Here is a 57,430-nt window from a genome sequence, read left to right as displayed (position 1 = left end):
AGCATGTGCATTTCAACTGCACACAGTGTTTTAAAATCTATTGCCTGGAAATACAGGTACCAAGAATAAAAATGCCCAAAGGCTTTACCGCAAAAACCGTAAGCTCTACAGCTTACGGCATTTGCGAAAAGTGTAATGCAAATTAGTGACCTGAGTGGCCATCTGCACCATGCGCATGGCCATGGCTCAACTCTTCCTGGGTAGCTTCACGCACCATCAGGATCTCACCGGCAAAAATCAGGTTTTTACCAGCCATAGGATGGTTTAAATCTACAGATACCACATCCTCATGGATAGCGGTAACACCAGCCCTGAAATGGTTACCCTGGTTATCCTGTAAAGGAATTACATCGCCAACAGCTGGCAAGTCAACATCCTTAAACATTTCTTTTGGCAAATCAGCGTATGCACCTGGATCGATCTCCCCATAGCCATCAGCCGCCGAAAGCTCAAAACTATAGTTATCGCCAACATTTAATCCAGCCAGATGCTCTTCAAATTTTGGCAACATCATTCCTGTACCATATAAAAAAACGAGTGCATTGTCTTTCTCTGCTTTTTCTACAAAAACTTGTTGTCCTTCTTCATTAGTCGTATGCAATTCGTACGTTAATGATACCACTGTATTGGGTTTAATACTCATTAGAATGTTATTTAATTATCAATTTTAATGCTTCCTCAGCGGTAGACACCGGCAACTGGCACACTTTATTTCGGCAAATATAGATTTTTGTTTCAATGCTTTGCTTATCTTTTAACAAAGGCAGTCCCGAATTTGTTCCTCCCAATGTAATTTTATTGGGAATGTAGTGTTTATCGATTTCAGTCTTAACTGTTTTAAAACCTTCACCAGTTATCGCAATCTCATTTATACCAAACACTTCATTCAGCAATTGTATAGCCCAGTTGGAATAGGCAGAGCCATAGGTTTTGATTCGTGGCAAAACAGCGGCCAGCATTGCTTCTGCCTTCAATAGGCACCTGTCATCGTCAAACACCACACCCAGCTTCTGCAGGTTTTGTGCCATGACCGAATTTGAGGCAGGGATCACATTGTCCATAATCTCATGCTTGCGGGCAATCAGCACCTCCCCGTTTCCGGGTGTGTAAAACAACATTGACCCGTCCGTATCTTCAAAATTAAGCAATACATAATCGCTTAAGCGCCTGGCCTCCTGCAGCCATTGTTCATCCAGATCGTAAGCGTACAAGGCCATCAATGCCTCTATAAAAAAAGCATAATCATCTAAAAAACCGGCAATACTGGCTTTTCCGTTCTTATAATTCCGGTACAGCCCCCCATCTGTTGTCCTTAGATTTTCCAGTATAAATACAGCGGCCTTTTTAGCCGTGGCGTAATAATGTGGATTGGCAAATACAATGGCACAATCGGCCAGACCTCTAATGGCCATCGCATTCCATGCCGTAAGGCATTTGTCGTCCAGCCCGGGTCGTACCCTTTTGCTCCGCGCTTCCAACAGCCTGGCTTTCGCATTTTTTATCTTTTGCAGCAGGTCAATGATGCTAAGGCCTTTTACTTCAGCACATTCCTCTTCTGTAAATTTCCTTAACAAGATATTGGTCTGCTCCTCTTCCCAGTTTCCCTCTTCCGTTAGCCCAAAATAATCGGCCAGTAAATCAGCATCTTCCAGGCCAAGTACTGCCTCAAACTCTGTTTTGTCCCACACATAAAATTTTCCTTCTACGCCCTCACTGTCCGCATCCAGTGCCGAAAAGAATAAGCCTTCGGCGGAGGTCATTTCCCTTTCCAGCCAGGCAATCGTCTCTTCTGCAATTTCTTTAAAGAGTGCGGATTTTGAATACTGAAAAGCTTCTGCATACAAACTGATCAGCTGTCCGTTGTCGTACAGCATCTTTTCAAAATGCGGTACATGCCAGTTACCATCTACCGAATAACGGGCAAAACCACCACCTACATGATCGTAAATACCGCCCATGGCCATCTTTTCCAGGGTCAGCAAAGCCGATACATGGGTAGCATCATCTGCCATCAGGTGACTGTAGCGCAGCATAAACTGCCAGTTATTGGGTAAAGGAAACTTGGGCGCACGGTTATAACCACCTTCACTCATGTCAAAATAGCGTTTCCAGGGCTCAATGATATCCGTCAGATGCTGTCGGGTATAGGCTTCAACTTTAATATCAGGGATAATCTTTTCTGCATTCTTTATCCCATCTGTAAGCCTGTCGGCATAAGCCCTGGCCTTATCCGGTTCGTTTGCCCAAAGTCCGGCAACACTCTGCAGCACATTAATCCAGTCGTCTTTCCTGAAATAAGTTCCTCCATAAATAGGGCGCTGATCGGGCAAACAAATGCAGTTCAAAGGCCAGCCCCCACTTCCGGTCATCAGTTGAATGGCCAGCATATAGATCTGATCGATATCTGGTCTTTCCTCTCTATCCACCTTTATACAAACAAAATGCCTGTTCATTACCTCGGCCACCTCATGGTTTTCAAAACTTTCACGTTCCATCACATGACACCAGTGACAGGCCGAGTAGCCTATGCTAACCAGGACCAGCTTGTTTTCCTTACGTGCTTTTTGCAGGGCCTCTTCCCCCCACTCGTACCAGTTCACCGGATTATAGGCATGCTGTAGCAGGTAGGGCGACGAGGCTTTGATTAAGCTGTTAGGTTCTGAATTCATACAATAAAGGTAAAATTTATATTGTATTTTTACGGTAAAGCTATTGTGCCATGAAAATTACCCATACCGAGATTTACCGTTTTAGCATACCTATGGAGCCTTTTGTAATTGCTACAGGAACCATGCATTTTGCACAGAATGTACTGATCAGGATATACACTGATGCTGGCATTTACGGCGTAGGCGAATGCTCTGCTTTTCCGATGATTGTTGGCGAAACCCAGGAAACCTGTCTGGCCATGGCAAAGGATTTTGCAAAGATCCTGATTGGTAAAGACCCTCTGGATATTCCCGAAAGGATGAAAGACCTGCTGGGCTATGCAGCGCACAACGGTACCATAAAAAGTGCATTTGATATGGCTTTGTTTGATATTGCTGCAAAAAAGGCCCATTTACCGCTGTACCGGTTTTTAGGTGGAAAAAAACGGGTAATCGAAACCGACATGACCATCGGTATCGATACCCCTGAAAACATGGCAACTTCGGCGGTTAAATACCAGCAGCAGGGTTGCAGGATCATTAAAATTAAACTGGGAAAAAAAATAAATGATGATATTGAGAGGGTAAAACAGATCAGGAAAGCAGTTGGCGAGGATATGGTTCTCAGACTGGATGCCAACCAGGGATGGAGTTTCGACGATGCCCTGTTTGCATTAGGCGAGCTTGCCGTTTTAAACATCGAATTTTGCGAACAGCCCATGCGCACCTGGTTTGACGATCAACTGCCAGAACTGCACCTCAACTCGCCCATAAAAATCATGGCAGATGAAAGCTGTTACAACCATCATGATGCCCGTAAGCTCATCAACAGCCAGTCATGCGAATACCTGAACATCAAATTCGCGAAATCCGGCGGTATTCTGGAAGCACAGAAAATTCATGAGGTTGCCATACAAGCCGGGGTCAAATGTATGATAGGCAGTATGCTCGAAAGCCGTATCGCCTTGAGTGCCAATCTACATTTTGCGCTGGCAAGTCCCAATGTCGTCTTCTTCGATCTGGACACCTGCCTGCTCGGCCATCTGGTTGACCCTGTTATAGGTGGCCTGAGCTATGATGGCTATCTGCTTGATGTTCCGGACACTCCCGGCATAGGTGCCGATGCAGATCCGCATTTCTTACTCAACTGCGATAAATGGATAGTATGATGAACTGGTGGCTGATTGCTGAAGTCACCTATGTACTGGTTTTAATCCTGGTTTGTCTGCGCATCGTTTACGATACCCGCAGCACCACTAAAACCCTTGCCTATCTTTTGTTTGCTATTTTTGTGCCTATTCTGGGAATGATCTTTTATTTTTCTTTCGGTATCAATTACCGGCATAGAAAAATGTACAGTAAAAAGCTTTATGAAAACGACGACCTTGCCACAAAATTTCAACAAAACATACAGAATTACTCTGAGCAAACCTTTAAAGACAACCACGCCGCTGTAATCGGTAATAAAGAACTGGCCTTTATGGTACTAAAGGATTCTATGAGTCCATTAACCGCAAATAATGCCGTCAAGCTACTGGTGAACGGCGAAAATAAATTCCCGGAAGTACTGGAAGCCATTAAAAATGCAAAACACCACATTCATATTGAGTATTATATATATGAGGATGATCGGATAGGTGCAGCCATCGAAAATGCACTCATCAAAAAAGCAAAAGAAGGTGTTACCGTACGTTTCATTTATGATGACTTCGGCAGCCGTGATATCCGCAAAAAACTTGTACCGCGACTCAAAGGCGGAGGTGTTTTGGCTTTTCCATTTCTAAAAGTACATTTCATGCTCCTGGCCAACAGGCTGAATTACCGAAACCATAGGAAAATTATTGTGATAGATGGCAATACTGCTTTTGTAGGCGGTATCAATGTAAGCGACAGATACATCAATAACAACGGAAATACCCTATACTGGCGCGATACCCATTTACGGATAGACGGGCCGGGAACCCAATACCTGCAATACCTTTTCCTGTGCGACTGGAATTTCTGCGCCGGCGAAGAACTGCAGCCCGACCGCTGCTTTTTTCCAACCCTGCTATCTGAGCAGCAGGAAAAAGAAAATAAGATTGTACAGATTGCCGCCAGCGGGCCCGATTCTGAATCGCCAACCATTTTATTTTCCATCCTTCAGGCCATAAACCTGGCAACAGAAGAAATCCTGATCACCAGTCCGTACTTTATTCCGGGCGAAAGCCTGCTCGATGCGCTCACCATCGCTTCGTTAAGTGGAATTAAAGTAAAACTACTGGTTCCAGGCAAGTCGGATTCCCTACTGGTAAACGCCGCCGCCAGGTCTTACTATAACGACCTGCTCCGTTCCGGAGTAGAAATTTACCAGTACCAGCGGGGCTTTGTCCATGCAAAAACCATGGTAACCGACAGTAAGGTCGCTATTGTTGGTACCGCAAACATGGATTTCAGGAGCTTCGACCTCAATTTTGAAGTAAATGCCATTGTATACGATAACGAAATTGCCACTGAGCTGCGCACGGTATTTTACGAGGACCTGAAAGATGCCAGGCCAATTAACCCTGGGCAATGGGCTGATCGCCCGTTATATAAGCACCTGCTGGAAAAGGCAGCACGGCTTTTATCCCCTTTATTATAAACCAAAGGTATTTTATCTTTTAATGGTAATGGTTCGGCCCGTAACCAGATGAAAAGTATAGATCTTATAAAGTCCATCATCCGTTATTTCCACGCTTTCTACCAGTCCGGTTTTACTAAAAGTATCTGTAACCAGATCACCTTTTTTCACGTCTTGTAGCACTTCTGATGGTGTTTCACTATTCAGTCTGATCATTTTGTATTCTTTAAGACTACTTATAATAACAAAAGCCTGCAAAACAATGTTTTGCAGGCTTTTAAAAGTTTCGATGTGCCCGAAGAGAGACTCGAACTCTCAAGGATTGTGCTCCAACGGCTTCTGAGACCGCAACGTTTACCAATTTCGCCATCCGGGCATTGATGTACTAAAGAAAAATCCTTACTTGGTGCAAATATAGCACTATTGCTGATTTTTACGAACATCTATGGAGATTTTTTTCTTTTTATTTGATCAGCAAACGATCAAATGCAAGGCTATCTCCGTTAAATGCATTAAAATCAACCACATGGTTAATTCCCGAAATTTTAGCTTTATCAGAATGTTGCCAGAAATGCCATTTTGTATCTGCACCGACCTTCAGTTTCGGCTGGTGATAATGGGCTATCCACAAAGGGTATTCCTCAAAATTCCCTTTCAGGTAGTCTTTATAAAAGGAAAGTCCGGTGTAAATAATGGGCTTTACTTTGGTCTTACGCTCTATGTGCTTCACAAAATCATTCAGCTGTTTGCGCATTTCTGATGCAGAGACACCATTCAGTTCTTCAACATCTACGACTGGTGGCAAATCTCCTGCCTCAAAATTTACAGTCTGCAGAAAAAACTTGGCCTGCCATAAACCCGGCTTATGTGCCCTGAAGAAATGATAGGCTCCACAAATTACCCCTGCCTTGGGCGCCTCCCGCCAGTTGCGCTGAAAATAAGGATCTACCATAAACAAGCCCTCAGTAGCCTTAATGAAGGCAAAATCTACCTTTACGTCGTCCTCTTTCATGTCTTTTACTTTTTTCCAGTCAATTTTACCCTGGTAGTAAGAAACATCAATGCCATGAATATTATAGCCCTTCGGGATGCGGATATCAAAACTGCTGTAGGTACGGTAATTGGGATCCTCACCAATATCGCGGATCCATCGCCAGGTTGAACTGAAGCCCTTAATGACATAAGCATAATAAAACGGCGAAAACAAAACCAGAAGCAGTATAACAATCATAAACTTCCATTCTGTAGATAAGCCTTTCTTTTTCTTGCGGACAGGCTTTCTGGCAATAGTTTTTTTTTGCGGCCGGCCGCTTTCATCCATCACGTAAGTCTGACGGGTGCTGGGTGATTTTCGGGAAACAGGTGTTTTTCTAGGTGCTGGAGGCATGATGCTGCAAAAATACAATAAACTCTCAATGCTCCATACAGGTATGCGCCCAAAATAAAAACACCAATGTTCCTGATCAACATCCGGATTCTTCTTCAGAATCCGCGGAGAGCAGGAATATTGATGTTTTTATAAATCAGGCACCATGCAAATAAGCACTCTGCCAATATACTATTTGCTTAGCTCAGCAAAATACTTATGGAACAAAGGCAAAGTCTCTATTCCTTTATAATAGTTATAGATATCGTATTTTTCATTTGGTGAATGTAAAGCATCGCTATCCAAACCAAAGCCAAAAAGTACAGATTTAATACCCAAAGCACTTTCAAACAACGCTACAATAGGAATACTGCCGCCACCACGTGTAGGGATCGGCTCCTTACCAAATGAGTCTACAATGGCTTTTTCAGCAGCACGGTAAGCCACACTGTCTGTAGGGGTAACTACCGGCTCACCACCATGATGCGCAGTTACTTTAACCTTTACATAATCAGGCGCAATGCTCTCAAAGTGTTTGGTAAACAACGCAGAAATCTCATCAGAGCTTTGGTTAGGTACCAAACGCATAGAAATTTTGGCATTGGCTTTAGATGGAAGTACCGTTTTGGCGCCTTCACCAATATAACCGCTCCAGATTCCGTTAACCTCTAATGTAGGCCTTGTTCCGGTACGCTCTAAGGTCGAGTAACCTTTCTCTCCCCACTCCGCTTTGATATGCAGGTCTTCTTTATATTCATTCAGGTCAAATGGTGCCGAATTTAAAGCCTTTTTCTCTGCCGCTGTCAATTCCACAACTTTGTCGTAAAAACCAGGCACAGTAATGTGATTGTTCTCATCATGCAATGAAGCAATCATTTTACACAGAATGGTTGCAGGATTGGCTACAGCACCACCGTACACACCAGAATGGAGGTCGCGGTTAGGCCCCACCACTTCCACTTCCATATAGGCCAGGCCACGCAGGCCAGTCTCAATAGAAGGGTTTTCCATACTGATCATCGAGGTATCAGAGATCAGCACCACGTCTGCTTTCAGTCGTTCTACATTTGCATGTACAAAAGTACCCAGGTTTGCAGAACCTACCTCCTCCTCGCCCTCAATCATGAACTTCACATTACAGGCCAGCGTACCAGTCTGCATCATCAGCTCAAAAGCTTTTACGTGCATATAAAACTGTCCTTTATCGTCGCAGGCGCCACGTGCATAGATCTTGCCATCACGCACGGTTGGTTCAAAGGGAGGTGTCTCCCAGAGTTCCAGAGGATCTGCAGGCTGTACATCATAATGTCCGTATATCAAAACAGTAGGCAGCTTCTCATCGATAAGCTTCTCGCCATAAACAATCGGATATCCGGCAGTCTCACAAATTTCAACTTTGTCAGCACCGGCATCTTTCAGTTTCTGCGCTACAAAATCAGCAGTTTTAAGTACATCGCCTTTATATTTCGGATCGGCACTTACAGATGGGAAACGTAACAATTCAAACAGCTCATCTAAAAAGCGCTGCCTGTTGTCTTCAACATATTTTTTGATCTCTTGCATAACAAATTAGTTTGTACAAAGATACAAGGTAAAAGATAAACCAAGGTAACTATGGCTGCTTAAAATATTTTGTAACTTGGACCATGTTATGACGTCAAACCTATTAAATGCTGGATTTTACAAACGATACCCTGGACATTGGCGATTTGCCAAAATACGAAGAAACACCCTTAAATGCGGTCAGTAAAAAATACTGGAAAGTAGTGATTTTAAACCTGATGTTTTTCCTGCTGCTCCTGGCAACCGGCCTGCTCGCAGTCCTGTATTTTTCTGCAGCATTCAGACCTTATATATATGTAATGGCTTTCGGGTACATTGCTTTGGCAATTGTTTTGTACCTGCTTTATAAAACAGATATCGGCAGACGGGGCTATGCCATCAGGGAAAAAGACATGCTGTACAGAAGTGGTATCATTGCCATTTCTACCACTATCATTCCCTTTTCAAGGATCCAGCATATTGCGCTGGATGAGGGCATGTTTTCCAGGATGTATGGTTTGGGCCAGTTGAGGATTTTTACCGCCGGTGGCAGTTCCGGAAGCCTGCATATTCCCGGAATTGAAATTGAACAGGCGCGGCAGATCAGGGAAATCCTGATGAAACAGATCAATACGGCCGACAATGGATAACCAAACAGTAGTGCAGCAGGACTTTTCTATTCCGCGCAAACAGTCTGCTGCAGGTATTGTGGTCATGTTTGTGAATACTCTGCAAAAAGTAGTAAGGGCCATAGCGCTACCTATCTTATTCGTTGCCATCAAAGGCAGGGATTCAAGTCACATGCCTGTCTTTATGACCGCAGTTATTGCCGGATCGGTATTGCTGATCGCGCTCCTGGCCGTCTTTGCCTATATCAGATACCAGAAGTTCAGTTTTTTTCTGGACGAAGAAAAACAGGAGTTTGTAATCAATGAAGGTGTCTTCAACAAAAGCACACTCAGCATACAACTCAGTAAAATTCAGCAGGTCAACATCAATCAATCGCTCCTCCAGCAAATGATAGGTGTTTACAGCCTAGAAATAGATACTGCAGGTAGCGAAAAAAAGGAAGCCAGCATTAAAGCGATAGACCACCTTACAGCAGTAGAACTAAAGCAAAGATTGCTAAGCAAAACCTCGGTTCATGAAACCCCGGTCACAGGTAACGAAGCAGAGGAACAGCATATTATGCCCTTTTTAAACCTGAGTATCCCGACACTATTAAAAGTTGGCATCACGACCAACTACGGCGCAAGTTTTTTATTGCTGGGTGGTTTTATTATAGGTTTAATTCAGTTCTTCAAAGATTACAACTCGGCCTTTGAAATTGAAAGCAACCAGGTAGAGCAGCTGCTTCACCGTGGGGTTACGTTTTTTTCTGTATGTATTTTAATCTTGTCCGGACTGGCACTCGTGCTGGTTACCAATATCGTCAGGACTATGCTCAGGTATTTCAATTTTCAAATCATCAGACAAAACAATGCATTGGCCATCAGTTCAGGCCTGTTTACCAGGAAAAACGTCTTGCTTAAGCCAAATAAAGTCCAGCTGAGTGCCTGGAGCCAGAATTATTTTCAGCAGAAGTTTGACCTGATAAACATAAAGATCAAACAGGCCAGCTATAATACCACAGATAAAGAAGAATATAAAAAAACAGATATAGAAATTCCAGGCTGCGATGTTACCGAACTTAACGAGATCATGAAAATGATCTATCAACAGGTTCCGTCGACCGGAATAGCATTAATCCCCAATTACAGGTTTATATTTCTGCAGGTGATGCTCAAGATCGTTCTCCCTGTAGTCATCTTTGCGGGCATTGGTTTGAGCTTACATCCGCCAGTCCGACAATACCTTATACTTGCCCTGCCTTATGCTATAATTGTGGGAATCATGCTTTATTTTGAGTTCAAACGACATCGCCTGTACGTAAACAACGATTTCATTATCAAAAGAAGCGGAATATGGGATGTGGAACATGAAATTATTGAACCCCACAAAATTCAGGCAATCACAGCAAAACAATATTTCTGGCACAAAAAGGCTGATGCTGGTCACCTTATGCTGCATACAGCTGCCGGTGTAATTCATTTTAAATATGGCAATTACACTAAAATTAACCGCATGATAAATTATTGGACCTACAAAATAGAAAGCAGCAAAAAAAGCTGGAGCTAGATCTGCTCCTGCTTTCTGTATTTTACCAACATATGTGGTTAAGCAAGCAGAATTTCTTAAATTTGTACCTAAAATAAGAGTATACCTTTTCAATAGCATCATTTAACAGCAGGAACGGATTTTGGATTATTTAGCAGGTTTAAACCCCCAACAACGCGCAGCAGTAGAAAACACACAAGGCCCGGCAATGATTGTCGCCGGTGCAGGCTCTGGAAAAACAAGGGTGATCACTTACCGGGTGGCACACCTGATTGAAAAAGGGGTAGATGCGTTTAACATACTGGTACTTACCTTTACCAATAAGGCCTCCAAAGATATGCGCGAGCGGATCATGAAAGTGGTGGGCAGCGAGGCTAAAAACATATGGATGGGCACCTTCCACTCTGTATTTGCCAAAATACTACGTGTAGAAGCAGAAAAAATTGGTTACCCTTCCAATTTCACCATTTATGATACGGACGACAGCAAAAGCCTGATCCGCACCATACTTCGAGAAATGCAGCTGGATGACAAACTGTACAATGCAAATTTTGTGTACAACAGGATCTCATCAGCCAAAAACAACCTGGTTTCCCATACAGAATACATGCAAAACCCGGAAATACAGGCAGAGGATGTGAGCAATAAACGTCCTTTAATAGGAGTAATTTATGAAACCTATACCAAGCGCTGTTTTAAGGCCGGGGCAATGGATTTTGATGATTTACTCTTCAAAACCAACGTTTTGCTCAAAACACACCCCGACGTACTGAACAAATACCAGCAGAAATTCAAATACCTGATGGTAGACGAGTACCAGGATACCAACTTTTCGCAATATACCATCGTTAAAAAACTGGCTGCAGCCTACCAGAACATCTGTGTGGTGGGCGATGATGCCCAGAGTATCTATGCTTTCAGGGGTGCAAACATCCAGAACATTCTGAACTTTGAACGCGATTACCCCGACCTGCAGGTTTATAAACTGGAACAGAACTACCGGTCTACCCAGAATATTGTTGAAGTCGCCAACAGCATCATTGCCAACAATAAAAACCAGCTTGAAAAAAACGTGTTCTCTGACAACGAAGCGGGCGACAGGATTAAGGTACAGCGTGCATTTACCGACAACGAGGAAGGAAAAATGGTGGCTGAAGCTATTGTACAGGAACGCAGCACGAAAGGTTATACATACCATGATTTTGCCATACTGTACCGTACCAACGCCCAGTCGAGGGCCATGGAGGAAGCCTTAAGAAAATTAAACATACCTTATAAGATATACGGCGGACTTTCCTTCTACCAGCGTAAAGAGGTAAAAGACCTGATCGCTTATTTCAGGCTAACCTTTAATCCGGCTGATGAAGAAGCGATCAAAAGGGTAATCAACTACCCACGCAGGGGCCTTGGTGATACCACCGTAGAAAAAATTATGGTTGCAGCCGATCAGCACAACATCACCATGTGGCAGGTCATCTGTAACGCACAACAATATATACCGGGCAGAACTGCTAATCAGTTGAATGATTTTGCCGTTATGATTCAGAGCTTCGCAGTAGAAGCAAAGAAACTGGATGCCTACGAAACCGCTTTATACATTGCCCAACACTCAGGAATACTAAAGGAACTGCATGCCGATCAGTCGGAAGAAGGCCGCGGACGCCATGAAAATATACAGGAATTGTTAAACGGTATTAAGGAGTTTGGTGAACGCGAGGACATCGAAGACCGGAGCCTGGCTGTTTTTATGCAAGACATTGCCTTGCTGACCAATGATGATAAGGCGGACGATAAAAATGCAGATACTGTTTCATTAATGACCATCCACTCTTCCAAGGGGCTGGAGTTTAAGAACGTCTTTGTAGTCGGACTGGAAGAAAACCTCTTTCCTTCACAAATGTCGCTCAACTCGCGCTCAGACCTGGAAGAAGAACGCAGGTTGTTCTATGTCGCCGTAACCCGAGCCGAGAAAAAACTGACTCTTACCTATTCCACTTCGCGTTATCGCTGGGGAACACTGACCAATTGCGAACCCAGCCGCTTTATCGACGAGATCAATGCCCGTTTCCTGGAAATTGAGGTTGTAAAACCTTCCAAAAGCAGCCTGGGCGATAACAGTTTTGATAACGAAAGACGCAGCTGGACGCAGCAACGAGATAGCTTTAGCAAACCAAAACCAGCTTCGGGAGGTACAGGAACAGTAAGTGCGCCTGCACAGCGACCTAAAACTACCGCCATGCTGCCTAAGGCACACGTACCCACACCAGGCTTCACCCCCGATGCGGCCAATGCCTTTCAGAATGGTATGGATGTAGAGCATGAAAAATTCGGTTTCGGAAAAATAATCAGCCTGGAAGGTACTTTACCGGATGTAAAAGCTACCGTTTTTTTTCAGGGCCTGGGCAATAAGCAGTTGCTCTTGAAATTTGCAAAGTTGCGAATTGTGAAATAACCCTTATATTTACAGAACTTACACAGACCGCTAGTGGTCTGAAAACAAATAAAAAACTGATTACATATATTAAAACCGGCTTTTTACTGTTATTCCTTTAATGACTGTGCCGGCGTGAATGTGTCTGATAGGATAGACAGGCATATATTAATCTTAAAAACGAAAAAATATAAATGAATTTCGAATACAATACCACAAGAAGCGAGTTGATATTAGCCGAATATGGCCGCAATGTACAAAATATGGTGAAGTACATTATCGAGCTCCCGGATCTTGAAGAGCGTAATAAATACGCCCAGGCGGTAATCGACCTGATGGGCTTTTTAAATCCACATTTACGTGATGTGGCAGATTTTAAGCATAAACTGTGGGACCATTTACACATCATTTCAGGTTATAAAATAGATGTAGACAGCCCCTATCCAAAGCCTACCCCCGAAGCTGCACTGGTTAAACCACAGCATATTGGTTACCCCCAGCAAAAAATCACCTATAAACATTATGGTAAAACCGTTGAAATGATGATTGAACGGGCTAAGGAAGTAGAAGAACCTGAACGCAGGGCCGCCCTGGTACAAGGCATAGCCAATTTCATGAAAATGGCCTATGTTACCTGGAATAAAGACAGTGTTGCCGATGAAACCATATTAAAGAATCTTCGCGAATTATCAGGCGGACAACTGCAACTGGATGAAAACATCAACTTAAATAAGGTTGAATTTAAGCCTGCGACCCCGGCAAGACCATCCAACAACAATAACCGCAATAGGAACAACGGCAAAAACAGACAAAATAACAATCGTCAGCAGCGCAACAACAACACCAAACAACGGCACTAATTTTACCTTTTACCATACATCTTACGAATAAACATGAACGCATTTGAAATAATTGGCGGAAAGAAATTAAAAGGTGAAATTCAGCCTCAGGGAGCAAAGAATGAAGCTTTACAGATTATTTCTGCCGTTTTATTGACTGACCAGAAGATTACCATCAGCAATATCCCGGATATAAAAGATGTAAACAAACTGATTGAATTGCTTGGAGATATGGGCGTAACCATTGAACGCCTGAATAAAGACACCTACACTTTCGAAGCCAAAGACATTAACCTTGATTTCTTTCAGTCGGATGTTTTTAAAACCAAAGGCGGTGGCTTAAGAGGTTCCATCATGATCGTAGGGCCGCTATTGGGCCGCTTCGGAAAAGCCGCAATCCCTAAACCAGGAGGCGATAAAATTGGTCGTAGAAGGCTCGACACACACTTCATAGGCTTTGAAAAACTGGGTGCAAAATTTGTTTATGATACTAAAAAGGAGTTCTTTAACGTAGATGCAACCAATTTAAAAGGAGCTTATATCCTGCTGGATGAAGCCTCTGTTACCGGAACTGCCAATATTGTGATGGCAGCTGTACTGGCTAAAGGTACCACCACCATTTATAATGCCGCCTGCGAGCCTTACCTGCAGCAGCTTTGTAAAATGCTGAACCGCATGGGTGCAAAAATCTCGGGTGTAGGTTCCAACCTGCTAACCATTGAAGGCGTTAAAAAATTAGGTGGCACAGAACACAGGATGCTCCCTGATATGATAGAAATTGGTTCTTTCATTGGCCTTGCTGCTATGACCGAATCTGAAATCACCATCAAAAACGTATGTTATTCAGAGCTGGGTGTAATACCTGATGTATTTAAAAAACTGGGTATCAAATTTGAATTAAAAGGGGACGATATTTATATCCCTTCTCAAAAACACTATGTAATTGAGTCATTTATCGACGGTTCTATGCTAACCATCGCCGACTCTCCATGGCCTGGCTTTACCCCGGACTTGCTGAGTATCGTATTGGTAGTAGCTACACAGGCCCGCGGAAATGTGCTGATCCACCAGAAAATGTTCGAAAGCAGGTTATTCTTTGTGGATAAACTGATCGATATGGGCGCGCAGATCATCCTTTGCGATCCGCACAGGGCCTCAGTAAATGGTATTGACAAAAAGTACAAGCTAAGAGGCATCAGTATGACCTCTCCTGACATCCGTGCCGGGGTTTCCCTGCTGATTGCAGCCTTGTCTGCAGAGGGTAAATCAACCATTTTCAATATCGAGCAGATTGAGCGCGGCTACCAGGACATCGACACACGACTGCGCGCACTAGGTGCCCAGATCAAACGTGTAGAAGCATCAGCGCCAACGCATTAAGCATAAAAAAGCCCCTTAAGGGGCTTTTTTATGCAATTCCATTTCCTTAACCTGAAATAGCATTAATGATATCATACTGGGTAATGATCTCAATTTTCCCTTCCTCATCCTCCACCAATACCGCACTGTTTTCTTTATTGATCAACGAAGAAATCCGGTCTATGGAAGTATTCATGTCCACAAAAGGAAAACCAGCCGTCATGATCTGTTCTACCGGGGCCGATTTCAGCGACGGGTTTTCCAGTAATGCCTTCAGGATATCGCCCTCTGCCAGTTTACCCACAACCATACCTTTCTGGGTAACAGGGATCTGAGAAATATTGAGTGTATTCATATTATTGATGGCTTCAATAATGGTCTTTTCACAATCTATAGTAATGATCTCTGTATTTTCTTTTTTCTGCAGGATAGAACGGGCGGTAAGCTTTTCATCCTTAAGGAATCCACGTTCGCGCAACCAGTCTTCATTGTACATTTTTCCCATATACCGACTGCCGTGGTCATGAAAAATCACCACTACAACATCTTCAGGTTTCAGTTTATCCTTCAGCTGCAGCAAGCCTGCGATAGCAGATCCTGCAGAATTTCCTACAAATATCCCCTCTTTACGGGCAATATCCCTGGTCATCAGGGCCGCATCCTTATCCGTTACCTTTTCAAACAGGTCTATAATATCAAAATCAACATTCTTTGGCAAAAAGTCTTCACCTATCCCTTCAGTGATGTAAGGATAGATCTCATTTTTATCCAGTATCCCTGTTTCTTTATATTTTTTAAACACTGAGCCATAGGTATCTATCCCCCAGACCTTTATATCCGGATTTTTCTCTTTCAGGTATTTCCCCGTACCGGAAATAGTCCCCCCCGTACCCACACCTACTACCAAATGGGTTATTTTACCTTCTGTCTGTTCCCAGATCTCCGGACCGGTCTGCTCGTAATGGGCCTGACTGTTAGATAAATTATCGTATTGGTTAGGTTTCCATGAGTTCGGCACCTCTCGTTCCAGGCGTGATGACACCGAGTAATAAGAACGCGGATCTTCCGGCTCCACATTGGTTGGGCACACAATCACCTCGGCCCCGAAAGCACGCAGCGCATCTACCTTTTCTTTGGATTGTTTGTCCGTAGTAGTAAAAATACACTTATAACCTTTTATAATGGCGGCCATAGCCAGGCCCATACCGGTATTACCAGAGGTACCTTCAATAATGGTCCCCCCGGGTTTCAGCTTTCCACTCCGCTCCGCATCTTCAATCATCTTCACCGCCATGCGGTCTTTAATTGAATTTCCCGGATTGGTTGTTTCAATCTTGGCCAGCACAATAGCCGGGATATCCTTTGTAATGTTATTCAATTTTACCAGCGGCGTATTGCCGATCGTTTCCAAAATGTTGTTGTACCACATGCTACAAAAATACGGATTGAAGATTGGAATTTTATTTACAAAGTAAAATTCAGACTATAATATCAAAATATTTAAAAATACAAAATAATATTTTAATCTAGTATTCTAATAGACTTAATAACAAATGAAAATAAGGCCTGACGGAAAATATGCTAATTCAGTTTATACATTTTACCTGGTAAAGCAATTACAATCCCTTTCATTTCCAGGCTCAGCAATTGCATGGCCAGCCTGCTTTGACTGAGGCCAGACCTGGCGCTGATCTCATCTACCGCCAGGGTTGTATCTTTTAAAAGTCCTACAATTTTGTGTTCTTCTGTAGAAAGGTCAATAGCCATTTGTAGTTGCGAATCAGCCTTTTCGGGGAGTGTCTCTTCCCATCCCAGGTAATAGATCAAATCCCTGGCATGCGCAATCAAAGCCGCCCTATTGGTCTTGATCAGGAAATTACAACCCTCGGAGTACTGGTCGCTTGTCCGGCCCGGATAAGCATATACATCTCTGTTATATGAATTTGCAATATCAGCAGTAATCAGCGCCCCGCCTCTGGCTGTGGCTTCCACCACAATGGTAGCATCCGCTATACCCGCAATAATGCGGTTCCGTTTCGGAAAATTCTCTTTATCGGGAACAGTACCCGGCAAAAATTCGGTCAGAAGTCCCCCGTTTAATACCATTTTCTGGGCAATAGGCTGATGTAAAGGCGGATAAATCCGGTCTAAACCATGCGCCATAACCCCAATCGTAGGGATATTTAGTGCCAGGCTTTCTTTGTGCGAAGCCACATCTATACCATAAGCCATTCCGCTTACTATAATTACGTCATAAGGGACCAGGGTTTCCACCAGCTCCCTGCACAGTTTCCTGCCGTATTCTGTTGCCCTCCTGGTGCCAACAATACTGATGATCCGGGGATGGTTTAAATCTGCAGTTCCCCTGTAATACAATATAACCGGCGCATCGTTACAGTTTTTTAATCGCCTGGGGTAATTTTCATCCGTATAAAAAAACACCTGTATCTTGTGTTTTTTTATAAAGGCAAGCTGCTTTTCTGCTGCCTCCAGTGCAGCTTTATGATTTAAAATCTCAGAAGCAATGGCTTCTCCTATTCCCTGGATTTCCATCAGTTCCCGCTTCCTCGCCTTAAAAACGGCTTCTGAAGTACTGAAATGATCCAGTAATTTCTTTGCGGTGACGTCTCCTACACTCCTGACAAGCGTAAGCGCTATGTTATAAATTAAACTCATAGGCTAAGTTATAGGGTTTACCTACTTACAACCACACAAACAAAATTAATTAGCTAATTATCAGCTAATTAAAATTAAACTATAAAAATAGTTTGTAAACTATAAAAATAGTAGTAGCTTTATACTAACCTTAAAAAGAATACAACAATGAGAGAACTTACAAAAGCAGAGGAGCAGGTAATGCTGATTTTATGGGAGATAAAAGAAGGTTTGGTAAAAGATGTGATTGATAAAATGTCGCCGCCAAAACCAGCTTATAATACCGTATCTACCGTAATCCGGGTATTGGAAGGTAAGGGTTTTATAGACCACAAAGCCATCGGGAATACACATATCTACTTCCCTTTGATCAGTGAGGACCAGTATAAGCATTTTGCATTCGACAAAGTAATGAACAATTATTTCGAAAACTCCTATCAAAGCCTGGTATCCTTCCTGGTAAAAGAAAAAAATATGGACATGAATGAGCTGGATGAGTTGATCCAGCTGGCAGAAAAACTTAAAAACAAAAAATGATGAACGCCTTATATTATTTACTGGAAGCCAATATATATTTAGCGGTATTCTACGGTTTTTACCGGCTGTTTTTATACAGAGAAACCTTTTATACGCTAAACAGATATTACCTGATTGCCGCAACAACCCTTGCTTTTGCCCTTCCCCTGCTCCAGCTCGGTTATCTGTACAATTTAATTGGCCGAAATGCTGCAGAACAAGCCAGTACTGAAATTACAAAAATAGCTATACAACCCTACCCCGAACTTAATTTAATGGTGTACAGCTATATAGCCATCGCTGCTGCATTTCTATTCAGGTTCCTGATCAACCTCAGCCACATCATTCTGCGGGCATTTCAGAATCCAAGAATCAGGAAAGACAATGTGGTTTACATAGAGTTGCCCGGTTCAGAAACCGCATTTTCATTTTTTAAATTTTTGTTTATTAACCCTCAGGCAGCAGATAAAAGCACCATTATCAGGCATGAACTGGTACACATTCATCAGAAGCACAGTGCCGATATCGTATTCTTTGAAATCATCCGGATCCTGGGCTGGTTTAATCCTGTTACCTATTTCTTAAAGAAAGACATCAAACTTTTACATGAATACATTGCCGATGAAGTCACAACCGGTACCGTTCAGAAGCATGAATACGCGATGTTCCTGATCCAGAATTCATTTGGTGTTGTGCCAAACCAGCTCACTAATCAAATATTCAATCAATCTATATTAAAAATGAGAATCGACATGTTAAACAAAAAAAGATCAGCAGGATGGGCAAGGCTCAGACTCCTGCTGGCACTGCCTCTTGCAGGTGGAATGCTCTGCGCATCTACCATGGCCTTTACCAAAGATTACGCTACGGTAGACCTGTACCCCGAAAAGTACAAATCAGTAAGCGCAGCCAATCAGGACACCTTAAAAAAGGTCAAAGTATCTGCTAAAAAGCCTATGAAAGTAAACATAGCACCCCCACCTCCCCCTGCGCCAGCTGCACCTGCACCACCTAAACCTAAAAAAGGGAAATCCGAAAAAGTAGAAGTGAAAACGCTCAAATTCGCCCCTCCAATAATTAAAGCAGATAAAAGGAATGAAAATGAACCTCCTCCACCTCCACCTGTTGAGGTAATAAAAATTCAGGAAATAAAGAAAAATTAAATCAGATTTAACTTACTGCGGAATGTAAACCACGTATTTGGTTTCAAAAAACTCTTCTTTAAAGTAAGCTGAAAGCGGATATAGTTCCGCTTTTAGGCGTGATTCAGCAATCTCTTCGGCCAGGTCTCCACCCTTCAGATAAAGAATCCCATTGGGAACTGCATTTTTAGATTCCTTATTGAACTTTCCTTTTATCCAGGGATAAAAATCAATCAACCGTGTAACTGCCCTGGAAACCACAAAGTCATATTTATCTGTAACCTGCTCTGCTCTCAAATGGCTGGCTTTAACATTTTCCAAACCTAAAGCAGCAGCCACTTCTGTAACGACTTTAATCTTTTTCCCTATAGAATCGACCAGGTGAAACTGCGTCTCCGGAAACAAAATAGCCAGCGGAATTCCAGGAAAACCACCCCCTGTACCTACATCCAATACCTTTTCGCCCGGTTTAAACGTGCAGAATTTAGCAATTCCCAGTGAATGCAAAATATGGCGTTCATAAAGTTCATCAATATCTTTCCTGGAAATCACATTGATCTGCGCATTCCAAAAACTGTATAAACTATACAGCTGGTCAAACCGGGCAATCTGCTGCTCCGTAAGCTCCCTGAAGTATTTCTGTATTAACGTTGATTTTATTTCCACTGTACTTTTTTAACAAATATAGACAGAATGCTATTAAAGACTAAAAAAATGAACAATAGCAAGTCCAAAATTGGGAACCACCAGCTCAAATCACCGTAATTGAGCCGTTTCAGTAACCTTGGGTAAACAAAACATCTGATTAAAATGCTCAATATAAGGATCGCCAAAGCTGGATACAAAGTGGTTTTAAAACACATTCCCGCAATCAGCAGCACGTAAAAAAGGAATTGTACCGCAATCTGCAGCGATAAAATAAACTTATGCTTAGGTTTATACAATTTCCCGGCACCGAAATGACGTTTTTTTTGCCGCAAATAAGCTTTCAAGCTACTATTCGGCTCACTCCACACATAGGTATCTTTATGGATCATTATGGATGTATTGCCATTATGGGCATGTGCATTTACAAAAAGATCATCATCGCCAGAAGGGATATGCATGTGCGCGGCAAAGCCTTTATTGTTGAAGAAAAGCGTTTTTTTATAGGCCATATTCCTGCCCACCCCCATATAAGGCATACCCTTTAAAGCAAAAGACAGGTAATTCACGGCTGTAAAAAAAGTCTCAAAACGGATCAAAGCATTCAGCAAACCTCTTTTTTTCAGGTAAGGCGAATAGCCCAGCACAATCTCGGCTTGCTGTTCATCAGGCTGCTGCATACCCAGTAACCAGTTCGGCGAAGCCGGTACACAGTCTGCATCCGTAAATACCAGCCAGTCGTACGAAGCCGCTTTTATCCCCATGGTTACCGCAAATTTTTTACCCGCAATAAACTTGGTACCCTCCGTTACGGTAACCACCTTAAGCCTTTTATATTGCTTTGCCATAGTTTCCAGCAATTCATGCGTTCCGTCCCAGGAGCGGTCGTTCACCACTACAACTTCGTAATCAGGATAGTTCTGTTCCAGCACAACAGACAGGTATTGTTTAAGATTTTCCACTTCATTGCGTGCACAGATGATCACGCTCAGGGGCTTTCTGGCCAATTGCGGGAGCTCGTCTACCTTTGTAACTGCCAGCTTAAGGTGTACAAACAAGCTAAAATATAGCTGTACCAGGAAACAAAAAAGTAAAATACTGAGCAGGACAATCTCAAAGTTTCCAATATGTGTTGCGCGCGCTAAACGCTCTAAAAAGGTTAATTCCACGATGTATTTTTGAAGGGGTCAAATTTCTGGTTTTTAATCTGTAATGTTCCTTTATGTTGATAAAAAATTTAACCCTTTAATCCTCCGATTTTTGCTATTTTTGCCGGGATTTTAAAGAAACGGATTAAAACTTGATCCGCTAAACACACATAGATGAAATTTAATTTAGAGGCGGCCGATCAGCATTCAAAAGCAAGAGCAGGTACAATCACTACAGACCACGGCGAAATACAAACACCTATTTTCATGCCTGTCGGCACTGCAGGAACGGTTAAATCCATTAATCAGCAGCAGCTCAAAAATGATGTCGATGCCAAAATCATCTTAGGGAACACCTATCATTTATACTTAAGACCAGGTCTGGATATTCTGGAACGTGCAGGTGGCTTACATCAGTTTATTGGCTGGGACAGGCCTATTCTTACCGACAGTGGTGGTTATCAGGTATATTCATTAAGTAAAGTAAGAAAGATCAAAGAAGAAGGCGTAACCTTTCGTTCGCACATAGACGGTTCTAAACACCTTTTTACGCCGGAATACGCCATGGATATCCAGCGCACTATCGGGGCCGACATCATTATGGCCTTTGATGAATGTACACCTTATCCATGCGACTACAAATACGCAGCAAATTCCATCAACATGACGCACAGATGGTTAAAACGTTGCTGCACCCGGTTCGACACCACCGAACCTAAGTACGGCTTTAGCCAAACCTTGTTCCCTATCGTACAAGGGTCTGTGTATAAAGACCTGAGGATCAAATCGGCTGAATTTATTGCAGCTATGGACCGCGAAGGCAATGCCATCGGAGGATTATCTGTAGGCGAACCTGCGGAGGAGATGTATGCCATGACAGAAGTGGTCTGTGACATCCTTCCCTACGAAAAGCCACGATATTTAATGGGAGTAGGCACACCGATCAATATCCTGGAGAACATTGCATTGGGTGTCGATATGTTCGACTGTGTAATGCCTACCCGGAATGCCAGGAACGGCATGCTTTTCACCAAAAATGGCATCATCAACATCAGCAATAAAAAATGGGCCGATGATTTCTCGCCTATAGAGGCAGATAGCGATTTGCTGGCCGACAAGGTGTACACCAAGGCCTACCTGAGGCACCTTATGCATTCAAAAGAGATGCTCGGCGCCCAGATTGCCACACTTCATAACCTGCATTTTTACCTTTGGCTGGTTAAAACCGCACGAGAGAAAATCATAAACGGCGAGTTTTACGCCTGGAAAAACAAAATGGTTACTATCTTAGGTAATAAATTATAGATGCGCATTATCAAAGACAGGATTAAAATTTTAGATTGGTACATCATCAGCAAGTACCTGGGTACGTTTTTATATACCCTTACGCTATTTGTGGTGATCATCATTATTTTCGACCTATCCGAAAAGCTAGACGACTTTCTAAGCGCAAATCTTAGCTTCTGGCAGGTTGTTTCCCTGTATTATGCAGGTTCTATACCTTATTATGTAAACATGCTTTCGCCGCTGATCAACTTTATTGCGGTTATATTTTTTACCGCTAAAATGGCCGATCAGACCGAGATTGTACCCATTTTAAGTGGCGGAGTAAGCTTCAACCGCTTCCTGATGCCTTATTTTGTATCCGCATCCATCATTTTTGCGGTTAACCTGGTCTCCAATTTATACATCCTGCCCTATACCAATCAGCTCAAAAACAGCTTCGAGAACACCTATGTAAAGAAGAATGACCCCTCCAGTAAAAGTAACATCCACATGAAACTGGACAACAACACCTATATTTACATGGACAATTTCGACAACAAAACCAAGGTAGGCACCAGGTTCTCGCTCGACAAGTTTAAAGGGGATGAACTGACCAAAAAGCTGGTTGCAGATGAGATCAGATGGGATTCCTTAAAACGCTCATGGAAGCTCAGCAATTACTCTGTAAGAGATATAAACGGCCTTAAAGAGACTTTTACAAGCGGCTCGGCACAGGTTAAAGACACGGTGCTCGACATGCGTCCTGATGATTTTTCGGCCTACGACAACATCTTCGAGAACCTGAGCAACAAAGAACTCTCTGAGAAAATCAGGAAGGAAAAGATACGGGGCTCAGGTATCTGGAACGACCTTTTGTTTGAGAAATACAAGCGCTATTTACATCCTTTATCGGCCTTTGTGCTTACCCTTATCGGCGTAGCTTTATCCTCCAGAAAGGTCCGTGGCGGGGTCGGACTCCCATTGGGAATCGGCATTTTATTAAGTTTTGCTTACATTGTATTTAACCAATTCGCAAAAATGTTTTCGCTTAAAGGCGGCATGCCGCCCCTTTTTGCGGCCATTGCACCCACCCTTTTCTTCGGTTTACTAGGCCTGTACCTGCTCAAAAAAGCACCAAAATAGTATGTCCCAAGATCCGGACAACCCCATAAAAAACCTTATAATTTTACACCTCACCGTGTTCATCTGGGGCTTTACAGGGATACTTGGCGCCTTAATATCCGTAAATGCGGTACAAATGGTATGGTATAGAGTGCTGATTGCTGCCATTACCCTTTTCATCTACTTTAAACTCAGTAAAACCAGCCTCAGGGTAACAAAAAGGCAATTTTTACAATTCTTTTTTATAGGCAGCATCGTTGCTGCACACTGGATCCTGTTCTTCCATTCCATCAAGGTTTCTACCGTCTCTGTTACCCTGGTATGCCTGTCATCCATCACGCTTTTTACAGCAATATTGGAACCACTGATCAGAAAACAAAGAATCAGAACAACCGATATTGTGGTCGGATTGATCATCATTTCGGGCATTTACCTCATCTTCAAATTCGAATCGCAGTATACAAAAGGTATTATTTTCGGGCTTCTGGCAGCCCTTACAGCCAGCCTTTTCAGCTCAATAAATGCTACGCTGGTGCAAAAAAGCAACCCCATAATCATTGGTTTTTATGAGATTTCAGGAGCCTTTTTCTGGATCACTTTATACCGTTTGACTGATGGAACACTGGCCACAGAGCGCTTCAATTTGAGTGTCAGCGACTGGCTTTACCTGACTTTCCTGGGCACCGTCTGTACCGCCCTTGCCTACGTTGCAGCGGTCTCTGTAATGCGTACTTTGTCCGCCTTCAGGGTAGCGCTCATCACCAACCTTGAGCCGGTATACGGCATCCTGCTTGCCTTCATTTTCTTTGGAAAAAGAGAGGCCATGTCGACCGGATTTTACCTCGGCGCCATACTGATCCTGGCCACGGTATTCCTTTATCCGATCTACAAAAAATACAAAAAACACGATCAGTAAACTGGAAAATACCAGGCTATAAAACCCGGCTGTTTTCTGACCTTACCGGTTCCCTTTTCCAGCAGGGAAGGGGAGGCCGCAAGAGACAAAAAATACGCAAAATCAAGTGGCATCCAGGGCTAAAAAAGATCATATTTTTTATCAGAAAAACCACACATAAATCCCAGGATCCATATACAAAATCAAAAAATGCTTTGTAAAATTTGTTTTATTTCTCGGGTAAATAGTGTACCTTAATTGTATAATTTAATGTGCAGCCGGAACAAGGGATTGAAAATAAAAAAACGGCTAAAACCACCATTAAAAACCTAAAAAACACATTAAACTTTAAAAAACACAAACACACTTAACACAATAAATATCAAACAGATAAATACAATCACATAAAATAAAAGATAAAATAAAATCAATCAAAAAAAATCTAAAAAACTAATAATTTTAGCAAACACAATAAATGAAGATAAAAAAACACAATAAAACTTTGATAATCAGCACTAAAATAACCTTAATATTAAGTTTTATTTCACAATCAGTTTTTTCACAGATTTTCAACGAAGAGCAAAACCCACTTAGTGTAAAATGGCGTCAAATTAACACCTCTGGATTCAAAGTCATCTATCCTCAGGAAATGGAAAAAGAGGCACAAAGAATGGCCAATACCCTGCCCCATATTTACCCCTATGTAGGCGGCAGTCTGGGCAGGCAAAAAACCAGCATCCCGGTACTGCTCCAAAACCGTGGAGTGATCGCAAATGGCTTCGTTCAGCTGGGCCCGAAAAAGTCAGAATTTTACACCACCCCACCGCAGCAGTTCGACAGTCAGGACTGGCTCAACAACCTGGCCGTTCATGAGCTCCGGCATGTGGCACAGTTCGACAAACTGACTGGCGGAAAGGCACACCCTTTTCCGGAGGAAGTGTACCTGGCCTGGTTCGGCTCAAGCCTCCCGATCTGGTTCTTTGAAGGCGACGCCGTAAGTACGGAAACCTCGCTCACCAATGCCGGTCGCGGAAGGCAGCCCTCCTGGATCATGCCTTACCGGGCAGCCCTTTTGGAAGGCCGGAATTTTTCTTACAGCAAAGCAAACTTCGGATCTGAAAAAGACATCACCCCGGGCTACTATCAGCTCGGTTACCTCATCGCCTCCAACATCCGGAAACAGGAAGGCCGGAATATTTTCGACAGCGTATTGACCGACATCCGTCGCCGTCCCCTCCGTCCCTACCCATTTTCCAACACACTCAAAAAATTAACAGGACATGGCAGTCACAACTGGTTCAAACAAACCAGCGCGCTGATCAAAGAAAAATGGACGGAGCAGGCCGCAAAATCTTCTTCCGAAAATTACAGTCCGCTCAATGCACCAGCAAGCTATGCCAGCAGCTATTTCATGCCGGTAAGAATTAACGAAAACAGCATATTAACTTTAAAGCAAAGTAAGGCCGACGTACCGCAGTTCATTCTGATCGATAAAAACAAAAAAGAAAAACACCTGCTCAACATCGGCAGGCAGGAGCAGCCCTGGTTCAGTTATGCCAACGATCTCATCGTATGGGACGAGGTGCGTTACGATCCGCGCTACCGGCAACGCAGCTACAGTGTCATCTGCAGCTACAACCTTAAAACTGGAAAAGTAAAAAAGTTGAGCAGCCGCAGCAGACTCTTCTCCCCTTCTCTTTCATCCGACGGCAAAAAAATCATCGCGGTAAGGTTCGACCTCAGCAACCAGTGCAACCTGGTAGAGCTTGATGCTGCAAACGGAAAACTGCGCTACACCTACCCCAACCCTCAGAACCTGATCCTGCAAACCCCGGCCTTTGACGCCAGCGGAAATACGGTGGCCTATATCAGCGTAACGGAAAAAGGAAAGGCCATGTGGATCAGCAACCGTTCCGGCCAGAGCCAGCAGATGATCCCCAATACGCAACAGCAGATTACAAGACCAGTATTCATCAACGACCAGATCGCATTTAACGCGCATTATAGCGGAGTTGACAACATTTACAGCATAGATATCAAAACAAAAAAAATAAGCGCTCTGAGCGCAGCAAAATACGGCGCTTTTAATCCCTCTTTCAGCAAAAATTCAAAAACAATAATTTTTAACAACTACACTGCATCCGGATACCAGGTTGCCGAAACCACCCTCAGCCCCCGTCAAACCGGCGCCAGCAATTTTGTATTTTTTGGCGAGGCCGCCGAAAAACAGGAACATACCGGAAACGTATTTTCAAAAATCCCCGACAGCACCTACAGCTCCAAAGCCTATAGCAGGTTCGGCAACTTGTTCAATGTGCACAGCATCATTCCGATTATTGAAGACGAATACCAGTTTGGCCTGCAGCTCAACTCCAACAACCTGCTCAGCACCTTCAGCAGTTTTGCAGGCGCACAGTACCACCGCGACCTCAACCGTTTTGAGTACAATGCAGGTTTTGTATTGAAAAGTTTTTATCCCATCATCAGTGCCACCTACAGGAACCGGCCAAGAAGAACATTTTACAGCACCAACAGCGGCATATTCCAGGGCGACTGGCGCGAGAACAACATACAGTTGCAGGCATTACTACCCATCAACCTCAATACCCTGGGCAGCACCTATAGCTTCTCCTTAAAAACAGCCACCAGCTTTACCAAAAGGTACCAGCCACAAAACATGCCAGCCAATTACATTTCCACCTTAAAGTTTCCAATGGAATACAGTTTCACCTTCCAGCACAGCATCCGCCAGGCCGAACGTGATGTGGCGCCGCGCTGGGCACAGATTTTAAGGACAACCTATTTACACCAGCCATTCGACAAACAACTGGACGGCAGTTTATTTGCCGGAGAGGCTTTCTTCTACTTTCCCGGTCTTTTCAGAAACCATTCTTTCCTGGCTAATTTCAACTACCAGCATGCAACAGGCGTAAGAAAGTTCGAAAGGGAAATTAACGCTGTATACGGCTACAACAACATCAGGGCAATGAGCATGCTGAAAAATACGCTGTTGTTCAACTACAGGTTCCCTATTGCCTTTCCTGATGCCGAACTTGGCCCCATTGCCTACATCAGGAACATAAGGGGTGGTATATTCTGTCATTACGAAAATATAGGCACCGAAACCAATCTGGGAGAGCCCAAAACCTATGGATTTGAACTTCGCAGCAACATGAACGTGCTGCGTTACCAGCCAAATGTAGAAGTTGGCGGGAGATTTGTGTTTGTCAATAAAGTTTACAACCAAAACCCTATATTAGAATTAATTTTAAACTATAGCTTTTAAGTCATGCGCAGCAAAACCGTCTTCATCATCATCTTTACAGCACTCATTACTATTTTTTTAATGATCAATACAGATGCAGTGGAATTCAACTTTATCTTCGTTAAGAAAGACATTTCCAAGCTGCTGGTAGTGGGTGTATGCACTTTCGTAGGCTTTATACTGGGCTTTTGGGCCGGCCGGCCTAAAACTACCATAAGCTCTTACGACCGGGAAATTGACCAGTACGACAACAAGAACAAGCTGAGCGATGAAGACAGGGATTACATCCAGTAAGCCTTAACCACATAAAAAAATGCCTGAACTCAATTGAACTCAGGCATTTTTTATGCTCCTGTTTTTATGCCAAAATTACTTAAGCCAAAGCCTGTTCTATATCGGCAATAATGTCGTTGATATGCTCCAGGCCAATAGATAACCGGATCGTCCCCTGCTCAATGCCCACCTGCAAACGTTCCGCTTCGCTCAATTTCGAGTGCGTACTGGTTGCCGGATGTGTGGCAATAGACCTTGTATCACCCAGATTGGCCGAAATAGAGAACATCTTCAGTTTGTTCATAAAGCGGCTGGCCGCCTCAACACCACCATTAATCACCAGGGTTACAATTCCACCCCCCTGTTTCATTTGCTTTTTGGCAATTTCATACTGAGGATGCGAAGGCAGGAAAGGGTACATCACTTTTTTGATGCTGCTGTGCGCTTCAAGAAATTCAGCAACTTTCAAGGCATTTTCGCAATGCCTGTCCATACGCACAGCCAGTGTTTCCAGGCTTTTAGACAAAATCCAGGCATTGAAGGGTGACATGGCCGGCCCGCTATGCCTTGCAAAACCTTCAATTTCCTTGATGTGTTTTTCAGAACCCAGGATAACCCCACCCAGCGTACGGCCTTGTCCGTCTATGAATTTAGTTGCCGAGTGGATAGAAATATCCGCACCCAGCTTTATCGGCTGCTGCAGGTATGGTGTAGCAAAACAATTGTCTACCACCAGCATAATGCCATTTTTCTTTGCCAGTCCGGCCAGCCATTCCAGGTCAATAATGTCGATACCCGGATTTGAAGGCGTTTCCACAAAGATCATCTTTGTATCCGGCCTGATCCCCTGCTCCCACTCCTCGGGTTTGTCCAGATCAGCATAAGTGTAGCTGATGCCCCATTTAGGAAAAATACTGTTGAGCAGCTGGTGCGTAGAACCGAAAACCGAACGGCTCGATAGTACATGGTCGCCAGACTGGAGGAAAGTCAGAAAAGTTGTAAATATGGCCGCCATTCCGCTCGCTGTAACCCATCCCGCTTCTGCACCTTCCAGCATAGACAGCTTATTGATCAGCTCATCTGTATTCGGATTTGCATAACGGCTGTAAACATTGCCTTCCTTTTCGTTGGCAAACAGGGCGCGCATATCCTCGGCATCGTCAAATTTGTAGCTCGATGTCAGGTACAATGGTACCGAGTGTTCTTTAAATTGGGTTCTTTCAGCTTGTAAGCGTATGGCCAGTGTTTCAAAATTCTCTTCCTGCATTGTATTTATTGATAATTAATCTCTATTGTATATCATTTACGGTATTTTTGTGCCTACAGCAAAGGATATCAACCTAAACATTGTAAAACACCCTGTTGCATTTTTCCAGCTCCGGCAAACTGACCTTCTGATCAAAAATGCCATATACACAGGAACCGCTGCCGCTCATTAAAGCAAACAATGCCCCCGATTGATACAGCTTGCTTTTAACCTGCTCAATTTCCGGATAACCTGAAAAAACAGAAGGCTCAAAATCATTTTCAAGCTGCCCCTTCCATTTCTCTACAGGCAAATGTATTAAATCTTTTATCGATCTGCGAGGGCTTGCGGGCTTTATTCCGGCATAAGCTGCTGCTGTAGAGACGTGCACAGGTGGTTTTACCAGCACAAGGTGATAATTTGACAAATCTATTGCGATTGGCTCAAATTCATCGCCCTTGTCAAAAGCAAATGCAGACCTGTTTTCAATGAAAAAAGCACAATCGGCTCCCAGCTTCCTGCCGTAATCCTGCATCGCTGCAACAGAAAGGCCCAGCTTGAATTTTTTATTGACCAGTTTAACCAGATGGGCCGCATCCGAAGAGCCCCCGCCAAGCCCTGCACCAACCGGAATATTCTTTAACAGGGTAATCTGCTGCTCCGGTAAATCAAAATCTTTTTTTAATGCATCAAAAGCTTTTAAACAGAGGTTATCCTTGGCCGCTCCGGGCACATCAATTCCCTCTACCACACAGGTCGTTTCCTTTGCGTCTGTAATTTCAACTACGTCGTTCAGTTTCACCGGATAAAAAATGGTTTCAATATTATGGTAACCATCACTTCTTTTCTCCGTAATGTTTAAACCAAGATTGATCTTGGCATTGGCAAAAGCAAGCATGTATTCTGCATTTTAAGGTCCGCCGGCAAACTTACTAAATTTATGAATGGCTTTGCTGTGGCAGCTGACATTTGGATTGGGCAGCGCATCCGCAAGGATTTGAGCATGCTGATCAGGGGCAATTACGATGGCGATATGATCAATCGCTTTAATAAGCCAGCGAGAGAGGTCATCTGACGATGCTATAACCCGGAAACGCAAAAATTCAATTTTTCCGAAGATAGCTTCGCAAGACTTAAAGGCGCTGAATTCAACATCAAGTCCCCATTGATGGCCTGAATTATTTTTTTCTGCAGGACAACACCAAAACTGTGATCAACAGCCCTGCTTTTAATCCGGCCGGAGTATGTGGCGCGATGATAAGCCCCGTATGGTCGGACATTCACAAACTGAAACTCCCCTGTAATTACCCCCCCTGACCAATGTTGCCTTAGCAACACCCGGTCTTGAAAAGCTGGGTGTTGAAAAAAAACGCATGGTAACGGAACAGTGTTTGGCCCCCGACGTTTTATAAGTACACATTTATGCGTACTTTTGCATACAAGTACCCTGTAAACAATATGAAGCAATACTTAGATCTGATGCAGCATGTGCTGGATCATGGCACGCAAAAGCACGACCGTACCGGAACGGGAACCATTAGCGTATTTGGTTACCAGATGCGTTTTAACCTGCAGGAAGGTTTTCCGATGGTGACGACCAAAAAACTGCACTTAAAATCGATCATCCACGAGCTGATCTGGTTTTTAAGTGGCGATACCAATATCAAATACCTCAAAGATAACGGTGTGCGAATCTGGGACGAATGGGCAGATGAAAATGGCGACCTGGGCCCGGTTTATGGTTCTCAGTGGCGCTCATGGCCTAAACCTGAGGGCGGACATATAGATCAGATTGCGCAGATTGTAAATACCATTAAAAACAATCCCGATTCCAGAAGGATCATCGTATCGGCCTGGAATGTTGCAGAGGTAGAAAATATGGCGCTTCCGCCATGCCATGCTTTTTTTCAGTTCTATGTGGCTGATGGAAAATTAAGCTGCCAGTTGTATCAGCGCAGTGCCGATATATTTTTGGGCGTTCCTTTTAACATTGCCTCCTATGCCCTGCTGACCATGATGGTAGCGCAGGTATGCGGGCTGCAATATGGCGATTTTATCCATACCCTTGGTGATGCCCATTTGTACAACAACCATATTGAACAGGCCAAGCTGCAGCTTAGCCGGGAACCTAGGCAATTACCGGTAATGGAAATCAATCCTGAAGTAAAGGACATCTTCGGTTTTAAATATGAAGATTTTACACTTAAAGACTACGATCCGCATCCACACATTAAAGGAGTGGTAGCCGTATGATCCTTTCTATAGTTGTTGCCATTGCCGAAAACAATGCCATAGGAAAAGATAACCAGTTGCTGTGGCACCTGCCTGCCGATCTGAAGCATTTTAAACAAATCACTACCGGCCATACCATTATTATGGGCCGTAAAACCTATGATTCCATAGGCAGGCCCCTGCCCAACAGGCGTAACATTGTAATTACAAGAAGCCCGGAACTGGCGATACCTGGTGTCGAAGTTGTGAACCATCTGGATGAAGCAGTGGCGCTTTGTAGTAACGAAGCCGAAGTATTTATTATTGGTGGGGCCGAAATCTATAAGTCGGCCTTTGCCCGTAGCAACCGCATTTACCTGACCAGGGTACACAAAAGCTACGAAGCAGATGCTTTTTTTCCTGAAATTGATGCCGGCATCTGGGAAGAGACCAATATTGAAAGGCACTTACCGGATGAAAAAAACAGCGTAGCTTATACTTTTTCGACACTTCTTCGGAAATAACTGAGCCTCTATAATAAAAAAACAATAAGGTGGCCTATTAATTAAAAAAATAATTAGATTTGCCGACTTGTTAAAAAAATATATAGCAGATATAGACTAATTATTACAAACAAATGCAGGGTAAAGGTTTTATTAAATTTATGGCAATACTTTTGGGTATTGTCTGTGTGTATTCTCTCTCATTCAACTTTGTTACCTCGAAAGTGGAAAGAGACGCAAAAGCTTATGCTAAAGGAGACGTAGAAAAAGAAAAAGCTTATTTAGACTCGATGGCCACTGTGCCGGTTTATCCGCTTTTTGGTTTTAATTATCAATTCTGTAAAGCAAAAGAAATTAACTTAGGGTTAGACCTTAAGGGTGGTATGAACGTAACGATGGAAATATCGTTAGGTGAACTGGTAAAATCATTAGCCGGTAATACCGATGATGTTAATTTTAACAAGGCCTTATCTAACGCTCAGCAGCAACTGAATGCAGGTGGAAAAGATTTCATCACTCTGTTTGTAAATGAATATGAAAAACTTGCTCCGGGCAAACAGCTGGTAGATTTTTTCTCTAACCAGGACAACGCAAAACTGCTGAAGCCAAACGCAAGCAACAACGAAGTAAAAAGCTTTTTGTCTAAAGAAGCCACCAGTGCAATCGACCGCTCGTTCATCATCATCAGAAGCCGTATCGATGGTTTCGGTGTGGTAAGTCCGAACATGCAGAAACAGGAAGGTACCAACCGTATCCTGATCGAGATGCCGGGTGTACAGGACAAAGACCGGGTACATAAATTGCTGCAGGGTTCTGCTGAACTACAGTTCTGGCAAGTGTACAGCAACCAGGATGTATACCCTGTAATGGAAAACATCAACAAAACGCTTGCGCTTACCTTAAAAGATACTACTGCGGTTACAACAGCTGCAAAAGATACTGCTGCAAAAAGTGGAAGTAAACTGGCCGGACTGGCAAAAAAGACAGATACTAAAGATTCGGCCAGTGTTAAAAATAACGAAGCCATAAAATCCAATCCTTTATTTGCGGTATTACAGCCTCCAACCTACCAGAGCGAAAACGGACAGCAGGCTTTACGTCCGGGACCGGTTGTTGGTTTTGCAGCACAAAAAGATACGGCCAAGGTAAATGCTTTCTTCAGAAGACCTGAGATCGCTGCTATCATTCCTCAGACTTACAAATTCATGTGGAGTGTTAAACCTGCTGACCTTGGTGTAGCCAATACCAGCAAAATTTTTGAACTGTATGCCATTAAAGTTTCTTCATTAGATGGTAAACCAGATCTTGGTGGCGAGGCCATCAGCGATGCACGTGCCGATTTTAGCCAGGATGGTAAACCGGAAGTAACCATGTACATGACTGGCGACGGTGCCGCCAAATGGAAAAAAATTACGGCAGAAGCTTCTGCCGATGTAAACGATAAAAAATCTATCGCGATTGTTTTAGACAACACGGTTTATTCTGCACCAACAGTACAGAACGAGATTCCTAACGGTATTTCCCAGATCACCGGTAACTTTACACAAAACGATACACAGGATTTAGCCAACATCTTAAAAGCAGGTAAACTGCCTGCCCCGGCAAGAATTGTTGGAGAGTTTGTGGTAGGACCTTCATTAGGTGAAGCCGCGATCCACAATGGTTTATTGTCATTCGTGCTTGCCTTTGTGGTGATCCTGATTTTCATGGCCCTGTATTACAACAAAGCCGGTTGGGTAGCCAACCTTGCTTTGGTCATCAACCTGTTCTTCATTATGGGCATCCTGGTATCACTGGGTGCGGTATTGACTTTACCTGGTATTGCCGGTATTGTTTTGGTAATCGGTTTGTCGGTGGATGCGAACATCCTGATCTTTGAGCGTGTAAGGGAAGAGCTGAATTTAGGTAAATCTACCCCGGTAGCCATCAAAGAGGGTTTTAAACATGCGATGTCGTCTATCATCGACTCCAACGTAACCGTACTGGTATTGGGTGTGATCCTTTACATCTTCGGTAGCGGCCCTGTTCAGGGTTTTGCCACTACCCTTTGTATCGGTATCCTTTCTTCATTATTCTGCGCCGTACTGATCTCGCGTTTGGTATTCGATACACTGCTGGAGAAAAAAGCGAACATTACCTTTGGTAACAAAGCAACCATCCACGCATTTAAAAACATTGCCTTCAACTTTGTTGGACACAGAAAATTATACTATACCATATCTTCAGTAATCATTGTTTTAGGTTTCATCTTTTACTTTAAAAATGGCGGATTGAACCTGGGTATCGACTTCAAAGGCGGACGTACCTATATCGTTCACTTCGATAAAGCAATGCATACAGAAGATGTAAAAGCACAGCTTTCAAGCGTATTCCCTGAGTCGGAAACCATCGTTAAAACAGCTGGCGCCGACAATGAGTTGAAGATCACCACTACTTTCCACATTACCGACTCTGACATACAGGCAGATAAGATTGTAGAAAATGCTTTAAAGGCTGGCTTGGCCAAAACAGGCGTAAAATATACCATTGAAAGTAATGAGAAGGTAGGTCCTATCATTGCGAGCGACATTGTATATGGTGCTTATGGTGCCATCCTGTTCTCCTGCCTGGTGATGTTCATTTATATCGTGGTAAGGTTCAAGAAACTGAACTATGGTTTAGGTGCGGTTATCGCCCTGTTCCACGACGTATTGCTGGTACTTTCATTCTACACCATTTTAGATGGTGTGATGCCGTTCTCTTTAGAGATTGGGCAGGACTTTATCGCAGCGATCCTGACTGTTATGGGTTATACCATGACAGAAACGGTAGTTGTATTTGACAGGATCCGTGAGAAACTGGCAGAACAAGGTAAAGAAGACCTGCACGGAAAGGAAAGAGAAGACCTGATCAACTTTGCACTGAACAGCACACTGAGCCGTACCATCCTGACTTCATTAACGGTATTCTTTGTATTGCTGGTGATCTTTATTTTCGGTGGTACCAGCATCCGCGGGTTTATTTTCGCCCTGCTGATCGGCCGTATCATTGGTACCTACTCTTCACTGTGTATCTCTACCCCTATTGTACTGGATCTTGGAGAGGCCAAAGTGAAAAACAAAAAATAAGTAATTACAAACCCGTGATAAATAAAGGCACCCTTTTTGGGTGCCTTTTTGTTTGTTATGTATATTTACTTAAATCAAGATCATGGAGCAACATTTCCCAAAAGGCAACAAACCAAGAATAGTTATTGTAGGTGGTGGATTTGGAGGGATTGAACTGGCTAAAAAGCTGCGCAACAAACCGGTAGATGTGATGATGCTGGACAAGCACAATTACCATACTTTCCAGCCCCTGCTGTATCAGGTGGCAACAGGGGGCTTGGAGGCAGATTCCATCGCCTTTCCCCTGCGTAAGATTTTTAAAGGACAGAAAAACCTGACTTTCAGGGTTACAGAAGCACATCAGGTAAACGCTGAAGCCAATACCATTGAAACTTCAATAGGTGTGATTGAGTACGATCACCTGGTAATTGCAACGGGTTCTACCAGTAACTTTTTCGGGCAGGTAGAAATAGAACACAATGCCATGCCTATGAAGTCCATTCCTGAAGCCCTGAACCTGAGGAGCCTGATCTTACAAAACCTGGAGGCGGCGCAGATTGCCCCCGACCCGCTGCACCGGGCGCAGCTGCTCAACTTTGTTGTGGTAGGTGGCGGCCCAACCGGTGTAGAAACCGCCGGGGCATTGGCCGAACTGAAAAAACACGTGCTTAAAAATGACTATCCCGATCTGAATATAGACGATGTGAACATTTACCTGATCGAAGGGTCGCCAGAACTGCTGGGTGCTATGTCTGTACAGGCACAGCAAAAATCGGCCGATTTCCTTAAAGAACTGGGGGTAACCATCATGAACAATGCCCGCGTATCTGGCTACGATGGTGCCATGTTGAGCCTGGTCGACGGACAGCAAATCCGCTCGTCCACCGTAATCTGGTCGGCTGGCGTTAAGGGCGTGGTTTTAGATGGCCTGAGTACCGAGCATGTGGTAAGGGGAAACCGTCTGAAAGTAAATGAAATTAACCTGGTTGAAGGTTATTCCAATATTTACGCCATTGGAGACGTGGCAGCCATGATTACAGAAGAATTCCCCAACGGGCATCCGGGCGTAGCCCCGGCCGCTATACAACAGGGTAAGCTATTGGCCAAAAACCTCATCAATATCATTGAGAAAAAACCCGTAGAGCACTTTAAATACTTCGACAAAGGTGCCATGGCCACAGTGGGCAGGAACCGCGCAGTGGTAGACCTGCATAAGATCCGCTTTCAGGGCGTATTTGCCTGGTTTACCTGGATGTTCGTACATTTGATGACACTGGTGGGTTTCAGGAACAAGCTGGTGGTATTTGTAAACTGGGTGTGGAGTTATTTTAGCTACGACAGGGGTACCAGACTGATCATCCGCCCGTTTTTTAAGGAAAAAAGTATAGACAACGAACTAACAGTACATGAAACAACAAAAGCCGGTTAAATTGGTTGAATGCCCAAGGGATGCCATGCAGGGCATGCATGATTTTATACCTACCGATATTAAAGCTTCCTACATCAACCTGTTGCTGAAAGTTGGTTTTGATACGATTGACTTCGGCAGTTTTGTATCGCCAAAGGCCATCCCCCAGCTTCAGGACACTGCCGAAGTTCTGGCGAGGCTCAACCTGGACCACACATCCTCAAAATTGCTGGCCATAGTGGCCAATTTAAGGGGTGCAGCAACAGCCTCCATGTACGAGGAAATCAGTTACCTGGGCTTTCCTTTCTCTATTTCAGAAACCTTTCAGCAACGCAACACCAATTCCAGTATAGCGCAGTCTGTTGATACGGTGAAGCAGTTACTGGAACTGTCCGATAAAAACAATAAAACTGCTGTAATTTATTTATCGATGGGCTTTGGAAACCCTTACGGAGATGAATGGAATGCCGAAATAGTGGAACAATGGGCAGATCAGCTGGTGGGCCATGGCGCCCGTATCCTGGCCTTGTCGGATACCACAGGGGTTTCCTCGCCCGAGAAGATAAAAGCCATTTTACCGGGCTTATTGAAGCGTTACGAGGACGTAGAAATTGGACTGCACCTGCACAGCACACCCAATACCCGCAATGAAAAAATACAGGCCGCATACGAGAGCGGCTGCAGGCGCTTTGACAGTGCCCTGAAAGGTTTTGGTGGCTGCCCTATGGCAACAGACGATTTAACCGGAAATATGGCTACTGAAGACCTGATTGGTTATTTGCAGGCAAAAAATGAGCCCTTGGGCTTAAATATGGACTACTGGCAGGAAGCTGTTGCTTACTCTTCTAAAGTATTTCTTTAAGATTTTTTTACCATTTTCATGTGTTGTATGCCAGCTTCTTCAAACTGCTCGCCCTCAGCAATGAAGCCAAACCTGGAATACAATCGCATGGCCTCCAACTGTGCATTGAGGTAAATGTAATGCGCACTTTCGGGCAGATCGGCCAATGCAGCTGCCACCAGGGCCTGTCCTATCCTTTTGCCCCGGAACTCCTTTAAAACAGCAAAACGTTCCAGCTTATACCCTGCTTCTGTTTTACGCCAGCGGCAGGCCCCGCAAGGTTCCCCATTTATTTCAGCCAAAAAGTGTATCGATTCCTCTTCATTTTCCCATTCCAATTCGGGCGGACAATTCTGTTCTTCTACAAACACCGTTTTTCTTACTGCAAATACCTTTTCCAGTTCCTCCTTGGTTTTTACCTTATTTACCAGTAGTGCTTCCATGATTTTTTGTCAATATGGTTTTTACTTTTCTTTTAATTTGATGGATTTCTTCAGCAGCATCTATGGAATGTGAACAATGAATATCATTCTCCTTTTTTGCAAGTTCAGCAAGGGTGACATAAAATTTATGCAACTGATCCAGCTCTGCTTCTGTCAGGTCTTCAATATCTACCATCCTGTTACTGGCCCTTTCATGCGCTGCAATCAGTTCATTCAGTTTCAGTTGAATGGCTTTCCCATCCTTATTCTGTGCTTTCTGGATTAAAAAGACCATCAGAAAAGTAATGATGGTGGTTCCGGTATTGATAACCAGCTGCCAGGTTTCCGAATAATCAAACAGGGGGCCTGTTAGTGCCCACACCAGTACTATAGCGGTAGCCATAAGAAATGCCGGTGAACTGCCGGTAAATTTGGTTGCCGCATTGGCAAAACGCTCAAATAAACTGTTGTTTTTTTCTTGTTTCTTTTTCATAGACCAAGGCTATCATGTTAAAGTTCATCATTATTTAGGCAACTACCTAATGAAACAAAAAAAAGCTGCACCATGGTCTTGGTGCAGCTCTTTATTATAAATTCTGTAATAACTACTATAGCTTGTCGCTGGCGTTAGTACAGTTCAGATCATCGAATGCCTGTTTTAAGCGGGCAACAAACTGTTCTTCGCCTTTGCGTAACCATACGCGCGGATCGTAGTATTTTTTATTTGGCTTATCCTCTCCGTCCGGGTTACCGATCTGTCCCTGAAGATAAGCTTCATTCGGTTTGTAATAGTTCAGCACACCTTCCCAGAATGCCCATTGCATATCGGTATCGATGTTCATCTTAATGGCGCCATAAGAAATCGCTTCCCTGATCTCTTCCTGGGAAGAGCCAGAACCACCGTGGAACACAAAATTGATTGGTTTTTCGGCAGACAATCCGAATTTCTCTTTGATATAATCCTGTGAATTTTTAAGGATCACCGGCTGTAATTTCACGTTTCCTGGTTTATAAACCCCATGCACATTACCAAATGCAGCTGCTACTGTAAATTTATCGCTTACTTTGCTCAGTTCTTCGTAGGCATAAGCCACTTCAGAAGGCTGTGTATATAATTTAGAGCTATCTACATCACTGTTGTCTACCCCATCTTCTTCACCTCCGGTTACACCCAGCTCAATTTCAATGGTCATGCCCATTTTAGCCATACGTGCAAGGTATTTGGCAGAGATTTCCATATTCTCTTCAATCGGCTCTTCCGAAAGGTCAAGCATATGCGAAGAAAACAATGGTTTACCGTGTTCTGCAAAGAACTTCTCACCATGGTCCAGCAATCCGTCTATCCATGGCAACAGTTTTTTAGCAGCATGGTCGGTATGCAATACTACGGCCACACCATAGTGCTCTGCCAGCAAATGAACGTGTTTAGCCGCAGAAACTGCTCCTAATACACAGGCATTTAAATTATCATTATTTAATGTTTTACCTGCATAAAATTGCGCCCCGCCGTTAGACAGCTGGATGATAACCGGTGAATTAACCGCTTTTGCAGTTTCCATTACAGCGTTAATGGAATTGGTTCCGATAACATTAACTGCAGGTAAAGCAAACTGATGTTTTTTTGCCTGTTCAAACAATTCCTGAACGGCATCTCCGTAAATTACGCCTTTATAGCCTTTTAAACTCATTATTTTTAATTTTAGATACGCCGAAGTTATGAAAATTATGGGTTTGGGCAAATTAAAGTTATGCTAAACTTGCGCAGGGTGTTCTGATTTTTTTTTGTTTCTTTGTACTCGCATTTTTCAACAAATAACATGGCTTGGTTTAAGAGAGAAAAAAAAGGTATCAGTACGTCAACAGAAGAAAAGAAAGAGGCACCCGATGGTTTATGGAACAAGTGCCCTAATTGTAAGAAAGCGTTGCACAGTGCCGACCTGTTAGAAAATAAATATGTTTGCCAATACTGCAACTACCATTTGCGGGTTGGATCCAAAGAATACTTTCAGGTACTATTTGACAATAATGAGTTCAAGGAATTGTTTTCAAACCTGACTTCAGGCGATCCACTGAACTTTACCGATAGCAAACCCTATACAGAGCGTTTGATAGAGAGCATGGCCAAAACCGGCCTAAAAGATGCCATCAGGGCTGCACACGGTAAAATAGAAGGTGAAGACCTGGTAGTGGCCTGTATGGACTTTAATTTTATTGGTGGATCAATGGGATCGGTGGTAGGTGAAAAGATTGCCCGTTCTATTGATTATAGCATCAAACATAAAATCCCTTTCCTGATGATTTCAAAATCGGGTGGTGCGCGTATGATGGAGGCCGCATTTTCTTTGATGCAGATGGCAAAAACTTCGGCTAAACTGGCGTTATTGAGTGAAGCAAAGGTCCCTTATATATCGCTGCTTACCGACCCTACAACCGGAGGAGTAACGGCTTCTTATGCTATGCTTGGCGACATCAATATTGCTGAGCCAGGCTCATTGATCGGTTTTGCAGGGCCAAGGGTAATCAAAGAAACCATTAAAAAGGATTTACCAAAAGGCTTCCAGACAGCGGAGTTTGTATTGGAGCATGGCTTCCTGGATTTTATTGTAGACCGCAGGGCGATGAAAGCCAAACTGGCGGCCTTTATTAAAATGATGAAAAACTAAATAAAAAATGTAGCGGTTGAATTAAACCGCTACATTTTTAGCTACAATCTCTTTTACTTTCTCTACTACATAATCCAGTTCTGCTTTCGTATTGTATTTACTGAAAGAGAAACGTACAGATGGCCTGTCCGGATCGGCCTTGATACCCGAAAGTACGTGGGAGCCGATATTGGAACCCGACGAACAGGCACTACCGCCCGAAGCTGAAATACCACTGATATCCAGGTTAAACAGCAACATATCAGCCATATCCATTGCCGGAAACGAAACGTTCAGTACGGTATATAAACTTTTATCGGCAGCGGTTTCACCATTGAACTGCACATCGGGAATTTCCCTGCTCAGCTTATCTTTGAGGTAATCTTTCAATTCCTGAACGTGGTGCTGGTGACTTTCCATCTCGGCATAGGCCATTTCAAGGGCTTTTGCCAGTCCAACTATTCCGTATACATTTTCTGTCCCGCCACGCATATTACGTTCCTGTGCTCCACCAAAAATCATTGGCGGGATTTTGATGTTATGGTTCACAAACAGGAAACCTATACCTTTAGGACCGTGCAGCTTATGGGCTGCACAAACCATAAAATGTGCTTTCAGCTTTCTTACATCGTGCACATAATGTCCCATGGTCTGCACAGTATCGCAGTGGTAAATGGCATCGTATTGCTCGCACAGGTCGCCCACCCGCGTTATGTCCGTTAAAGTACCCAATTCGTTATTGGCATGCATTAAAGACACAAATGACCGGCTATTATTTTTAAGCAGCTCTTCCAGGTGCGCATAATTGATGTTCCCTTTTTCATCGATATCGACAAAGCTCAGCTTATCAATCCTCCCCTGCTTTAACAGCTGGTTTAAAGTGTGCTCTACCGCATGGTGTTCGATTTTAGAGGTAATGGCATGCCCGATGCCATAAGCCTCAATGCCACAGCGGATGGCTGTATTATCGGCTTCGGTACCGCCAGAGGTAAAAAATATCTCTGCAGGTGTTGCATTTAACAGTCCTGCAACTGTTTTCCTTGCTTTTTCAATTAAGGTACGTACTTCACGGCCCTGGGCATGAATTGACGAAGGATTTCCGTAATAATTGCTCATTACGGAAACCATTTCGGCCATTACATCCTTATCCAAAGGCGTGGTCGCGGCATTATCTAAATAGACGCGTTCCATTTTTATAATAATAAGTTAGTTAGTTCTTTTAGTTCAGTTTTAATATTTCTTTGATATCCGAGATGATCTTTGCCGCAAGGTTTTCAGCAACGGTTTCGGTGCCAGCCTCGCTGTAGATCCGGATGATCGGCTCGGTATTTGACCTGCGCAGGTGCACCCACTCCTTATCGAACTCGATCTTCAATCCGTCGATAGTGGTATTGGGCTGATGTCTATATTTCTCCTGCACCTTCAGCATCAATGCATCGATATCCATTTCCGGGGTCAGCGTGATCTTGTTCTTTGAAATGTGGTATTCCGGATAACTGCTGCGCAGCACCGAAATAGATTTACCAGATTTTGCCAGGTGTGTAAGGAACAAGGCAATTCCCACCAGTGCATCACGGCCGTAGTGCAATTCAGGATAAATGATCCCTCCATTGCCTTCGCCTCCGATAATGGCATGGGTTGCTTTCATCTGGTTCACCACATTTACCTCACCTACTGCAGAGGCATTGTATTGCCCCCCTGCCCTTTCAGTCACGTCTCTTAATGCCCTTGTAGAAGACAGGTTGGACACCGTATTTCCAGGTGTATTTTTAAGGATATAATCGGCTACCGCAACCAGTGTATATTCTTCGCCAAACATCTCTCCGTCCTCACATACAAAACACAAACGGTCAACATCCGGATCAACAACAATACCCAGATCGGCTTTTTTATTTTGTACAACTTTGGCAATTTCGGTCAGGTTTTCCGGCAGTGGTTCAGGGTTATGCGGAAAATGCCCGTTCGGTTCGCAATACAATTCGTATACGGTTTCTACACCCAGTGCTTTTAAAAGGGCGGGAACAAATATTCCGCCTGTAGAATTTACACAATCAATGGCAATTTTAAAATTGGCTTTTTTTATGGCCTCCACATCTACCAATGGCAGGGCAAGAATAACATCTATGTGTTTTTGCAGGTAAGTATCATTACTGATTACCTTGCCAAGGCTATCTACATCTGCAAATTCGAATTCAGCTTTTTCAGCCATTTCCAGCACTTCTTTTCCATCTGCATCGCTAATGAATTCACCTTTATCATTTAACAGCTTTAAAGCGTTCCATTGCTTGGGATTGTGGCTTGCAGTTAAAATGATACCGCCGCCTGCTTTTTCCATAGGCACGGCGATCTCAACGGTTGGAGTGGTAGAAAGCCCGAGATCGATCACTTCAATGCCTAAGCCCTGCAGTGTCCCGATGACCAGGTTGTTTACCATGTCACCAGAAATCCTGGCATCGCGGCCAAGTACAATTTTTTTAACGTTGGTTCTGTTGATTACCCAGGAGCCATAGGCTGCTGTAAATTTTACGATATCTATTGGGGTTAAACCATTGCCGGCAATGCCACCAATCGTCCCCCTGATTCCGGAGATTGATTTTATTAGTGTCAAGTTATTTAGTTTTTACCAAAAATAAGAAAAATTAGGCTAACCAATTATTTAACTTAGGTCATTAATCACATTAATGCAGTTTAATTGCATTTGGTTTTTAAATTATCCGCTTGGTTGGAGAGCAAAACACTATATTTGTCTTTTTCTAAACATTAAAAATACTGGCTCTATGCAGCGCAAATGGTTTCAATACTGGTTTAACTCCCCTTATTATCACATCCTTTACAGTCAGCGTAACGATGCGGAGGCAGAGTTTTTAATTGACAACCTATCGGCCTATCTGAAGCCAACGGCCGACTCCCGGATACTGGACATTGCGTGTGGCAGAGGCCGGCATGCCATATACCTGAATAAAAAAGGCTACGATGTAACAGGGATAGACCTTTCGGAGCAAAATATTAAATATGCCCAGCAGTTTGAGCAGAAGCACCTGCATTTTTTTGTGCACGACATGCGCAAACTGTGTTTCATCAACTATTTTGACATTGCGTTGAACCTGTTTACCAGCTTCGGGTATTTTGAGACAGAGAAAGACCATGTGAATGCTTTAAAATCGTTCAGAAAAGGGCTTAAAACTGATGGCACACTGGTCATTGACTATTTCAATACCGAAAAGATCATTAAAAATCTGACCCATAAGGAGACCAAAACCGTGGATGGCATAGAGTTCCATCTCAGTAAATTTGTGGCCAACGGAAAGATCATCAAGCATATAAATTTTGAGCACCGCGACAAACCTTTCGCCTTCGAAGAGCGCGTACAGGCTTTTAAACTGGAAGATTTTGAGCGTATGTTCCAGAAAAGCGGCTTAAGCATTACCGCTAAATTCGGAAGCTATGGCCTGGACGAGTATGATGAGAACAAATCAGAACGGCTAATCTTAATCTGCAAGAAGGCATGATAGAAAGTTTGCAGCAATTTGATGTAGAACTGTTTTTAAAGGTACACAGGGGCCTGGCCAATCCATTTTTCGACTGGCTGCTGCCGTTGATGCGCAACCGGTATTTCTGGGCTCCATTATACCTGTTTATCGTTGTTTTTAGTTTTATTGAATATAAAAAAAAGGGCTGGTACATCATCGGGATGTTGCTGGTAACCTTTGGCATAGGCGATGCATTGGCATCCAGGATCATCAAACCGCTGGTTGGCCGTATCAGACCCTGCAACGAAATGACCCTGACAGATCAGATTATCCACAGGGTGCCCTGCGGAAGCGGCTACAGTTTCCCTTCGGCGCATGCAACCAATCATTTTGCTATAGCCATCTTCCTGATCTTCGTTTTTTATCCTAAATGGAAGCCCGTATTGCCCATTGGCCTGGCATGGGCATTTATCATTTCTTTTTCACAGGTATATGTCGGGGTACACTACCCTATAGACACCATGGTCGGCGCAGTGCTTGGAACAGCCATTGGCTTGTGCACCGCTAAAATTTATAAAACAATACAACCACAGCAATAATGGAAATCTGGAAATTACTCATATTATTTCTAAGTGCTTTTTTAGGCGGCGCGGCCATCTTCTTAGTAAAGAGCGACAAGTCTCAGTTGTTAAAGTTAATCCTGTCCTTTAGCGGGGCTTACCTGTTTGCCATTACGGTTTTACACCTGATCCCTGAGGCTTACAGCGGACCGGACCACGACGAGATAGGCATCTTTATTTTGATCGGTTTTCTACTGCAGATCCTACTTGAACAATTTTCTGAAGGTGTGGAACACGGGCATATCCATAAGCATAACGACAATCATGTGTTTCCCTATGGCATCATGATCAGCTTGTGCCTACATGCATTTTTAGAGGGTATGCCTTTGGCAAAAGACCAGCACAATGCCTTAATTTATGGTATTGCCCTTCACCATATCCCTGCAGCATTTGCATTGGCCAGTATCCTTGTGCAGAGCCATTTTAACCGGAACAGTGTGATCCTTTACATCAGTATTTTTGCCATTATGGCCCCATTGGGCTTTTACGTGAGTTATGGACTGAGCAATGGCAGTATTGGTGGTGTGGAAGCTTATTTCAACAAGATCATGGGTATTGTGATCGGGATATTTTTACACATATCTACTACGATCCTGTTTGAATCAAGCGTCGATCATAAGGTCAGCAAGCGTAAAATGATAGCGGTAATCTGTGGTGTAGCCATTGCGCTTATTGGGTTTTATACTTCAGGACATAGCCATCACCACGCGCACTAGCCCCTCATTTTGTCGAGCAGGGTATTGAGCTGAATGGCCTCTTCTTCGGTTAAATTACCTGAAATAAGGACAGAAAGGCTCACATCTTTATCCATTTCGCTAAGCAGTGCCAATCCTTTATCACTGATCAGGATGTCTACCGAGCGCTTGTCTTCTGCATTGGGCGCCTTAAGCACCAATCCTTTCTGAACCAGCCGGTCCACAATTCTGGAGGCATCACACATTTTATCCAGCATCCTAGATTTCAGTAGGTTAATGGTAGAAGTACGAGGGTATTGTCCACGCAATATCCTCAATATATTGAACTGCTGTGTGGTGACATCAAAAGGCAAAATCGTTTGTCTTAATTTTTCTGTACACCAGTTACTACTGTGCAGTACATTTACGATAACCTGGTGGTGTATGCTCTCAAATCGGGTGGTTTGCGTTTCTTTCTGCAGCTCCATCATGAATTTCCTTTATTTATCTTTTCCCGGTTTTTGTTTCAGCTTTGTCCTTCCAAAACCCCACGGACAATGTTTACATTTATTCTTACAACAGTACCCTCTTTTCAGGTGGTACTCCCGGGTAAATACCATTAAACCTTGTTCGTTAAAATAGTAATCCACCCCTTCTTCCATCAGCTAAGCAATTTAACGACCAAATTTCCTTCGAAATATTTTTTGAGCTGTACTCCACTGCCATGGTTGGTCCATATTTGCGAAGGTTGTACCTTTTCCACTGTCAAAAGGATATCGTTCCAATCAGCATGGTCGGAGATGTACAATTGGATCCCGTTCTGGTTTTGCAGGTGCTTCCAGCCTGTTGCAAAGGCCCTGACTACGTTAACGGCCCTGAAATAGCTATTGAACACCATAGGCGGTACCAGGTATACCATATTGCGCTGGTTGTTTTTCATCACCTTACGGTCGTAGGGCTCATGTCGACCGAGATCTGCTCCCATCTGCTCATATATTTTTACAAAAGGCAGCATACTGTGGTGCAGCAATATCCTTTTTTCTATACAATGGTCATTCATCAAACTAATCAGACGCTGGCACTTGCCCAGGGCGTAAGCCCCCAGCATGATGTTACTTTGGGTGCTGTTCAGCTTCAGGATTTCCTGTTCGGCTACGGGATGTGCCGTTTCTGGATCAGCAAAAGTTGTTTCAGTGATCAGCACATCGGCTTTTACAAATTCAATGGGTTCACAGGTTTTATCGGGCTGCAGCTTATAATCGCCTGTATAAAGGTATTTTACGCCCATGTATTCCATTAAAACCTGTGCAGAGCCCAATATATGTCCTGCTGGTACAAAGCTGATCTTTATCCCGTTCAGTTCAAACGAAGTATGATAAGATTTGATGTAAAAGGCTTCACCGGCAAATTTCTTGTAGCGGTGTTTCATAAACAATGCAGTGGCTTCGGTGCAATATACCGAAAGGTTCCCTCCTATGGCGTGATCTCCATGTGCATGCGAGATGACCGCGTGTTTGACAATTTCTTTGGGGTCTAAAAAAAAATCACCGTATCTGCAAAACAAGCCTGTTTTGGTGGCTACTATAAAATCATCGAGTATCATTCAGAGGAGTTTAAAAACAGCTGATGCAGTTTGGTTATCTGAATGATCAGCGAATCTGTTTCGTTGTTATTTATAAGCTGGTCTGCCAGTTTAATTTTCTCTTCGTCGGGTAGCTGTTTATCCATACGCGCTTTCACCTGCGCTGCAGTTACACCATCCCTTTCCATTACACGCTGCAACCTCACCGGTTCTGGTGCCAGCACCAATATATTCTGATCGCATAGCTTATAGGAACCACTTTCAAATAGCAAGGCAGCTTCTTTAAGCACATAAGGCACCGCCGCCGGAACCTGCTTTACCCAGCTATCGAAGGCCCTGAACACGGCAGGATGCACCAACGCATTCAGTCTGGCCAGTTCTTCGGCATTGTTAAATACTATACCGGCAATGTGCTTGTTATTTAACGATCCATCGGCAGTGTAGCTTTCTTTTCCAAAGGCACTTTTAACACCTGCCACCAATAGCGCATCACTCACCATAATTTGTTTGGCTACGGTATCTGCGTAAAAAACCGGGACACCCAATGTCTCAAACACTTTGCATACGGTTGTTTTTCCGCTACCTATACCTCCTGTTATCCCAATCTTTAGCATTATTTTTCTACAATAAAATCAACTTTTCCTGGTTCTACCTTCAGCAATCTGCAGTAGTCAGGAAAACGCACGATCTTCACACTCAGCCGGCTGTGGTTTAACACTTTCCATTCGTTCATATCTACAACCGCCTCTATAAAATCTTCATTGATCTGATTGTATTTCGACAGGGCAACGAGGAAAGTAACCTTTACTTTTTTTGGATACAGCTTTATGCTGTAATACTCCCTGTTATTGGTAATTTTCAGGGGAACTTCAAGTATCTTTTCGGTAAATTCATCGACAGGCACCTTAACTTCTACGCTAGCCGGAAAAATACTTACATTTTTCATGCTGCTTTGGGTCATGGGCACCACACTTCTGGCTGTTGCCTGCAAGTCATCCAGTTTTAAGGAATCTGTTTGCCACTCCCTGATCCTTTTCAGTTCATCCTCGGGCCCGGAGATGGTGACATAATCGGGCATAATTTCAATTGGATTGGAAATCCCGTACTGCTGCTTAAAATTCAGGCTGGAAACCAACTTTACAGGCACCCTTTTTACAGTTTTTTCAGAGAAGTCGAAATAAAGGGTGTCGGGTTTTACAGAAATAATTTTCTGCGATGTTTCCAGCTGCCTGTTTACGTTAAACAGTTGCTCTGAGAAGAGGATGTAATTCCTGTTGTTGAGTTTCTCCAGGTTAATGGATATCGAAGGAGGTTTTACCCTTAACCTGGCAAAAAGCAGCTGCCATCCTGTACCTTCAACCTGGAGGTCAACGGTATCCGGCTGCAAGGGGTGAAAAGCTTTTTTCTGGGGGATATTGGTATACTTGAGTACGGTTTTAGCCGTATATACATATTTATTGTCCAATGCCATCAATAACCACGCTGCAATTGCGATCAACAGACAGGTGATTAAAACCAGGAAGCGCTTCCGCTCAATTTTTGTGAGTTTGATAAACGGCATATCGTTAACAAATATACTCAAATGCAAAAGCCGCACCAAACAAGGATGCGGCTTTTACCTTTAATGATTTTTAAAGCTACGCTTTAGGTGCTTCTTCTGCTTTAGGTGCTACCGCTTTGGTTGCATCTAAGGATACTGCAGTTTTATCGAAGCGGATTTTGGAACCACCTTCTACTTCAATTAGAAATGTGGTATCGTTCATATCTGCTATACGGCCGTGAATACCGGCTGTTGTTACAATTTTATCTCCTTTTTTCAAGCCTTCAACCATTTTCTTAAGGTCTTTGGCTTTTTTTACCTGCGGCCGGATCATGAAAAAGTAAAATACTACCATAATCAAAACCATAGGTATTAATGTACTTAACATGCCATTTCCCTGGGCTTGTAAAATTATTGCTGATGTCATATGCTTATTTATTAATTGCGTTTTTTTTTAATTGGATTGCTCTTTTACTTCGCCTGTTAAATGCAGACTGGCGATATGAGGTTGTGCGTTTGAGGTTACTGTAATGACCTTATCCTGCATACCTGATTTACCATTGCTGTCAAACACTACTTTGATTTCTCCTTCTGCACCTGGCTTGATCGGCTCTTTAGGCACTTCCGGAACGGTACAGCCGCATGTAGCTGTTGCATTTAAAATGATCAGCGGACTTTTTCCCGAGTTTTTGAACTTATAGCTGTAGGCTACTTTTTCGCCCTGATTTATTTTACCAAAATCGTAGTTTTCTTTTTCAAAACTGATCACGGCCGCATTGGCTGGTGCAGGTGCATCAGCACCGGCCTGCACGCCTGCAGTTGCGGTATCGGCCTGCGCCGATCCCTCAGTTGTTTTAGTAGTGTTTTGGCATGATGCAAATGTTATAGCTGCCAGTGCCAGTACAAAGATTTGTTTCATATTTATTCTTCTATTAATCCGCGACCAATTTTATGTATACTATTGGTTCTTTTTAGGTCGCCCAAAATTTTGTCCAAGATACCGTTAATAAATGAATTACTTTTCGGTGTACTGTAATCTTTTGACAGGTCCAGGTACTCATTAATGGTCACTTTAACAGGGATAGAAGGGAAATTCATCAACTCACAAATGGCCATTTTCATCAGAATGGTATCCATCAGGGCAATACGCTCCGACTCCCAGTTCTTGGTCCTGTCGGCAATAAGCGCCTGATAGTCTTTGTCATTCCTAAGGGTATACATGAACAGGTCTTCCACAAATTTACCATCTTCGGCCCAGTCCTGACTAATTGGTGTCAGTTTATTTTTGAAAGGATCTTCTGATGTAAAATTTTTGATGGTTTTGGCTACCATCCCCTGCATTACCTCTTTGTCTACAGACCAGTTGATGAATTTATCTTCAAATGCCTGTATAATGTTGTGGCTTTTCAGTATGATCTTTCTGAATATGAATTTGATGATGGTCTTTGATTCTTCCAGGCTGTTGTCTTCATCGGCCAGATAGGCTGTGTACTCGGGGGTAACCTTTAATGTATTGAAGATGGCTTTTACAAATTCCGGATCGGACATCCAGTTGATCTTGTATTTATGCACTGCAGCACTAAAATCAGGGTTTTGTTTTAATGTAACTGCAAACTTGTTGTTCAGCAGTTTCAGGTTAGGGTTAAGATCTTCAGCTGTAGGCAGGTGCTTATTGGCACGCTCTGTAGCATCTATTTCTGTGTACTCTGTAACCTCTACCAATAGCGAAAGCATCCATATATACATTTCGTATACATTGTCAATACTTTGCAGGAGTGCTTTCTTTGAGGAAGCGAGATCCCTTTTGTCTGTCATGTGCCAAGCAAAAATGTTTTGCAGAGCTTTAATTCTTAAGTGCCTTCTATTTAACATGAATGTAAGAACGAGTGGTAAATTACCAGGTGATTAAAATGATGATTTTATTTTTTTGATATCTATTATTCTTTTTTCAGCAATACGGTTCGCAGCCCAGATTGTTGGTATATTATCTGTTTTAGACATCTTAATAACGTCTCTTGTGGCGTTATAAATATTCTCTGTAAGCTGCATGGTACGTTTTTTACCAAATCCTGTAAGTTCAGAATAGCAACTGATGAGCCCGCCGGCATTGATCAGATAATCCGGAGCAAATAAAATGCCTTTTTCCAGCAACAGCTGTCCATGCACATTTTCATCTGCCAGCTGATTATTTGCAGAGCCCGCAATAATGGCAAATTTCATTTTGTTAATGGTTTTATCATTAACTGTGGCGCCCAAAGCACAAGGGGCATAAATATCTGCATCCAACCCGAAGATTTTATCGGCGCTGATTGGCTTTGCTTTATAGGTACGCGCAACATGCTGCAAACGTTCTTCATTGATGTCGCTGATATAAACCTCTACATTTTCTGCCCTCAGCAGCGCCACCAGGTGCTCCCCTACATTTCCTATTCCCTGAACCACAACCGACCGCCCTGCAAGCATATCTGTGCCAAAGACCTCTTTAACACAAGCTTTAATACCTAAAAATACGCCTTTGGCTGTAGTTGGTGCAGGGTTACCGGCACCGCCCAATGATTCAGGTACACCCGTAACATGGCTGGTTTCCATGCGGATATATTCCATATCCTTTGTAGTGGTCCCCACATCCTCGGCAGTGATAAATTCCCCGTTCAGGTTTTTGATGAACCTGCCGTAACTGCGCATCATGGCTTCAGATTTGCCTTTTCTGGAATCACCGATGATGACCGCTTTTCCACCGCCTAAATTGAGTCCTGTAATAGCAGCTTTATAGGTCATGGCGCTCGATAAGCGGAGCACATCTTCCAATGCTTCGGCCTCTGTTGCGTAACTCCACATGCGGGTTCCGCCCAATGCAGGGCCTAATGTAGTATCATGAATGGCAATAATTGCTTTTAATCCGGTATCGGGATCATTGCAATAAACGACTTTCTTGTGCCCCGATGCACTTAATTGATCTAAAACTGAATTCACAATAGAACTATTACCAGACATATAATTTTATTTATCAGATATCCCGCAAAACTAGTATAAAAAAACATTATTTACATTGTTTTAACCAAAGAGTTTAAAAAAAATACCTTCATTTGGATAACTTTACTTCATAATGAAACACCTGCGTTTTTTAAACAAATACTTCTATAAATATAAATGGTGGATTATTCCAGGGGTCTTTTTCGTGATCATCTCCAATATTTTTGGTGTAGTCCCGGCCCAGGTAATCGGCCATGCCTTTAATCTGATCACCGAAAACATACAGATTTACAGGTTGTTTAATGGCTTTGAGCGTGCTTCAATCGTATATGATACCTTCAGCTACAGCCTGTTTTATTTTGGCCTGCTGGTACTCGTGCTATACCTGCTGAGGGGGCTCTTCCTTTTCTTTATGCGGCAAACCATCATCCTGATGTCGAGGCACATAGAGTTCGACATGAAAAATGAAATTTATGCACACTATCAGAAATTAAGTCTGGGCTTTTATCGTCGCAACAATACCGGCGATCTGATGAACCGGGCTACTGAAGATGTAAACCGGGTGAGGATGTATGTGGGGCCGGCAATCATGTATACCATCAACACCGCTGTGTTGTTTCTGCTGGTCATCTATGCCATGTTTTCTGTGAATGTAACACTGGCCATCTGGTGTTTGCTGCCCCTGCCGGTACTGGTGGTGATCATTTATTTTGTCAATACGCTCATCAACCAGAAAAGCGAGCAGATACAGGAACAGCTTTCCAGGCTATCCAGTTTTGTGCAGGAGCGCTTTTCAGGAATAAGGGTCATTAAATCTTATGTCAGAGAAGATTATACCCAAAAGATATTTGCGGCCGAGAGCCAGGGCTATAAGCAAAACGCCATGGGCCTGGTTAAGGTGCAGGCACTTTTTTACCCCACCATGCTGCTGCTGGTAGGTTTAAGTACTATCCTTACCATTTATATTGGCGGTATACAGGTCATCAATGGCTCCATCACACCTGGTAATATTGCTGAGTTTATCGTTTATGTCAATCAGCTTACCTTTCCGGTTTCCATGCTGGGCTGGGTAACCACTTTAATTCAGCGCGCCTCGGCCTCTCAGAAGCGCATCAACGAATTTTTACAGCTGCAACCCGATATTGTTTCTGAAAATGTAGAAACACCGCTGCTGAGGGGAAACATTAAATTTGAACAGGTTAGTTTTACCTATCCGGATACCGGCATACAAGCGCTGAAAAACGTAAGTTTTGAAATTGAACAGGGACAATTTGTGGCTATAATTGGCCGTACGGGATCAGGAAAATCGACCCTTGCCAATTTAATTATGCGGATGTACGACATTGACAGCGGCAGGATCAGTGTCGACGGGCAATCCCTCCGCCAGCTCAATTTAAATAACTACCGCAACCAGATCGGCTTTGTACCACAGGAAGTCTTTCTGTTCTCGGATACGATCAAGAACAATATTGCCTTTGGTTTAGACCAGGTTACAGAGGAAGAAATAGACAATGCGGCAAAAAACGCAGCGGTTTACCACAACATTGTGGGCTTTGAGCAGAAGTTTGAAACCATGCTCGGAGAAAGGGGCATTACGCTTTCAGGCGGACAAAAACAACGTGTATCTATAGCCAGGGCATTGATTAAAGAACCACGTTTATTGATATTTGACGACTGCCTTTCAGCGGTAGATACCCGGACAGAAGAAGAAATTTTGAGAAATCTGGGCAAAATAATGAAAAATAAGACGAGTATTTTAATTGCCCACCGGATTTCAACCATAAAAAATGCGGATAAGATTATTGTACTGGACGATGGAAAAATCATTGAACAGGGCAACCACGAGCAGTTATTGCAGCTGAACGGGGCCTATGCAGAAATGTACCAGAACCAATTGCTGGAAGAAGAAAATCAATCTGTTTAATTTCATTTTGAACTTTAGTAATTATTAGTTTATATTTACCCGAACCAAAACCAAGATCAATACCAACCATGGGAGAATTTGACAACAAAGAGAGAGAAGAGGTTTTTTCTAAGAAAGTAAGGGCAGGTAAGAGAACTTATTTTTTCGATGTAAAAGCAACCAGATCAGGAGATTACTATCTAACCTTAACCGAAAGCAAGAAAAGACTGGAGGACGGTGTTTTTGTAAAGCATAAGATCTTTTTATACAAAGAAGATTTTGAGAAGTTTACTGAGGGATTAAATGAGACTGTTGAATACATTAAAAACCATCAGGATGTGGTAGAAAAACGCTACGAGTATTCTGAGAACCACGAAGGAGTTAAAAGTCAGACAGACGATTATTCTTTCTAGAAAATATATTTACAAAAAAGCCCGGTTCATATTCAAATGAACCGGGCTTTTTTTATGGTTTGAGTTTTTACCGGTTAATTTTTCGGCAAAGATTTGATGGCTACCGTTGTTACGGTTGCTGCTTTACCCGGTCTGCCCAAAGCATTAAATACCCTGAACTGAAGAGTTCCTTTTGCGGCAAGTGGCCCGGTATACACCTTACTGTTTACAGTTGGCATTGATCCGTCGGTAGTATACCTGATGACCATGCCAGGATATTCCACGTTGGCATGCACCATGCCATTTTCGACCAGGGTGCCAGGGGTCGGAATACGGTAGTTATAACCACCTGCATAATGGTCTATCCGGGGCAATTCCCTTTTGGCCATTGTATTCATAAATTCAGACCAGGCTTGCTGGTACATTTTATTGCTTTTAAGTCCGTCGGCTTCTGTGGCCCATGCAGGATCTGTAGCCCAGCCCCTTTCCGCCACTGCAAAAAGCTTTGGCAGCATCATGTATTCAAACCTTTCGGCACTGGTGATGATCTCGCTCCACAGCGGCCCCTGGATTCCGACGATATTTGACTTTCCAACTTCGGTAAGCATGGTTTTACCTGCTGAGGCCTGCTGTGTCATCGCCTCGCCGTTGGCGCCATCTTTAGGGTTTTTAAACAGGTTAAAAGGGATAAACTGATAAGGTTTTTCGATGCCTATATAACCACCCCAGTATTGCCCGGGCTCATCAAAGGCCGGGTTAACGGCCAGGTCAAGATAAAGATTGGTGACACAGGTAAGGACTACCTTGTAACCGGCATTGGCCAGTTTGTAAGCCAGGTCTTCATTGCCTTTAAGATTATTCCATACATCCGCATGAAAATTTTCACCGGCAAAGCGGGTATCCAGCACCATTTTCTTTTGTCTGTTTACCATGGCTTTACGCAGCCCTATTTCCTCCCAGCCCGAAAGATAAAGCTGCTTCTTTTTAAGCATGGCATTCACCCTCTTAAAGTAATAATACCACAGTTCATCCACACCATCAATGGAGGGGTCTTTTTTGAGCAATTCATTTACAGCAGGCGATTTTTCCCATACCCCGGCAGGCACTTCATCACCACCAAAATGGATGGTTTGAAGGGGAGCACCAGCTTCGGTATACATGGCGCGCATTTCATCTACCACCTTCTCCAAAAAAGCATAGGTTGAAGGCAGGGCAACGTTCATGATGTTATCGTTCCAGCCCTGTACCGATCGGTATTCCGATTTATCCTGTTTATCGCTAAGCAGGTACTGTTCTGCCGCTTCCTTCTTACCTTCTTTCATGAGCCTGTTATACCTGGCATCCATAGACCGCACTGCAGCCCTGGCATGTCCGGGTGTTTCAATTTCCGGAATCACGCGGATATGGCGCGCGTGCGCATACTTAAGAATTTCGATAAACTCTGCCCGGGTATAAAAACCGCTGCCCGAATTTACATCCGGATAAGGTCCTGATCCGAAAGAAGGCATAAGGTGATCTTTCTCGTCCAGGGTATGCCCCCGATGCCCGCCAATGGCTGTGAGCTCTGGCAGGCCCGGGATTTCCAATCGCCAGCCCTCATCTTCATTTAAGTGGAAATGCAGCACATTCATTTTGCACAAGGCCATTACGTCCAGCGTTTTTAGCACCTGTTTTTTGGGTTGAAAATTCCTGCCCACATCCATCATGATACCCCGAAATCCAAAACGGGGGGCATCTTCAACGGTTACTGCGGGAACAGCAATTTCCTTTTGTACACCTTTCCAGGATAAAACAGGGAACAATGTTTTTAAAGATTGTAGGCCATAGAATGCACCCGCCGGGCCGGCGGCAGTAATCAGGATTCTTTCGGGCGTAACACTAAGCTCGTAGGCCTCGGCGCCATTTAGTTCTCCTTTTTGAATTCGTACCACATTTTTCTCCGCATTCCCTTTAAAAACAGGGCGTTTGCCCAGCATATGCGACAGTTCATCGGCAAATAAGCCGGCTTCTTTACTAAATTCCTGATCGGCAACTATACTTACAGAGGGGGCCAGCTTAAAAATACCCTGATTTTCCTTATAGGATACAGGTGTTGGAAAAATCCTGGTCAGCTGACTGTTGGGCAGGTTCTTTATCAGTTGATTTTGCCGGTAAATATCGGCCGAGAGCTTTGTTTCCGTTTCTTCAAAAAGTTTGACCGGGTTGATGTTTTTGTGCTTAATGGCATAGGCTTTTGAGGCTGCACTGTCCCATACAAGGTAAAAGCCTAGTGAAAGGTCGGTCTTGTTCTTGATTTCTGTAGAAAGTACCGTAATCGTTTTTGATCCCCCTGCTTTAATAGCAGTAAATCCTTTTTTAGGCCTCAGCTTAAACAGATCGCCATTTACCTGTTCAATGTTAAACAAAAGACTATCGGCACCGCCTACAGACATGGGCCTGGTGTTGAAATAAATGGTCCAGCCACTGGCTGGAAAACTCTGTTTGCCTTTAATGCGAAGGGTAAAAACAGATAAGGTTTGTTCGGAACCTTTGTAATTACGGCTCAGGATCTCGCGGCTGAGCTCGAGGTTGTCCACGTTAAAACCAGGTTTTTCCTGAGCAAAACCGTTAAGCGCGTTGAGCGCATTAAGCCACAGGAGCAAAGCCATGGTAAAAGCAGTTTTCTTCTTCATTTTGAGAGTTATGATCGGGTGATAGTTAAACGCGTATGTATATTTTTCTTTTGTCCAGGATATAGCCTATCACCCAGCATACCAGCATAAAGCAAATGGCAAAGAGCAATGAACCTATGGGACCAGGGGCAACAACCTGGAAGAAATTGCTGTTTATCCAATTCCTGAAATCTGAATGAGGGAACAGGACATAGATAATACTGAGCAGCAATTCCGACACAAGGTAAATAAACAAGGGGTTTTTCCCAAAAACAGTAAAAAAGCCGGTCCATCTGGTGTAAGCCGAGACCTCTATGCTATAAATAAGCGCCCCGATAATGAGCAGGTCCAGTCCACAGGTCAGTAAAACAAAGGTACTTGTCCACAGTTTTTTATTGATGGGGAACACAGGGTTAAAGCATAGTGCGATGAGGATAAGCAGGCCACCCGCGAGCATCAGTTTAGCGATGGTTTCATACCCTTTGCCCCTTTCCTGTATAAATTTACCGGCATAATAGCCGATGATCACATTTACGCAGGCCGGGATGGTGCTGAGTATCCCCTCAGGATCAAACGCTATACCTTCACCATGATACAGGTGTTTATCGCCAAGCAGGAACAGGTCCAGCTGCTGTCCGGCATTACCGGTCATGCTAAATGGATCGGCGGCATCACCAAATACGAGCAAAACAACCCAGTAGCCTATTAAAAACAACACACTGATGAGCGCTACACTACGGGTGCTCAGGTAATGAATTAAAAGCGAGGCTATGCCGTAGCAAATTGCAATGCGCTGCAAAACACCAAAAATCCTTGTATTTGCGATTGGGGATAAACTGATACCGCCATTTTCATTGTGACTAAAAAACGGGAACCAGTACATCAGGTAGCCGAGCAAAAAGATGAGGAGCACCCGTTTAATTATCGTCATCAGCACTGCGGGATTCTCCATCTGCGCAAATTTTTTCATGGAGAAACTCATGGCGTTCCCTACAGCAAACAAAAAGGAAGGAAATACAAGATCTGTTGGTGTAAAACCATGCCATGCCGCGTGGTCGAGCATGGCAAAAGGTTCTGCGCCAGTTCCAGGTGTGTTCACGATGATCATGAAACACACGGTCATTCCCCTGAATACGTCAAGGGACAAAAAACGTTGTGGCTGGTTCATTTAGGTGGTTATATTAGGTTAATTGTATCCTGGATTTTGTTTCAAAACAGCCGAACCGTTGGCCTGACTTAGATCGATCTGGCGTTGCGGAATCGGGTAGAAATCGTGTTTACCTTTAACAAACCTGCCTTTTCTTACATCCGAAGTAAACTGTCCCTGATAACTAAAATACGCATTTAATTCCTGTTCTGCTATTCCCCATCTTACCAGATCAAAAAACCGATGCC

At 43.4% G+C, this 57,430-nt stretch carries 55 protein-coding genes and 1 tRNA gene (2 of these 56 running past the window's edge); 27 read left to right on the top strand and 29 right to left on the bottom strand.

Annotation, left to right across the window (positions count from 1 at the left end; translation table 11 throughout):
* On the top strand, positions 1 to 146 hold the end of the coding sequence (locus tag ABIE26_RS02245; RefSeq protein WP_310140510.1) for a Fur family transcriptional regulator. Its footprint begins 274 nt before the window's first position; the window shows 146 of its 420 coding nt (coding positions 275-420); its start codon lies beyond the left edge, outside the window; it ends in the stop codon at positions 144 to 146.
* Here the strand turns inward: ABIE26_RS02245 and ABIE26_RS02240 are convergent.
* Positions 143 to 643: an FKBP-type peptidyl-prolyl cis-trans isomerase gene (locus ABIE26_RS02240; RefSeq protein WP_084241078.1), complete on the bottom strand. Its 501-nt coding sequence runs from the start codon at positions 641 to 643 to the stop codon at positions 143 to 145. The two genes, ABIE26_RS02245 and ABIE26_RS02240, sit on opposite strands and share 4 nt — an antisense overlap.
* Before the next feature lie 7 nt (positions 644 to 650).
* Positions 651 to 2,669, bottom strand: a complete 2,019-nt coding sequence (locus ABIE26_RS02235) for a thioredoxin domain-containing protein (protein WP_310140512.1) — start codon at positions 2,667 to 2,669, stop codon at positions 651 to 653.
* A 50-nt stretch (positions 2,670 to 2,719) separates the two neighbouring features.
* On the opposite strand from ABIE26_RS02235, the gene ABIE26_RS02230 reads away from it, so the two are divergent.
* Both ABIE26_RS02230 and cls read left to right on the top strand, forming a co-directional pair.
* Entirely contained in the window at positions 2,720 to 3,817 is a 1,098-nt protein-coding gene (locus ABIE26_RS02230; protein ID WP_310140514.1) for a mandelate racemase/muconate lactonizing enzyme family protein, read from the top strand.
* A complete protein-coding gene (cls, locus tag ABIE26_RS02225) occupies positions 3,814 to 5,271 on the top strand; it encodes a cardiolipin synthase (protein ID WP_310140517.1) in 1,458 nt (485 codons plus the stop codon). The genes ABIE26_RS02230 and cls overlap by 4 nt, the downstream gene beginning before the upstream one ends.
* Positions 5,272 to 5,283: 12 nt before the next feature.
* On the opposite strand, the gene ABIE26_RS02220 is transcribed toward cls, so the two are convergent.
* The 4 genes from ABIE26_RS02220 to ABIE26_RS02205 form a co-directional block, all read right to left on the bottom strand.
* Positions 5,284 to 5,466 (bottom strand): hypothetical protein, encoded by a 183-nt coding sequence (locus ABIE26_RS02220; RefSeq protein WP_310140519.1) that lies wholly within the window; start codon positions 5,464 to 5,466, stop codon positions 5,284 to 5,286.
* 76 nt (positions 5,467 to 5,542) lie between these two features.
* Positions 5,543 to 5,626: transfer RNA gene (locus tag ABIE26_RS02215), tRNA-Leu, on the bottom strand.
* An 87-nt stretch (positions 5,627 to 5,713) separates the two neighbouring features.
* Positions 5,714 to 6,637, bottom strand: a complete 924-nt coding sequence (locus ABIE26_RS02210) for a glycoside hydrolase family 25 protein (protein ID WP_310140521.1) — start codon at positions 6,635 to 6,637, stop codon at positions 5,714 to 5,716.
* 171 nt (positions 6,638 to 6,808) lie between these two features.
* On the bottom strand, positions 6,809 to 8,179 hold the full coding sequence (locus ABIE26_RS02205; RefSeq protein WP_310140523.1) for a dipeptidase: 1,371 nt from the start codon (positions 8,177 to 8,179) through the stop codon (positions 6,809 to 6,811).
* Positions 8,180 to 8,286: 107 nt separating this feature from the next.
* Here ABIE26_RS02205 and ABIE26_RS02200 point away from each other — a divergent pair, with 107 nt between their 5' ends.
* The 5 genes from ABIE26_RS02200 (at position 8,287) to murA (ending at position 14,965) form a co-directional block, all read left to right on the top strand.
* Positions 8,287 to 8,808 carry a PH domain-containing protein gene (locus tag ABIE26_RS02200; protein WP_310140524.1) on the top strand — a complete coding sequence of 174 codons (522 nt, stop codon included), beginning with the start codon at positions 8,287 to 8,289 and terminating at the stop codon, positions 8,806 to 8,808.
* On the top strand, positions 8,801 to 10,336 hold the full coding sequence (locus tag ABIE26_RS02195; RefSeq protein WP_310140526.1) for a PH domain-containing protein: 1,536 nt from the start codon (positions 8,801 to 8,803) through the stop codon (positions 10,334 to 10,336). Before ABIE26_RS02200 ends, ABIE26_RS02195 begins: the two co-directional genes overlap by 8 nt.
* Before the next feature lie 121 nt (positions 10,337 to 10,457).
* A complete protein-coding gene (locus ABIE26_RS02190) occupies positions 10,458 to 12,767 on the top strand; it encodes an ATP-dependent helicase (protein ID WP_310140528.1) in 2,310 nt (769 codons plus the stop codon).
* A 173-nt stretch (positions 12,768 to 12,940) separates the two neighbouring features.
* On the top strand, positions 12,941 to 13,606 hold the full coding sequence (locus ABIE26_RS02185) for a DUF4290 domain-containing protein (protein ID WP_310140531.1): 666 nt from the start codon (positions 12,941 to 12,943) through the stop codon (positions 13,604 to 13,606).
* Between the two features lie 33 nt (positions 13,607 to 13,639).
* Positions 13,640 to 14,965, top strand: coding sequence for a UDP-N-acetylglucosamine 1-carboxyvinyltransferase (gene murA, locus ABIE26_RS02180; RefSeq protein WP_310140533.1), 1,326 nt, complete (start codon positions 13,640 to 13,642; stop codon positions 14,963 to 14,965).
* Between the two features lie 46 nt (positions 14,966 to 15,011).
* Here murA and ABIE26_RS02175 read toward each other — a convergent pair whose 3' ends face one another.
* On the bottom strand, positions 15,012 to 16,373 hold the full coding sequence (locus ABIE26_RS02175; protein ID WP_310140536.1) for a pyridoxal-phosphate dependent enzyme: 1,362 nt from the start codon (positions 16,371 to 16,373) through the stop codon (positions 15,012 to 15,014).
* Positions 16,374 to 16,525: 152 nt separating this feature from the next.
* The gene (dprA, locus tag ABIE26_RS02170; RefSeq protein WP_310140539.1) at positions 16,526 to 17,620 is read right to left on the bottom strand and encodes a DNA-processing protein DprA; all 1,095 of its coding nucleotides are present in this window, start codon (positions 17,618 to 17,620) and stop codon (positions 16,526 to 16,528) included.
* A gap of 147 nt (positions 17,621 to 17,767) precedes the next feature.
* Between dprA and ABIE26_RS02165 the strand changes: the two genes are divergently transcribed.
* Both ABIE26_RS02165 and ABIE26_RS02160 read left to right on the top strand, forming a co-directional pair.
* On the top strand, positions 17,768 to 18,136 hold the full coding sequence (locus ABIE26_RS02165; protein ID WP_084241065.1) for a BlaI/MecI/CopY family transcriptional regulator: 369 nt from the start codon (positions 17,768 to 17,770) through the stop codon (positions 18,134 to 18,136).
* Positions 18,133 to 19,278 carry a M56 family metallopeptidase gene (locus tag ABIE26_RS02160; protein WP_310140543.1) on the top strand — a complete coding sequence of 382 codons (1,146 nt, stop codon included), beginning with the start codon at positions 18,133 to 18,135 and terminating at the stop codon, positions 19,276 to 19,278. Before ABIE26_RS02165 ends, ABIE26_RS02160 begins: the two co-directional genes overlap by 4 nt.
* 12 nt (positions 19,279 to 19,290) lie before the next feature.
* Here the strand turns inward: ABIE26_RS02160 and rsmG are convergent, their stop codons facing one another.
* Positions 19,291 to 19,923: a 16S rRNA (guanine(527)-N(7))-methyltransferase RsmG gene (rsmG, locus tag ABIE26_RS02155; RefSeq protein WP_310140547.1), complete on the bottom strand. Its 633-nt coding sequence runs from the start codon at positions 19,921 to 19,923 to the stop codon at positions 19,291 to 19,293.
* Positions 19,914 to 21,071: a glycosyltransferase gene (locus tag ABIE26_RS02150; protein ID WP_310140549.1), complete on the bottom strand. Its 1,158-nt coding sequence runs from the start codon at positions 21,069 to 21,071 to the stop codon at positions 19,914 to 19,916. The genes rsmG and ABIE26_RS02150 overlap by 10 nt, the downstream gene beginning before the upstream one ends.
* A 153-nt stretch (positions 21,072 to 21,224) precedes the next feature.
* Here ABIE26_RS02150 and tgt point away from each other — a divergent pair, with 153 nt between their 5' ends.
* The 5 genes from tgt (at position 21,225) to ABIE26_RS02125 (ending at position 27,892) form a co-directional block, all read left to right on the top strand.
* Positions 21,225 to 22,355 carry a tRNA guanosine(34) transglycosylase Tgt gene (gene tgt / locus ABIE26_RS02145; protein ID WP_310140551.1) on the top strand — a complete coding sequence of 377 codons (1,131 nt, stop codon included), beginning with the start codon at positions 21,225 to 21,227 and terminating at the stop codon, positions 22,353 to 22,355.
* A complete protein-coding gene (locus ABIE26_RS02140; protein ID WP_310140553.1) occupies positions 22,356 to 23,459 on the top strand; it encodes an LptF/LptG family permease in 1,104 nt (367 codons plus the stop codon).
* A 1-nt stretch (position 23,460) separates the two neighbouring features.
* Positions 23,461 to 24,354, top strand: a complete 894-nt coding sequence (locus ABIE26_RS02135) for a DMT family transporter (protein WP_310140555.1) — start codon at positions 23,461 to 23,463, stop codon at positions 24,352 to 24,354.
* A 628-nt stretch (positions 24,355 to 24,982) separates the two neighbouring features.
* Entirely contained in the window at positions 24,983 to 27,619 is a 2,637-nt protein-coding gene (locus ABIE26_RS02130; protein ID WP_310140557.1) for a TolB family protein, read from the top strand.
* Positions 27,620 to 27,622: 3 nt separating this feature from the next.
* Complete coding sequence (locus ABIE26_RS02125) at positions 27,623 to 27,892, top strand: hypothetical protein (protein ID WP_310140558.1); 270 nt, start codon at positions 27,623 to 27,625, stop codon at positions 27,890 to 27,892.
* Positions 27,893 to 27,971: 79 nt separating this feature from the next.
* On the opposite strand, the gene ABIE26_RS02120 is transcribed toward ABIE26_RS02125, so the two are convergent.
* Complete coding sequence (locus ABIE26_RS02120) at positions 27,972 to 29,138, bottom strand: O-succinylhomoserine sulfhydrylase (RefSeq protein WP_310140559.1); 1,167 nt, start codon at positions 29,136 to 29,138, stop codon at positions 27,972 to 27,974.
* A 73-nt stretch (positions 29,139 to 29,211) separates the two neighbouring features.
* A complete protein-coding gene (ispE, locus tag ABIE26_RS02115; RefSeq protein ID WP_310140561.1) occupies positions 29,212 to 30,015 on the bottom strand; it encodes a 4-(cytidine 5'-diphospho)-2-C-methyl-D-erythritol kinase in 804 nt (267 codons plus the stop codon).
* Positions 30,016 to 30,057: 42 nt separating this feature from the next.
* Here ispE and ABIE26_RS02110 point away from each other — a divergent pair, with 42 nt between their 5' ends.
* The 6 genes from ABIE26_RS02110 (at position 30,058) to ABIE26_RS02085 (ending at position 37,187) form a co-directional block, all read left to right on the top strand.
* Positions 30,058 to 30,192, top strand: coding sequence for a hypothetical protein (locus ABIE26_RS02110; protein WP_310140564.1), 135 nt, complete (start codon positions 30,058 to 30,060; stop codon positions 30,190 to 30,192).
* Positions 30,193 to 30,575: 383 nt separating this feature from the next.
* Entirely contained in the window at positions 30,576 to 31,370 is a 795-nt protein-coding gene (locus ABIE26_RS02105; RefSeq protein WP_310140567.1) for a thymidylate synthase, read from the top strand.
* Entirely contained in the window at positions 31,367 to 31,852 is a 486-nt protein-coding gene (locus ABIE26_RS02100; RefSeq protein ID WP_310140570.1) for a dihydrofolate reductase, read from the top strand. The genes ABIE26_RS02105 and ABIE26_RS02100 overlap by 4 nt, the downstream gene beginning before the upstream one ends.
* 113 nt (positions 31,853 to 31,965) lie before the next feature.
* Positions 31,966 to 34,938 carry a protein translocase subunit SecDF gene (gene secDF / locus ABIE26_RS02095; protein ID WP_310140572.1) on the top strand — a complete coding sequence of 991 codons (2,973 nt, stop codon included), beginning with the start codon at positions 31,966 to 31,968 and terminating at the stop codon, positions 34,936 to 34,938.
* Positions 34,939 to 35,020: 82 nt separating this feature from the next.
* On the top strand, positions 35,021 to 36,346 hold the full coding sequence (locus ABIE26_RS02090; protein ID WP_310140574.1) for an NAD(P)/FAD-dependent oxidoreductase: 1,326 nt from the start codon (positions 35,021 to 35,023) through the stop codon (positions 36,344 to 36,346).
* On the top strand, positions 36,324 to 37,187 hold the full coding sequence (locus tag ABIE26_RS02085; RefSeq protein WP_310140576.1) for a hydroxymethylglutaryl-CoA lyase: 864 nt from the start codon (positions 36,324 to 36,326) through the stop codon (positions 37,185 to 37,187). Before ABIE26_RS02090 ends, ABIE26_RS02085 begins: the two co-directional genes overlap by 23 nt.
* Here ABIE26_RS02085 and ABIE26_RS02080 read toward each other — a convergent pair.
* The 3 genes from ABIE26_RS02080 to fbaA all read right to left on the bottom strand — a co-directional run bounded on the left by ABIE26_RS02080 (position 37,184) and on the right by fbaA (position 39,276).
* Positions 37,184 to 37,609, bottom strand: a complete 426-nt coding sequence (locus tag ABIE26_RS02080; protein WP_310140579.1) for a GNAT family N-acetyltransferase — start codon at positions 37,607 to 37,609, stop codon at positions 37,184 to 37,186. The two genes, ABIE26_RS02085 and ABIE26_RS02080, sit on opposite strands and share 4 nt — an antisense overlap.
* Positions 37,587 to 38,081 carry a low affinity iron permease family protein gene (locus tag ABIE26_RS02075; RefSeq protein ID WP_310140580.1) on the bottom strand — a complete coding sequence of 165 codons (495 nt, stop codon included), beginning with the start codon at positions 38,079 to 38,081 and terminating at the stop codon, positions 37,587 to 37,589. The genes ABIE26_RS02080 and ABIE26_RS02075 overlap by 23 nt, the downstream gene beginning before the upstream one ends.
* A 115-nt stretch (positions 38,082 to 38,196) precedes the next feature.
* Entirely contained in the window at positions 38,197 to 39,276 is a 1,080-nt protein-coding gene (fbaA, locus tag ABIE26_RS02070) for a class II fructose-bisphosphate aldolase (RefSeq protein ID WP_310140582.1), read from the bottom strand.
* A gap of 129 nt (positions 39,277 to 39,405) precedes the next feature.
* On the opposite strand from fbaA, the gene accD reads away from it, so the two are divergent.
* Positions 39,406 to 40,251, top strand: coding sequence for an acetyl-CoA carboxylase, carboxyltransferase subunit beta (gene accD, locus ABIE26_RS02065; protein WP_310140585.1), 846 nt, complete (start codon positions 39,406 to 39,408; stop codon positions 40,249 to 40,251).
* A gap of 21 nt (positions 40,252 to 40,272) precedes the next feature.
* Here the strand turns inward: accD and ABIE26_RS02060 are convergent, their stop codons facing one another.
* Positions 40,273 to 41,421 (bottom strand): cysteine desulfurase family protein, encoded by a 1,149-nt coding sequence (locus ABIE26_RS02060; RefSeq protein ID WP_310140587.1) that lies wholly within the window; start codon positions 41,419 to 41,421, stop codon positions 40,273 to 40,275.
* Between the two features lie 28 nt (positions 41,422 to 41,449).
* Positions 41,450 to 42,838, bottom strand: coding sequence for a phosphoglucosamine mutase (gene glmM / locus ABIE26_RS02055; RefSeq protein WP_310140590.1), 1,389 nt, complete (start codon positions 42,836 to 42,838; stop codon positions 41,450 to 41,452).
* A 169-nt stretch (positions 42,839 to 43,007) separates the two neighbouring features.
* Between glmM and ABIE26_RS02050 the strand changes: the two genes are divergently transcribed.
* Genes ABIE26_RS02050 through ABIE26_RS02040 form a run of 3 tightly spaced genes read left to right on the top strand, consistent with a single transcriptional unit; the run spans position 43,008 to position 45,036 of the window.
* Positions 43,008 to 43,739, top strand: a complete 732-nt coding sequence (locus tag ABIE26_RS02050; RefSeq protein WP_310140594.1) for a class I SAM-dependent methyltransferase — start codon at positions 43,008 to 43,010, stop codon at positions 43,737 to 43,739.
* Positions 43,736 to 44,299: a phosphatase PAP2 family protein gene (locus ABIE26_RS02045; RefSeq protein ID WP_310140597.1), complete on the top strand. Its 564-nt coding sequence runs from the start codon at positions 43,736 to 43,738 to the stop codon at positions 44,297 to 44,299. Before ABIE26_RS02050 ends, ABIE26_RS02045 begins: the two co-directional genes overlap by 4 nt.
* Positions 44,299 to 45,036: a ZIP family metal transporter gene (locus tag ABIE26_RS02040; protein WP_310140598.1), complete on the top strand. Its 738-nt coding sequence runs from the start codon at positions 44,299 to 44,301 to the stop codon at positions 45,034 to 45,036. Before ABIE26_RS02045 ends, ABIE26_RS02040 begins: the two co-directional genes overlap by 1 nt.
* Here ABIE26_RS02040 and ABIE26_RS02035 read toward each other — a convergent pair.
* The 9 genes from ABIE26_RS02035 to ABIE26_RS01995 all read right to left on the bottom strand — a co-directional run bounded on the left by ABIE26_RS02035 (position 45,033) and on the right by ABIE26_RS01995 (position 51,110).
* Entirely contained in the window at positions 45,033 to 45,485 is a 453-nt protein-coding gene (locus ABIE26_RS02035) for a MarR family winged helix-turn-helix transcriptional regulator (protein ID WP_310140601.1), read from the bottom strand. The genes ABIE26_RS02040 and ABIE26_RS02035 overlap by 4 nt on opposite strands.
* Positions 45,486 to 45,494: 9 nt before the next feature.
* A complete protein-coding gene (locus ABIE26_RS02030) occupies positions 45,495 to 45,656 on the bottom strand; it encodes a DUF5522 domain-containing protein (protein ID WP_310140603.1) in 162 nt (53 codons plus the stop codon).
* Positions 45,656 to 46,597, bottom strand: coding sequence for an exonuclease (locus ABIE26_RS02025; protein WP_310140607.1), 942 nt, complete (start codon positions 46,595 to 46,597; stop codon positions 45,656 to 45,658). Before ABIE26_RS02025 ends, ABIE26_RS02030 begins: the two co-directional genes overlap by 1 nt.
* Complete coding sequence (gene coaE / locus ABIE26_RS02020; protein WP_310140609.1) at positions 46,594 to 47,190, bottom strand: dephospho-CoA kinase; 597 nt, start codon at positions 47,188 to 47,190, stop codon at positions 46,594 to 46,596. The genes ABIE26_RS02025 and coaE overlap by 4 nt, the downstream gene beginning before the upstream one ends.
* A complete protein-coding gene (locus ABIE26_RS02015; protein ID WP_310140612.1) occupies positions 47,190 to 48,137 on the bottom strand; it encodes a CdaR family protein in 948 nt (315 codons plus the stop codon). The genes coaE and ABIE26_RS02015 overlap by 1 nt, the downstream gene beginning before the upstream one ends.
* A gap of 76 nt (positions 48,138 to 48,213) precedes the next feature.
* Positions 48,214 to 48,543, bottom strand: coding sequence for a preprotein translocase subunit YajC (gene yajC, locus ABIE26_RS02010; RefSeq protein WP_310140614.1), 330 nt, complete (start codon positions 48,541 to 48,543; stop codon positions 48,214 to 48,216).
* A gap of 27 nt (positions 48,544 to 48,570) precedes the next feature.
* Complete coding sequence (locus ABIE26_RS02005) at positions 48,571 to 49,035, bottom strand: DUF1573 domain-containing protein (RefSeq protein WP_310140615.1); 465 nt, start codon at positions 49,033 to 49,035, stop codon at positions 48,571 to 48,573.
* A gap of 2 nt (positions 49,036 to 49,037) precedes the next feature.
* Positions 49,038 to 49,988 (bottom strand): transcription antitermination factor NusB, encoded by a 951-nt coding sequence (nusB, locus tag ABIE26_RS02000; RefSeq protein WP_409035657.1) that lies wholly within the window; start codon positions 49,986 to 49,988, stop codon positions 49,038 to 49,040.
* Between the two features lie 33 nt (positions 49,989 to 50,021).
* Positions 50,022 to 51,110 (bottom strand): Glu/Leu/Phe/Val family dehydrogenase, encoded by a 1,089-nt coding sequence (locus ABIE26_RS01995; RefSeq protein ID WP_310140620.1) that lies wholly within the window; start codon positions 51,108 to 51,110, stop codon positions 50,022 to 50,024.
* A gap of 112 nt (positions 51,111 to 51,222) precedes the next feature.
* On the opposite strand from ABIE26_RS01995, the gene ABIE26_RS01990 reads away from it, so the two are divergent.
* Both ABIE26_RS01990 and ABIE26_RS01985 read left to right on the top strand, forming a co-directional pair.
* A complete protein-coding gene (locus tag ABIE26_RS01990) occupies positions 51,223 to 53,013 on the top strand; it encodes an ABC transporter ATP-binding protein (protein WP_310140622.1) in 1,791 nt (596 codons plus the stop codon).
* 68 nt (positions 53,014 to 53,081) lie between these two features.
* Positions 53,082 to 53,405: a DUF3276 family protein gene (locus ABIE26_RS01985; protein ID WP_084241032.1), complete on the top strand. Its 324-nt coding sequence runs from the start codon at positions 53,082 to 53,084 to the stop codon at positions 53,403 to 53,405.
* A 74-nt stretch (positions 53,406 to 53,479) separates the two neighbouring features.
* Here ABIE26_RS01985 and ABIE26_RS01980 read toward each other — a convergent pair whose 3' ends face one another.
* The 3 genes in view from ABIE26_RS01980 to ABIE26_RS01970 are tightly spaced (at most 25 nt apart) and all read right to left on the bottom strand, a layout consistent with a single transcriptional unit that may run on beyond the window.
* Positions 53,480 to 56,056, bottom strand: coding sequence for a family 20 glycosylhydrolase (locus tag ABIE26_RS01980; protein WP_310140626.1), 2,577 nt, complete (start codon positions 56,054 to 56,056; stop codon positions 53,480 to 53,482).
* A gap of 25 nt (positions 56,057 to 56,081) precedes the next feature.
* Positions 56,082 to 57,203, bottom strand: coding sequence for an acyltransferase family protein (locus tag ABIE26_RS01975; protein WP_310140628.1), 1,122 nt, complete (start codon positions 57,201 to 57,203; stop codon positions 56,082 to 56,084).
* Between the two features lie 18 nt (positions 57,204 to 57,221).
* Positions 57,222 to 57,430 carry the 3' portion of a RagB/SusD family nutrient uptake outer membrane protein gene (locus ABIE26_RS01970; protein ID WP_310140631.1) on the bottom strand. Its footprint extends 1,576 nt past the window's final position, so 209 of the gene's 1,785 nt are visible here — the last part of the coding sequence; the start codon falls outside the window, past its right edge — the gene reads right to left on this strand; it ends in the stop codon at positions 57,222 to 57,224.

Origin of the sequence: Pedobacter africanus (assembly GCF_040548825.1) — a bacterium.
Classification (GTDB): Bacteria; Bacteroidota; Bacteroidia; order Sphingobacteriales; family Sphingobacteriaceae; genus Pedobacter; species Pedobacter africanus_A.
The sequence above is the reverse complement of the archived record's forward strand: the minus strand, read 5'-3'. Positions and strand labels throughout refer to the sequence as shown.

What these genes read in the sequence shown, in the direction of transcription:
- nusB (WP_409035657.1), bottom strand. Translation starts at nt 49,988, where the DNA reads ATGTTAAATAGAAGGCACTTAAGAATTAAAGCTCTGCAAAACATTTTT.
- ABIE26_RS02175 (WP_310140536.1), bottom strand. Translation starts at nt 16,373, where the DNA reads ATGTGGTACAACAACATTTTGGAAACGATCGGCAATACGCCGCTGGTA.
- ABIE26_RS02195 (WP_310140526.1), top strand. Translation starts at nt 8,801, where the DNA reads ATGGATAACCAAACAGTAGTGCAGCAGGACTTTTCTATTCCGCGCAAA.
- ABIE26_RS02135 (WP_310140555.1), top strand. Translation starts at nt 23,461, where the DNA reads ATGTCCCAAGATCCGGACAACCCCATAAAAAACCTTATAATTTTACAC.
- ABIE26_RS02120 (WP_310140559.1), bottom strand. Translation starts at nt 29,138, where the DNA reads ATGCAGGAAGAGAATTTTGAAACACTGGCCATACGCTTACAAGCTGAA.
- ABIE26_RS02185 (WP_310140531.1), top strand. Translation starts at nt 12,941, where the DNA reads ATGAATTTCGAATACAATACCACAAGAAGCGAGTTGATATTAGCCGAA.
- dprA (WP_310140539.1), bottom strand. Translation starts at nt 17,620, where the DNA reads ATGAGTTTAATTTATAACATAGCGCTTACGCTTGTCAGGAGTGTAGGA.
- ABIE26_RS02090 (WP_310140574.1), top strand. Translation starts at nt 35,021, where the DNA reads ATGGAGCAACATTTCCCAAAAGGCAACAAACCAAGAATAGTTATTGTA.
- ABIE26_RS02025 (WP_310140607.1), bottom strand. Translation starts at nt 46,597, where the DNA reads ATGATACTCGATGATTTTATAGTAGCCACCAAAACAGGCTTGTTTTGC.
- ABIE26_RS02125 (WP_310140558.1), top strand. Translation starts at nt 27,623, where the DNA reads ATGCGCAGCAAAACCGTCTTCATCATCATCTTTACAGCACTCATTACT.
- coaE (WP_310140609.1), bottom strand. Translation starts at nt 47,190, where the DNA reads ATGCTAAAGATTGGGATAACAGGAGGTATAGGTAGCGGAAAAACAACC.
- yajC (WP_310140614.1), bottom strand. Translation starts at nt 48,543, where the DNA reads ATGACATCAGCAATAATTTTACAAGCCCAGGGAAATGGCATGTTAAGT.
- secDF (WP_310140572.1), top strand. Translation starts at nt 31,966, where the DNA reads ATGCAGGGTAAAGGTTTTATTAAATTTATGGCAATACTTTTGGGTATT.
- ABIE26_RS02030 (WP_310140603.1), bottom strand. Translation starts at nt 45,656, where the DNA reads ATGGAAGAAGGGGTGGATTACTATTTTAACGAACAAGGTTTAATGGTA.
- ABIE26_RS02110 (WP_310140564.1), top strand. Translation starts at nt 30,058, where the DNA reads ATGAATGGCTTTGCTGTGGCAGCTGACATTTGGATTGGGCAGCGCATC.
- ABIE26_RS02205 (WP_310140523.1), bottom strand. Translation starts at nt 8,179, where the DNA reads ATGCAAGAGATCAAAAAATATGTTGAAGACAACAGGCAGCGCTTTTTA.
- ABIE26_RS01995 (WP_310140620.1), bottom strand. Translation starts at nt 51,110, where the DNA reads ATGTCTGGTAATAGTTCTATTGTGAATTCAGTTTTAGATCAATTAAGT.
- ABIE26_RS02040 (WP_310140598.1), top strand. Translation starts at nt 44,299, where the DNA reads ATGGAAATCTGGAAATTACTCATATTATTTCTAAGTGCTTTTTTAGGC.
- ispE (WP_310140561.1), bottom strand. Translation starts at nt 30,015, where the DNA reads ATGCTTGCTTTTGCCAATGCCAAGATCAATCTTGGTTTAAACATTACG.
- ABIE26_RS02220 (WP_310140519.1), bottom strand. Translation starts at nt 5,466, where the DNA reads ATGATCAGACTGAATAGTGAAACACCATCAGAAGTGCTACAAGACGTG.
- ABIE26_RS01985 (WP_084241032.1), top strand. Translation starts at nt 53,082, where the DNA reads ATGGGAGAATTTGACAACAAAGAGAGAGAAGAGGTTTTTTCTAAGAAA.
- ABIE26_RS02130 (WP_310140557.1), top strand. Translation starts at nt 24,983, where the DNA reads ATGGAAAAAGAGGCACAAAGAATGGCCAATACCCTGCCCCATATTTAC.
- ABIE26_RS02060 (WP_310140587.1), bottom strand. Translation starts at nt 41,421, where the DNA reads ATGGAACGCGTCTATTTAGATAATGCCGCGACCACGCCTTTGGATAAG.
- ABIE26_RS02200 (WP_310140524.1), top strand. Translation starts at nt 8,287, where the DNA reads ATGCTGGATTTTACAAACGATACCCTGGACATTGGCGATTTGCCAAAA.
- tgt (WP_310140551.1), top strand. Translation starts at nt 21,225, where the DNA reads ATGAAATTTAATTTAGAGGCGGCCGATCAGCATTCAAAAGCAAGAGCA.
- ABIE26_RS02035 (WP_310140601.1), bottom strand. Translation starts at nt 45,485, where the DNA reads ATGATGGAGCTGCAGAAAGAAACGCAAACCACCCGATTTGAGAGCATA.
- murA (WP_310140533.1), top strand. Translation starts at nt 13,640, where the DNA reads ATGAACGCATTTGAAATAATTGGCGGAAAGAAATTAAAAGGTGAAATT.
- ABIE26_RS01990 (WP_310140622.1), top strand. Translation starts at nt 51,223, where the DNA reads ATGAAACACCTGCGTTTTTTAAACAAATACTTCTATAAATATAAATGG.
- cls (WP_310140517.1), top strand. Translation starts at nt 3,814, where the DNA reads ATGATGAACTGGTGGCTGATTGCTGAAGTCACCTATGTACTGGTTTTA.
- ABIE26_RS01975 (WP_310140628.1), bottom strand. Translation starts at nt 57,203, where the DNA reads ATGAACCAGCCACAACGTTTTTTGTCCCTTGACGTATTCAGGGGAATG.
- ABIE26_RS02005 (WP_310140615.1), bottom strand. Translation starts at nt 49,035, where the DNA reads ATGAAACAAATCTTTGTACTGGCACTGGCAGCTATAACATTTGCATCA.
- ABIE26_RS02105 (WP_310140567.1), top strand. Translation starts at nt 30,576, where the DNA reads ATGAAGCAATACTTAGATCTGATGCAGCATGTGCTGGATCATGGCACG.
- ABIE26_RS02235 (WP_310140512.1), bottom strand. Translation starts at nt 2,669, where the DNA reads ATGAATTCAGAACCTAACAGCTTAATCAAAGCCTCGTCGCCCTACCTG.
- ABIE26_RS02165 (WP_084241065.1), top strand. Translation starts at nt 17,768, where the DNA reads ATGAGAGAACTTACAAAAGCAGAGGAGCAGGTAATGCTGATTTTATGG.
- ABIE26_RS02080 (WP_310140579.1), bottom strand. Translation starts at nt 37,609, where the DNA reads ATGGAAGCACTACTGGTAAATAAGGTAAAAACCAAGGAGGAACTGGAA.
- ABIE26_RS02015 (WP_310140612.1), bottom strand. Translation starts at nt 48,137, where the DNA reads ATGCCGTTTATCAAACTCACAAAAATTGAGCGGAAGCGCTTCCTGGTT.
- ABIE26_RS02100 (WP_310140570.1), top strand. Translation starts at nt 31,367, where the DNA reads ATGATCCTTTCTATAGTTGTTGCCATTGCCGAAAACAATGCCATAGGA.
- ABIE26_RS02210 (WP_310140521.1), bottom strand. Translation starts at nt 6,637, where the DNA reads ATGCCTCCAGCACCTAGAAAAACACCTGTTTCCCGAAAATCACCCAGC.
- ABIE26_RS02045 (WP_310140597.1), top strand. Translation starts at nt 43,736, where the DNA reads ATGATAGAAAGTTTGCAGCAATTTGATGTAGAACTGTTTTTAAAGGTA.
- ABIE26_RS02075 (WP_310140580.1), bottom strand. Translation starts at nt 38,081, where the DNA reads ATGAAAAAGAAACAAGAAAAAAACAACAGTTTATTTGAGCGTTTTGCC.
- ABIE26_RS02140 (WP_310140553.1), top strand. Translation starts at nt 22,356, where the DNA reads ATGCGCATTATCAAAGACAGGATTAAAATTTTAGATTGGTACATCATC.
- fbaA (WP_310140582.1), bottom strand. Translation starts at nt 39,276, where the DNA reads ATGAGTTTAAAAGGCTATAAAGGCGTAATTTACGGAGATGCCGTTCAG.
- ABIE26_RS02230 (WP_310140514.1), top strand. Translation starts at nt 2,720, where the DNA reads ATGAAAATTACCCATACCGAGATTTACCGTTTTAGCATACCTATGGAG.
- ABIE26_RS01980 (WP_310140626.1), bottom strand. Translation starts at nt 56,056, where the DNA reads ATGAAGAAGAAAACTGCTTTTACCATGGCTTTGCTCCTGTGGCTTAAT.
- ABIE26_RS02085 (WP_310140576.1), top strand. Translation starts at nt 36,324, where the DNA reads ATGAAACAACAAAAGCCGGTTAAATTGGTTGAATGCCCAAGGGATGCC.
- ABIE26_RS02050 (WP_310140594.1), top strand. Translation starts at nt 43,008, where the DNA reads ATGCAGCGCAAATGGTTTCAATACTGGTTTAACTCCCCTTATTATCAC.
- ABIE26_RS02240 (WP_084241078.1), bottom strand. Translation starts at nt 643, where the DNA reads ATGAGTATTAAACCCAATACAGTGGTATCATTAACGTACGAATTGCAT.
- accD (WP_310140585.1), top strand. Translation starts at nt 39,406, where the DNA reads ATGGCTTGGTTTAAGAGAGAAAAAAAAGGTATCAGTACGTCAACAGAA.
- ABIE26_RS02160 (WP_310140543.1), top strand. Translation starts at nt 18,133, where the DNA reads ATGATGAACGCCTTATATTATTTACTGGAAGCCAATATATATTTAGCG.